Below are 56,298 nucleotides of genomic sequence, written 5' to 3'. Positions count from 1 at the left end.
GACAGGCCGCCGTCACGCTCGGCCTGCTCGATCAGCGCCAGCGCGCCGTCGGTGAAGATGCGGCGGCGGGCCAGGATCTTCGCCGATTCGGCACGCAGCGCTTGGTCTTCGATCAGCTCCAGGCGCAGCAGCGAGGTGAACACGCGGAACGGGTTCTGCGCGAGCGCGGCGCCGGTGAGCGGGCGGAACGCGGTGGAATGCACCGGCACGCCGGCCACCGACAGGTCGTAGTAGCCGACCGGGTACATGCCCATCACCGCGAACAGGCGGCGCAGCGTGGCCAGCTCCTGAACGGTGCCGACGCGGATCGCGCCATGGCGTTCTTCATCCAGCCGCGCGCGCTCGTCGTTGCGCTGCAGCTGCGCGGCCAGCGCCGGGTCCTGCACAAGCACCTGCGCGTTGATCCGCTCGACCAGTTCCACCAGCGTGCCGTACAGCGGCACTTCGGTGCGGTACATGCGGGACATGGCCTGCGCGAACAGGCGGCGGATCACATCGGGCGAAACGAAGGAGGCGCTCATCAGTTACTCGATTACGGGAACGGGGAACGGCGAAGCCGTATTGTCGCCGGAGTGCGCGGTGGCGGCGATACGCAGAGCAACATGAAGCAGATCGGCAGTACCGGCCGCGGGCCGGCAACCTCTGGACGCCTGGAATGGTGCAGTTGCCGGCGAGCGGCCGGCACTACCGGTTGAGCTGTCGCTTCAGGGTGGCATCGAGGGTGATCGGCCGGTCCCAGTGCGCATAGCTGGCCACGATGGCATGGCGCACGGCGCGCACATGCAGGTTCTGCGGTTTCACCGGCATGCGCTTCACCACCGCCTCCCAGCCGCCCTCAGGGTCCTGGCTGAAGGCGCGCACGCTGTCGCGGCAGGTCTGGCCGCTGGCCTTGGCCCAGAAGCAGGCGAAGTAGATATCCCCGGCCTGCCAACCATGGGTGGTGAACAGCGCGCTGATGTAGCCGCGCGGCACGCCGGCATAGCGCGACACCTCATCGAGGAAGGCGTCCGGGTAGCGCTCGGCGTAGTGGTTGATGTCCTGTAGCTGGGCATCGACCCAGCTGTCGCCGGTCTTCACCTCGTACGCGGCCGAACGTTCGGCCGTCTGCTGCGCCAGCACGGTGGCCGGCGCCAGCAGCAGGGACAACAGCAGGGCGTGCAGTCGGTGGTTCATGGCCCGATTCTGCCGCAGCCGCCTTCGCCTGTCAGGCCGCCGCGGCGGCCTTGGCCTCGATCGCGGCCAGCGCCGCCGGCCAATCGTGGGCGGTATCGGCATTGACCCTGCGCGGCTCGTCGTCGGCCACGCCGTGCTGGGTCTCGTGCGCCCAGGTCACCGCGTAAGGGGTGTGGATGCCCCAGCCACCGAGGGTGATCACCGGTTCGATATCCGAACGCAGCGAGTTGCCGACCATTACGAAGCGCTGCATCGGCAGGTCGAACTCGGCCAGCACGCGGGCGTAGGTCTCCGGGTCCTTCTCGGACACGATCTCGATGCGCGGGAACAGGTCGGCCAGGTTGGCGACCTTGATCTTCGCTTCCTGGTGGAACAGATCGCCCTTGGTGATCAGCACCACCGGGTAGTGCTCGGCGATGGCGCCCACTGCTTCGCGCACGCCGTCGATCAGCTCGACCGGGTGGCGCAGGGTGTCGTGGCCGATGTCGAGGATGCGCTGGATGTCCTTGGCTTCGATGCGCTGACCGGTGATGTCGATGGCCGCTTCGATCATCGACAGGGTCATGCTCTTCACGCCGTAGCCGAAGGTGCCCAGATGGCGCTGCTGGACTTCCAGCAGGTGGCGCGCGGTGTGGGTGTCGTGCACGTCGATGTAGCGCGACAGCAGGTCAAGGTAATCCTGCTCGGCCTTGCGGTAGTAGTCCTCGCTCTTCCACAGCGTGTCGTCACCGTCAAAACCGACCAGGCCGATGGCGCGCGACGGCGCAGGCGTGGGGGTGTTCATCGGCCAAGGATACAGGGCCGGCGATGCCCGGAAAAACCCGGGCGGCCGAAGCCGCCCAGGTCCCCATGCACCGGTTGTCCCGAATCAGGCAGCGATCACTTGCCGCTACCGGCACCCGCGCCGGCCTGCTGGGCGGCCACATAGGCCTTGTATTCGTCGGCGCTGAGCTCGCCGTCCTTGTTGGTATCGGCCTGGTCGAACACCTGCGCCAGGCCGGCGTTCACCTGCGCCTCGGACTTGCTGATGGTGCCGTTGCCATCGGTATCGATGCTGGCCCAGGTTTGGCCACCGCCATTGGCCTGCGCCGACGCTGCCGCGGCCGCGTTGGTCGCCTGGTCAGCGGCCTGGCCGGCCTGTGCAGCCGCCTGCTGGGCTTGCGCGGCTTCGTTCTGCGCATGTGCGGCCTGCTGCTTGGCTGACTGCGCCATCGCCGGAATGGCCAGTACGCTGCCGGCGGCGACGATCAGGGCGATCAGGGGCTTGCGGTTGCGAATAGTCATCGGGGGTGTCTCCTACCTGTTGGGTGGTGTTGCGCGGCCTGCTGCTTCCGCACGGCACCTACCCTGCCACCGCCTTTCTGAATCGATTTTGCGTCGCGACCGGCGTCCACACACGCGATTAACCACTGGCCCGCGTGCATGCATTAGCACGCTGGTTAGGGTGAAGTGAGTGGTGCATAAGCTGCGCATTCAGCGCCTGTGGATTTAACCGGCAGGCAACGAAAAACCTGCGTCAGTCGACGGTTTTCTCCGATGACCGCGAACTGAACATCAGCCATGCCAGCGCCACACCGGCCAGGGCGCCGGCGATCTCCAGCACCACGCGGCTGCCGAGTTCGTTCGGATCATGGATGGTGGAGAGGAAGATGCGCGCGTACAGCGGCGATTCCAGCCGCACGATGCCCATGTAGAACAACTTCCATGCATCGATGCCGGCGGAGATCACCACCGAGATGACGCAGGACCAGCCAATCGCATGGCCCATCGACCAGTGCAGCACCCGGCACAGCCGCGACCACAGGAGGTACACCAGCAGGCCGACCAGCAGGGCGATGCCGCCGGCTTCCAGGGTACCGAGCAGACCGAAGTGCAATGGAAGGTTCATCGATTGGGCAGTGGTGGAATGGCGGCCAGTGTAAGGGATCTGCCCCAGACCCCCTCCGGCACCCACAGTCGATCCACGCCATGCGTGGAGCTGACCTCAGGCCATGAAGGGTGCCCGCTACCGCACGGGAACGTCGTAGGCGGTCGCTGGATCCGGTTCCGGCTGGAACGTGTAGTGCCACCATTCCTGCGGATAGTTCACGAAACCACGCCATGCCATCGCCTGCACCAGCTGCCGCCGGTTGGCCTGCTGCGCTTCACTCAGCCCGCTCGTCCGTGTATGCGCACGCGGGCCGAAGAAGTCGAAATCGGTGCCCATATCCAGCGGCGTGCAGGTACCGATGCGGCAATCCAGCAGGCCGAGATCGACCGTGGCACCGCGGCTGTGGCCGGAACGTTCGGCGATATAGCCGTCGGCCAGCAGTTGCGGCTTGTCCAGGTCGGGGTATTGCGCGGCCTTGCGTGACTGCTCGCGCGGATCGTTCACCCAGGCCATGAAGGCCTGCACCGATCGTACCGGCCGATAGCAATCGTAGAGACGCAGGCCAAAGCCCTGCCCACGCAGATCCTGCTCCGCCTGGGCCAGTGCCTTCGCGACCGGCGCCAGCAGGTAGCAGGCCGGCGCCTCGTAACCGGGTACCGGCGCGCCGGTGAAGTTGTTCGCCGTCGCGTAACGGATATCCAGCTCGATGTGCGGCGACAGCGTGCGGATCTCCACCAGTCCGGCCACGGCGGCATCGGTGGCGGGCGAGACGCGGGGCGGCTCAGCGGCGTGGGCGGTCGCGGCCAGCGCAGTCGCCAGTACGAGTGAAATGCAGATCCTGGAAGTCATAGCTGAAGTCGATGTCCGGATCGATGGCGCGCAGGTCCAGCGTCGGCACCTGGCCTTCGCCCGGTTGCAGCCACGCCTGCGCCTCGTCGCCCAGCGTATCCCAGCGCAGCAGCCAGCGCCCTTGCACCTGCAGCACGTCGCCCTGCAGCTTCGGCGACTTCTCCACGCTGAAACGCAGGCCCTCCTTGCCCGGGCACAGCGAGGCCGGCCCCAGCCAGGGGTCGGTGTAACGGCCCTGCCAGCGTGGCAGATCAGTGCGACGTGTCTCGCGTGCCGGAGCCAGGGATGGCCGCTGATGGCCGGTCGCCACTCGCGCGGCCTGGTCAGCCTTCAGTTCAGCCAGGTACTCCGTCGCCGGACGCGCATCATCGGGTGCGGTAAAGCGCTTCAGCATGGCCTGCATCAACGCGGTACGCGCATCCTCGCCTTCGCCGTTGATCAGCATCACCACGCCCACCTTGCGGTCCGGCAGCAGGGCCAGCGACGAATACATGCCCGACAGCGTGCCGGTGTGCGCCACCTTCCACTGCCCGTCCATGTCCGACACCCGCCAGCCGTAGCCATAGCCGTAGAAGTGGGCGTTGTCCCAGCGCTGCTGGCGCTCGCTCAATGGCATCGGCATGTGCAGGGTCCACAACGTACGGCGCTGCCCGGCACTGAGCCAATCAGGGACCAGGGAAGAGTCCAGCAGCACCTGCATCCAACGCGTCATGTCGCGCAGCGAGCAGCGGATGCCGCCGGCCGCCATCGAGGGCAGGTCCGGGCTGATCGCAGCATCGGCGTTCACCACCTCATTGCGACCATCGCGCCAGGCATGGGGCTGCGCCACGTTGCCCACCTGCTTTACCGGCCACGCGCCCACCTGGCAACGGTCCATGTCGAGCGGCTCGAACACCTGCTCGCGCATCAGCTGATCGTAAGGTTTGCCACCGGCCGCTGCGGCCACTTCACCGGCCACCACATACATCAGGTTGTCGTAGGCGTAGCGGCTGCGGAAACTGCTGACCGGCTTCAGGTGCGCCAGGCCCGCGATGATGTCGGCGCGGGTGAATGTGTTCGGCTCCGGCCACAGCATCAGGTCACCCGCACCCAGGCCGAGGCCACTGTTGTGGATCAGCAGATCGCGCACCTGCATCTGCTGGCCGACCCACGCATCATGCATGCGGAAGCTGGGCAGGTAGCGCTGCACCGGGTCATCCCAGCGCAGCCTGCCCTGCTGCACCAGCCGTGCCAGCAGCGCGGCGGTCATCGCCTTGCTGTTGGAGGCGATCTTGAACAGCGTGTCCTGGTCGATGTCGCCGCCATCACCGCGCGCACCCTCCGCATGCTGGTAGACCACCTGCCCATTGTCGACCACCGCCAGCGCGATCCCGGGCAGATGCTCGCGGTGGACGATGGCCGCGACATCGGCATCGATGGAGGCCGTGGGAACAGCCAGCACCGCAATGCACACGTAGCGTCGCGCCTGCTCCACGGATCGGCGCCACCCGAAGCCGTCGAGCGAGCTCGACGCTACGGAGTGCGCGGCAACGCCGGGCACGCCCGGCGCTCCACGCGGCGTTGGCCTCAGAAGTTCCAGGTCACCACCAGCTGGGTATAGCGCGGGGCCTGCCAGCGCGTGCCGGTTGCAAAGGTCGCCTCGCGGTACTGGCCGGGCTGTGCTTCATAGCGCTGGTGCACGTTGATGGTCTTCTGGTTGTTGAACACGTTGTACACCGACAACCGCGCGCTGAGGTCGATGCCCTCCACCGGCAAGCGCCAGGTCACATTGGCGCCCATGTTCCAGGTCCACGGCAGGCGACCGAACGCACCACGCGGGCTGTACTCGAACTGCCGCTGGTTGTACGGGCCCGCGCAGTTGGCCACGCACAGCCAGCCGGTGCCGCCACCGCTGCCTTCACTGGACGTGCTGCCACCGGCAATGGAGTCGTTGGGCCACATCACGCCGTAGGCGGTAATCGGGCCACCGGACTGCACCTGCAGCGTGGTGCCGAACGACCACTGTTTGTTCAGTGCATACGCGGCGCGAAGCTTGAACTGATGGCGGAAGTCGTTGAACAGCACGCCATAGCGTTCGTTGGTAGCCGGATGATCCCAGAACTGCACCATGCCGGTATCACCGTAGTTGGTATCGGAGTTCACCGGGCCCTCGAAGTTGCCCTCGCTCTTGGACCACAGGTAGGACGCATTGAACAGCCACTTCTCGTCCCAGGCACGGTCGATCTGGAACTCCAGCGCCTTGTAGGTGCGCTTGGGCTTGGAGTACCCGATCACCTCGCCGCTGCCGCCCTTGCGGTAGCCGCTGTTGGCGGTATCGATGGTGATCCAGCCTTCGTTGGCGCAGCCGATGCTCTTGTCACCCCAGATCGTCAGGCTCTCGCCCGGGTTGGCGATCGGCCACAGCGTGCTCGGGGTCGGGCCGCACGGGGTGTAGTTGATGCGGATGTCATCCAGCGCGCGGGTCATGCGCCGGTAGGTGGCGTTGACGCCCCACGACCAGGCCTGGTTGATCATGTTCTGGAAGCCCAGGATGTATTCGTCCTGGTAAACCGCCTTCAGGTCACGGTCCACGCTCTGGCGCAGGTCAGCACCACCGGTATTCATGCGGGTGTCGGTCGGCCCGATCTGCTGGCCAACGATCGGGGCCATGTATGGCGATCCGGTCGGCGAGGTTTTCTGTTCCCAGCCGTTGAGCACGTAGTAGCTGTATTCGTCGGTCAAGCCGCCGGCGAAGTTCACGTTGATGTTGTTGGTGACTGGCAGGTAGTAGCGGCCGGCGTTGCCGAACAGCTTGCTGCTGCCATCGCCGCGCATGTCCCAGGAGAAACCGACGCGCGGCGCGATCAGGTCGTCCATCTTGATGAACGCCTCGCCGGCAGCGGTGCGGTTCTCGAAGCGGTCCCAGCGCACGCCGAGGTTCAGCATCAGGTTCGGGGTGATGTTCCAGATGTCTTCCAGGTAGAAGGCATTGGCCTCCGTTTCGAACGTACCACCGGATTTGCGGTTGCGTGCGCGCAGCATTTCGGTGACGCCCGCCGGCACGTAGGCATTGGCACCATCCCACACTTCATCGCCGGGACGCGCCACGTAGGCGGTGTAGCTCAGCTCGCTCGGACCCGGGTAGCGGGTGGACTGCTTGGTGGTCATCAACTCGCGGTCCACACCGAAGCGCAGCAGGTGGTCGCCAAGCTGCCATTCGAAGTCCAGGCGCGCCACATCGCGGGTATCGTCCCGCTCGGCCACGGCCGCACCGGTCGGATGGCAGCCGGCACGCAGGCCCTGCAGCTTGCTCAACCGCGGGCCGTAGGTGCTGTCGGTGAACACCGGGCTGCAGGCCTGGTCCAGCGACGAGTTGGTGAACGCGCGCTGGTTGTTCTGGCCGACCATGGCGCGGGCGGTGAAATTCTGGCCAAAGTGGCCGGTGTAGGTAGCCGACCAGTTGCGGCCGCCGGTCTCGGTAACCGAATCGCCGCCCCAGGCACCAAGCTGGTCAGCATTCCAGTTGTAGCCGTACGAGGCATTGGTGACGTCGCCTTCGTCGGAGAATGCCAGCAGTGCCAGGCTGTGGTTGTCGTTGATGTTCCAGTCCAGCTTGGTGCCCCAGAAGCCGTTGCCGGAATCGTTCTTGAACCAGGTGCTGCCATCGGACGAGGTGTTGTGACCCTTGTCGCTGCGGTCTTCGTACATCGCGAACAGGAACAGCTTGTCCTTGATGATCGGCCCGGAACCCCAGACATTGGTTTTCAGGAACGAGTTGTTGTCACGGCTGCCATAGGAATGCGGCGTGCCATCGCGATGGAAATGATCGCCGCCGCTGGCACGCCATGCACTGGGCTCGGCGGTGACTTCCACGCCGCCTTCGAATTCATTGCTGCCCGAGCGGGTCACGGCATTGATCACGCCACCGGTGGAGCGGCCGAACTCCACCGAGTAGCCGCCGGTCTTGACCTGGAACTCGTTGAAAAAGGCAAACGGCGCCGTGCTGAAGCCACGACGGGTATACATGTCGGTGACGTTCAGGCCGTTGATGAAGACCGCATTCTCGGCCACCGATGAACCGGCAAATGACAGGCCGCCAAAGGACGAGTTGCCCCCCACCACGCCCGGCGCCATCAGCGCCACCGCGGACAGATCCTGGGCCACCGGCAGCCGCGAGATTTCCTGGCGGTTGATGTTGAACGCGGTTTCGGTGGAGTAGACATCCACGCGATTGACCACGCGCGTACCGACCACCTGCAGTGCGTCAAGATTGGTGACGCCACCGCCGCTGGCCAGATTGACCGTCGTGGTACCACCGACGGCAACGCTCACCGATACCTGATCGCCCAGCTTCTGGCCATCGCGACTGAGCTGCAGCTGGTAGTCACCCACCGGCAGCTGGCCGAGACGGTAGCTGCCATCGCTGCCCACGGTGACGGTGCGGGTCAGGCCGGTGCTGCTGCTGACCACGGTGACCTGGTCACCGGCAGTTGCACGGCCGGCGACCGCGCCATTCACGTTCTGCGCCATCGCGATGCCGGGCAGCATTGCGCCCAGACACGCCCCAAGGGCGACGCACAACGCCGCCCGCTTGATGCTGTAAGCCTTCATCCCCTGCTCTCTCCTGCAAGAATTGAATGGTGTGGAATGTGATGTGTCGCGCTAGCGTTGCCTGGCTGGCAGTACCCGCCACTGGAAGTCGTAGCTCCATTGGTCGAAGTACAGGTTGCCGCCTGCCCACTCGGCCTCGCCGCGCTGCGAGTCGACCGTTTCCGAGCGGAAATGCTGTTTGGCCGGCACCAACGGCTGGCCGAAATCATCGTTGAAGGCGATGCGGTAGCCATCGAGGCCACCCAGGTAGAAATCGCGTAGTGCCGGCGTGTCACTGGCCAGTGCGCCGGTGGTCACGTCCATTGGCAGCCACCCATACGGCGCCAGATAGACCTGCCCCCAGTCATGCAGGTTGTTGTAGGCGCTGCCATCGTCGGAGAACACCATGCCCGACTGCCAGCGCGCGGGGATGCCGTTCATGCGCAACAGCGCGATCAACAGCAGGGTCTGCTGGCCGCAGTCGGCATGGCCTGCGCGCAAGGCGTAATCGCTGATGTTGCTGAGCGTGGAATACTCGCGCGCGCCTGCCCAGGGAATGCGATCGACCGCAGCAAACAGCTTGCGCACCACTTCATACGGGCGCTTCTCGCCCTGCAGCACTTGGTCGGAGAAAAGCTTCAGCGCGGGGGTGAAGCGCACGTGCGGCAGCTGCTCGGCCAGGTAGGGCTTCAAGGCCGGATCGGCCGGGGTCGGTTGCACCTTGGCCGGATCGATCGCGGCATGCCGGGCGAAGATCGTCGCTGCGTAGCGGATCTCGAAGCGGGTCGGCTTGCCCGCTACGGCCTTGGCTTCCAGGTAGGCGGTGCGCTGCAAGGTACTGGCCGGAGCCACGCGTGCCTTGCCCGGCGTGCTGCCCAGCCACTGCACCTGCTCCTGCTGGCCCGGAATCTCACGCGGGTACGGAATCCAGACGCGCACGGTTTCACCGGCCGGCACCGCATCGGCCTTCACCGTCAGCGACTGGGTGAATTCAATGCGCTGCGGCAGCACCGAAGCCCGGCCGCTCCGTTCGGCCGCAGCAATCACCCTCGCATGGTGTGCATTGAGCACTTCGTTCGCGCCCGGCGCCGGCATCGGTGCATCCGCGCGGCGGCGTGCACGTGCCTCGTCGCTGAGCAGGAACAGGTTGGATGGTGCACGCTTGAAGTACCAGCGCGTGCCATCGATATCGAGGTGTTCGATCAGGCCGAGCTGCTCCCAGCGCACGAATTCCTCGTCGGTGAGGTCGGGAATCCAGCGGCGCACGGCGGACTTGGCAGCGGTTTCGTCGAGGGGAAAATCCAGGCGGATGCGGCGCATGCGTTCTTCCTGGAACGCGATGTCGTCGAAACTGACGCCAGGCTCCGCTGCGTCGGCGGCCGACCAGGTGTTCAGTTCGCGCTGAGCTTCCAAGAACCGTCCCGCGTCGATCATCTGCACAACACGTGCAAACTGGATGGCCGAAGGCGGCGGCTCCGCTCCCGCCGACCACGCCCACAGCAGCAGCGCGGCGCACAGGCCGGCGGCGGCAGTCAGACGCGGTTTGCGAACGGCAGGATCCACAGCGACACTTCCCCAGCGCGGGTGGTAATGGCTGTGTAACACGGGCCGGGGGACCGGTCAATAATTTATTCTTGCTTTCGCCAGAGAAAGGAATAAATATTCCAGCTGGCATTCGAGGAGGGTATGCAGCGCATGATCCTGGCTTCCCGCGCACCGGACCGGCAATGGCCGCGCCGGTTGACCCTGGCCCTGTGCCTGCTGGCCGCACCGGCCTTCGCACAGGCTGCCCCGCCACCTGACCCGGGCGCGCCGCTGCCCTATGTGATCGGCCTGCACGAGGCCTATCTGACGCCCCAGTACTGGGCGGCGCGGCTGGACGATGCCGATGCGCCGATCCTGGATCGCGCGCAGATCGACGCGCAGAACGCGCGGATGCGGGCGCAGGACAGCCACATCCAGGACATCGCCGCACTGCCCGCACAGCTCGATGCCGCGCAGGTACGCGCCAGCATCAGCGCATTGTCGCGCTGGCCCAAGCGTGTACTGTTCAACGAGAAGGGCCAGGCCATCGCCCCCGCGCTGCGCAGTGGCATCGAAGCCAACCTCGGCCTCGATGCGATTCCTTCCCAGGTGTCACCAGCCTTCGGCCTGGTGGTGAAACGCGCGGCGCTGCGCACCTTCCCCACCCGCGAACGCGTCTTCAGCACGGCCGGCGACACCGACATCGACCGCTTCCAGGAATCGGCACTGTTCCCCGGCGACAAGGTCGCCGTGGTCCACCGCAGTGCCGACGGCCGTTGGCTGTTCGTGCACAGCGAGCGCTACAGCGCGTGGATCGAAGCCGACGCCATCGCCAGCGGCGACAAGGCCACGGTGCTCGGCTACGGCGCGAAGGGACCGTACCGCATCATCACCGGTGCCACGGCGCAGACCGCCTACACCCCGGAGGAACCGCGCGTCTCGCGCCTGCAGCTGGACATGGGCGTGCGCCTGCCGGTGCTGGCCGACTGGCCCGCCGCCGAACCGGTGAACGGCCAGCAGGCGCATGCCTCGTGGGTGGTGCAGCTGCCGGTGCGCGAAACCGATGGCCGCCTGAAACTGGTGCCGGCGCTGCTGCCGCGCTCGCAGGACACCGCCGCCGACTACCTGCCGCTCACCCCGCGCCTGCTGCTGCAGCAGGCCTTCAAGTTCCTGGGCGAACGCTATGGCTGGGGCCACGACTACGACACCCGCGACTGCAGCGGGTTCGTTTCCGAGATCTACCGCAGCTTCGGCGTGCTGCTGCCGCGCAATACCAGCGCACAGGCGATCAGCCCGGCACTGGACCGCCTGCCCTTCACCGGGAAGGTCGGCAAGGCCGCGCGCGACCGTGCGGTCACCGATCTGCAGGTGGGCGACCTGGTCTACATTCCCGGGCACGTGATGATGGCCATCGGCCACGTCGACGGCCGCACCTGGGTCATCCATGATACGGCGGGCGGCAGCTGGTTCGGTGCCGACGGCAAGCGCGTACAGGCCCACCTCAATGGTGTTTCGGTCACCCCGCTGGAGCCGATGATGGCCAGCGATACCGTCCGCTACATCGACCGCATCACAAACATCCAGCGCCTGCGGGCCAAGACTCCTGAATGAAGATCACCGCCATCGAACTGGGCATGCTGCGCGTGCCGCTGAAAACGCCGTTCAAGACCGCCCTGCGCACGGTGGAGACCGTGGAGGACGTGGTGGTGCTGATCCGCACCGACACCGGCCACACCGGCTACGGCGAAGCCCCCGCCACTGCGGTGATCACCGGTGATACGCACGGCTCGATCATCGAAGCGATCCGCCACTTCATCGCGCCGCGCCTGATCGGCCAGGACGTGGCCAACCTCAACCGCCTGTGCGGGCTGGTGCAGACCGCGATGGAGCGCAACACCAGCGCCAAGGCCGCGGTGGAGATCGCGCTGTACGACCTGTGGGCGCAGCTGCACGGCGCGCCGCTGTACCAGATGCTTGGCGGTGGCGACCCGGTGATCACCACCGACATCACCATCAGCGTGGACTACATCGACAAGATGGTGGCCGATTCACTGTCGGCCATCGAACGCGGCTTCGAGTCGCTGAAGATCAAGGTGGGCAAGGACATCGGCCTGGACATCGAACGGGTCAAGGCGATCCATGCCGCCGTCGAAGGCCGCGCCCTGCTGCGCCTGGACGCCAACCAGGGCTGGACCGCCAAGCAGGCGGTGCATGCCATGCGCACGCTGGAAGAGGCCGGTGTGGTGCTGGAACTGCTGGAGCAGCCGGTGAAGGCGGCCGACATCAGCGGCCTGAAGTACGTCACCGATCGCGTCAACACGCCGGTGATGGCCGATGAAAGCGTGTTCAGCCCCAGCCAGGTGATGGACCTGATCCAGCAGCGCGCGGCCGACATCATCAACATCAAGCTGATGAAGACCGGCGGCCTGTCCAACGCAATCCGCATCGCCGACATCGCGGGCATCTACGGCGTGCCGTGCATGATCGGCTGCATGATCGAATCCAGCATCAGCGTCGCCGCCGCCGTGCACCTGGCGGTGGCCAAGAGCGATGTGATCACCAAGGTCGACCTGGACGGCCCGTCGCTCGGCCAGTTCGACCCGGTCAGCGGCGGCGTGCACTTCAACGAATCGGAGATCAGCATCAGTGATGTGCCGGGGCTGGGCATTACTGAAGTGCGTGGGCTGGAGATGCTGGGTTGATCTCTGCCTTGCGGCTGGCCTGGCGTACAACTGACGTTCGGTCGGGCGTTACTTTTCTTTCTGCGGAAAGAAAAGTAGCCAAAAGAAACGCTCCGCCGGCCGCGAGCCGATGCGCTGCGCACGTCGGTGCCCTGTGCTCCTCGGTCGTACGTGCGGCGTCCCCCGCAAACCCGACCCGCCCGACCCATTCCATGACACGCTCTACGCTGCCAGCCGCAACGCGCCTACACATGCCCGGAAACCCCGCATGCCGCCCCTGCTGAAGATCCGTTCCGAGCGCGGGCAGATGTCGGCCATCGAGCGACGCATCGCCGACTTCATCCTCGACAACGCCCACCTGCTGCGCGACTACTCGTCCCAGCAACTGGCCAGTGCGCTCGGCATCAGCCAGTCCAGCGTGGTGAAGTTCAGCCAGAAGCTCGGCTTCAAGGGCTACCCGGACCTGAAGTACTCGATCGGCCAGGATGTGGCTCGCGCCGGTGCCGATCCACAACAGGCCCCCAGCGAACCCGACAGTGGCGATGACTACCTGCGCCTGGGCGACGCCCTGCGCCGCAGCAAGGCGCAGGCCGAGGAGGAAACCCGCCAGGCCAACCCACGCGAGGAAATCGAGCGCATCGTGCAGCTGCTCGACGGCGCGCCCAAGCTGTTCGTGTACGGCCTGGGTGACGACGGCCTGTATGCCCGCGAGTTCGCCATGCGGCTGTCGCTGCTCGGCCTGCTGGTGGTACCGCATACCGACCCGATCCTGATGCTGGCCAACCTGTCGGCCGCACGCCCCGGCGATGCGCTGCTGGTGTTCTCCGAATTCGGCAACCTGCCGCAGCTTTCGCAGCTGTCGCGGCAGTTCCAGGACATGGGTGGCAAGGTGATTTCCATCACCCGCCACACCGCCAACCCGCTGCGCGCGCATGCTGACGCAGCACTGGGGGTGTGCGCGCACGATCGCACGCCGCAGGTCGCGCAGCTGCTGTACCGTAGCGCCATGCATGCCCTGCTCGATTTCCTGTTCGTGCTGCTTTGCCACACCAATCCGGACCGCCAGCAGCAGCTGGCGGTGAACCTGGAGCGGATCGATCACCTGCTGGATTCCTGACCGGAGCACCTGTTGATGAAATCGCTGGTCCGTCGCGCTACCGCTGCGCTGCTGCTTGCTGCAGCGGTGTCCGTCCACGCCGCGCCGCTGGAGGGTGCGCGCCAGCTGATCGTGGTCACCAGCGAAGGCTGGGACAGCACCCAGGGCCAGCTGCAGGCCTATGTGCGCGATGGCAAGGGCTGGCATGCGCATGGAGAGGCGTTCCCGGTGGCACTTGGCCGCACCGGCAGTGCCTGGGGCCTGGGCCTGCACCCGGCGCAGGCCGATGGCCCGCAGAAGCAGGAAGGCGATGGCCGCAGCCCGGCGGGCGTGTTCGCGCTCGGCAGCGCGTTCGGCTATGCCGTCACACGCCCAGGCACGGCCATGGCCTACCAGCCGATGCTTGAAAGCAGCTACTGCATGGACGTACCCGGCTCGCCGTTCTACAACCGCATCGTCGATGAAAGGAAAGTCGGCAGTGCGGCGATCAAGGGCTCCACCGAGCCCATGCGGCTGGACCTGCACAACAAGGGCGACGTGCGCTACCAGGAAGGCTTCGTGATCGCCCACAATCCGGACAACCAGCCGGGCAAGGGCAGCTGCATCTTCGCCCATCTGTGGCGCCAGCCCGGCGAGGCCACGGCCGGCTGCACCGCTATGCCGCAGGCACGCATGCGGGCCCTGCTGGACTGGTTGCGCCCGCAGGAGGCGCCGCGCTTCGTGCTGCTGCCGCGCGCCGAGTACACACGCCTGCAGGCCCAGTGGCAGCTGCCCGCACTCAGCGGAGACGCCCGTTGAGCGCGCAGGACGAACCGCAGCTGCAACGCGCGGTCAGCCGCTGGCAGATCGTCGGCCTGTCAATCAACGATGTGATAGGCAGCGGCATCTACCTGCTGCCGGCCGCCACCGTCGCCCTGCTCGGCCCCTTCAGCCTGTGGGGCGTGGTCGCCGCCGGCATCGTCGTCGCGCTGCTGGTGCTGTGCTACGCCCAGGCCGCCAGCTACTTCGATGAACCCGGCGGCAGCTACCTGTATGCGCGCGAAGCGTTCGGGCGCTTCGCCGGATTCGAGATCGGCTGGATGATCTGGCTGACCCGCATCAGCTCGGCGGCCGCATTGAGCAATGCGCTGGCCGATGCGGTCGCGCGGTTCTGGCCATGGGCCGGTGCCGGCATGGGGCGCATCGCGATCATCGTGGTGTCGCTGGGCTTCCTGACCGGCGTCAACATCATCGGCGTGCGCTCGGCCGCGCGGACCGGCGTGGTGCTGGTGATCGGCAAGATGCTGCCCCTGCTGCTGTTCGTGGCCATCGGTGCGTTCTATATCGACCCACAGCTGGCGTTCTCCGGCCAGCGCCCGGACCCGCATGACCTGCAACGCATGGGCGAGGCCGCGCTCCTGCTGCTGTACGCCTACGCCGGTTTCGAAAACATCCCCGCTGCGGCGGGCGAGTACCGCAATCCGCGCCGCGATATTCCGTTTGCACTGATCACCATGATCATCACCGTCACCGTCATCTACGGCGCGGTACAGGTGGTGGCACAGGGCACGCTGGCCGGGCTGGCCAGCTCGGCCACGCCGCTGGCCGATGCCGCCGCCGGCTTCGGTGGCGAAGCGCTGGCGCTGATCCTGACTGTCGGCGCGACCATCTCCATCCTCGGCACCAACAGCAACACGATGATGATGGGCCCGCGCTTCCTGTTCGCGCTGGCACGCGATGGCTACGGCCCGAAGATCCTGGCCCAGGTGCATCCGCGCTTCCACACGCCGGCCGCGTCGATCCTGTGCCAGGGCCTGATCGCGCTCGGCCTGGCCCTGTCCGGCTCGTTCGTGCAGCTGGCGCTGCTGTCGATGACCACGCGCCTGTTCGCCTACATCGGTACCGCCGCCGCGGTCCTGGTGCTGGCCAAGCGCTTCGCCGACCGCCCCGGCGCACTGAAGCTACCCGGCGGCCCGCTGATTCCGGTACTGGCATTGCTGCTGTGCCTGGCGCTGTTCGCCAGTGCCAGCTGGCAGAACATTGCCGCTGCACTGGTAGCGTTTGCAATCGGCGCGGTGATCTACAAGCTGCCGCGAAAGGATGCCAACGCCGGGTGACCGGTAGTGTCCGGCCATGCCCGGCGGTTTGATCTGGTGATCACGCTGCCGGACCGGGCCGTTAACCGTCACGCAGGCACGATCAGGCTTCGTACACGACGGAGCCTTCCATGACCGAGTACCAGATCCCCGGCCGCGTGCCGGACGACAGCACGCCGCGCGACACCATCTCCAACTACTGGCGCGAGCGCTACAGCGCCGAGCCGTACTACGACGACCAGCTGTTCTTCGAGGACTACGAGCCGGCCTACCGCATCGGCCACACCGCCCGCGCGCAGGACATGATCCGTGCCTACGAACAGGTCGAAGCCGAGCTGGAATCGCGCTGGGCCAACGAGCGTGGTCACAGCCGCCTTGAATGGGCACAGGCACGCAACGCGGTACGCCGTGGCTGGGAAGACGCGCAGTTGGCGGATCCGCAGTTGAAGCGTTAATGCCATGCTTCCCGTAGTGCCGAGCCTATGCTTGGCTGAGAGTCGAGCATGGCTCGACGCTGCAGAAATCCTCCGAGAGCCGAGCGCGGGCCCGGCTCTGCCCACTCACTCCTGTTCCGGCAGCGGCGGCACGCCTGTGCTGTGCTTGCTTTCACCGCCGCCAGTGGCGATCAGGTCGCGGGTGTTCTTCTGTACGGCCACCGCGCCGAACAGCGACAGCGCATACGCCATGCCGTAGAAGCCCTTCTCGCTCGATGCCAGGGTGGCATTCCACAGCCCAACCAGCAGCAGCATCAGCGCCGAGAGCAGCGCGAACCAGCACAGCGCGTAGTACAGCGCACTCACCGGAATACCCTCGACGCGGTCACGCACACTCTTCTGCAGCGACACCGCCGCGAACAAGCCGAACAGCAGCAGGGTCAGGTAGTAGCCTTTTTCATTGAGCGCCATCGTAGCGGCGTTGAACAGGCCGATCAGGTAGGCCGCCGCGCCCAGCAGCAGGGCCACCCACGAGGCGGCGATGAAGGCGGTGGACGGCTTGTGGGGCATGGCAGTGTTCATTGCAGATCCTTGGCAGGCAGGCGGGCATGCTTTGCCCGGGCGTGCCACCCTAGACGATCCCGCCGCCGTCGCACAGGGGGGCGCAGGACCTTCGGGCCACGACGATCACGCCTCCAGTGGTATACAAGGGACAGCCCGGCCATCCGCATCCCCGCCCTGGAGATACCCATGACCCGCACGCCCCTGCTGCTCGCCCTCGGCCTGGTGCCGATCCTCGCCACTTCCGCCTGCAATGCCGCCGACCCTGCCGCCAACGGCGCCCAGACCAGCGCGCCCGCAGCCTCCTCCGCCGCCGACCAGCGTCCGTTCACCGCCACCGAAGTCAGCCGTTTCGACCAGCCGTGGGCGATGACCTTCCTGCCTGACGGTAGCCTGCTGGTCACCGAAAAGCGCGGCAAGCTGCAGCACCTGGATCTGGCCAGCGGCCAGAAGCACGAGATCACCGGCGTTCCGAAGGTCGCCTACGGTGGCCAGGGTGGCTTCGGCGACATCATCCTTCACCCCGACTTTGCCCGGAATCACGTTGTTTACCTCAGCTATGCCGAGGAAGGCACGCTGGATACCCGCGGTGCGGCCGTGGCCCGCGCCACGCTGGCGCTGGACGCGAACGGCGCTGGCCAGCTGAAGGACCTGAAGGTGATCTGGCGGCAGACTCCCAAGGTCAGTGGCCAGGGCCACTACGGCCACCGCCTCGCCTTCGGCCCGGACGGCAAGCTGTGGATCAGCTCCAGCGAGCGGCAGAAGTTCGACCCGGCCCAGGACATGGGCGGCAACCTCGGCAAGATCGTCCGCCTCAACGACGATGGCAGCCTGCCCGCCGACAACCCGTTCGCCTCGCAGGGCGGGGTGGCCGCACAGGTGTGGTCGCTGGGCCACCGCAACATCCTCGGCATGGCGTTCGATGCCAAGGGCAAGTTGTGGGCGCATGAGATGGGCCCGGCCGGCGGCGACGAACTGAACCTGATCGTGCGCGGCGCCAACTACGGATACCCGGTCGTTTCCAATGGCGACCACTACGACGGTCGTCCGATTCCCGACCACAGCACCCGCCCGGAATTTGCTGCGCCGAAGGTGACCTGGACGCCGGTGATCTCGCCGGCCGGCTTCGTGATCTACAGCGGCAACCTGTTCCCGCAGTGGAAGGGCAGCGGCTTCATCGGCGGACTGTCATCGACCTCACTGGTACGCGTGGCCTTTGATGGCGACAGCGCGCGCGAAGCCGAACGCTTCAACATGGGCGAACGCATCCGTGAAGTGGAACAGGGCCCGGACGGCGCACTGTGGCTGCTGGAAGACGGCAGCAAGGCACGCCTGCTGAAGCTGACACCGAAGGCCTGAGCCAGTGCCGGCCGCCGGCCGGCACTTCGTTGATGGAACGGCCCCGCATCACGCGGGGCCGTCTGCGTTTACTGGATGGTGCCGACCTTCACCTCGGTGCGCGCGCAGGCCTTGTCCAGGCACTCGCCGGTCAGCCAGACCTGGCCATCGCCGATCATCACGCCCTGTTGGTTGACGAAGACCTTGCCGAACTCCTGTTCGGACATCGCCTTGACCACCGCCGGGGTGATGATCTTTTCGTAGTTGCGCTGGAACTCACCCGGGCCAGTGATCTTCTTGCCGCCGGCAATGTTCAGCGGGAAGCGCACTTCCTCCACCACGGCAGCGCGATCACCACCAACCACGGCGGTCTTGAACGCGTTGAACACCTTCTCGTACTGCGCGGCGTCGCCCAGCACACTGTCGATGCGCGCGCGCGCATCACCTTCATCGGCGGCAGCGGCGGGCGCGGGAGTTTCGCTCGCGTGCTCGGCCGTGGCCTGCGGCGCAGCGGCCGGGTCAGGCGTGGTGCTGGCGGCTGCTTCAGCCGGCGTGGAACCGGTCATCGGCGGCGGCGCATCGGCAGCAGGCCCGGCCGGCGGTGCCGGCTGCGAACAGGCCGCCAACAGCAGGGCCGGAATCAGGAAAGCAATCTTGCGCATGGCGCGGACTCCATCGGATCAAGGCCCCGATGGTAGCGCCGGGCCATGCCCGGCGTGTTTGCCAGCGGTGATGACGCCGGGCATGCCCGGCGCCTCACTGTCAGTAGATCCACGCCATGCGTGGATGCATGACCGGCGGTTCCAGGCGGCGCGATCAGGCCTTCAGCAGCTCGAACTGCACCGCGTCACCGGCGGCCGACGAGGCGCACACCCACACGTCGAACACGCCCGGCTCGGCGCGCAGCACGCCGTCACGGCCGGTGAAGGCCAGCTGCTCGCGGGTCAGGGTGAACACCACCTCGGTCGACTCGCCCGGCTGCAGTGCCACCTTGCGGAAGTCCTTCAGCTCGCGCACCGGCCGCACGCGGCTGGCCACACGGTCGTGGATGTACAGCTGCACCACTTCCTCACCGGCCACGGCGCTGGTGTTGGTCAGCGTGGTGGTCACGGTCAGGGTGTCGTCCCAGCCGAGCTGGGCCGCGCTCAGCTGCGGCACGCCGTAGGCAAACGTGGCGTAGCCGATGCCATGACCGAACGGGTACAGCGGCTCGTTCGGAATCTCGCGCCAGCGTGCCTTGAACTCCGACATGGTCGGCAGTTCGGGGCGGCCGGTGCGCGGGTGGTTGTAGAAGTACGGCTGCTGGCCGGACACCTGCGGGAAGCTGACCGGCAGGCGGCCGGACGGGCTGTAATCGCCGAACAGCACGTCGGCCACGGCGTGGCCGGTCTGCGTGCCCAGGTACCAGGTGACGGCCACCGCGTGCGCGTTGCGCACCGCGCCCTGCAGCGCCAGCGCGCGACCGTTGCGCAGCAGCACCACCAGCGGCTTGCCGGTCATCGCCACCGCCTCGGCCAGCGCCTGCTGGGCCGGCGGCAGGGTGATTTCCACGCGTGACTGCGCCTCACCGCTGTAGCGCTGCGGCTCGCCCAGCGCCAGCACCACCACGTCGGCGCGCAGCGCGGCGGCCACGGCCGCTTCGGTGCCACCTGCAATGGCGGTTTCCAGATCACAGCCCGGCACGATCTCCAGCAGCGCCTCGTCGCCGATGGCGGCGCGCACGCCGGTTTCCAGGTCTACATAGCGCTGCTTGTCGCCGAACAGCGTCCAGCAGCCTTCAATGTTTTCCCGGTCCTGCACGAAGGGACCGATCAGCGCGATCTTCTGCCCCGTCTTCTGCAGCGGCAGCACGTTGTCGCGGTTGTTCAGCAGCACGATCGAACGGCGTGCAGCATCGCGCGACAGCGCGTCATGCGCGGCGATGTGCGAGGTATCGGCTTCGCGCGCCGGGTCCAGCGAACGGTACGGGTCGTCAAACAGGCCGATGGTTTCCTTCAGCCACAGGATGCGGCGCACGCCTTCATCCAGCACCGCCATCGGCACTTCGCCGCTCTCGACCAGGCCCGGCAGGTGCTCGGCGTAGAAGCCGCTCTGCATGCTCAGGTCCAGGCCGGCGGTGAACGCCTTGGCGGTGGCATCGCGGTCGTCGGCGGCATAGCCGTGCGCGACCAGTTCCATGTCGGCGGTGTAGTCGGAGATCACCACGCCCGGGAACTTCCACTCACCGCGCAGGATGTCGGTCAGCAGCTCGGCATTGGCGCTGGCCGGCACGCCGTTGATGTCGTTGAACGAGGACATCACGGTGATCGCACCGGCATCGAAGGCGGCCTTGAACGGCGGCAGGTGCACGTCGCGCAGGGTCTGCGGCGAGATATCCACCATGTTGTATTCCATGCCGGCCATCACTGCGCCATAGGCGGCGAAATGCTTGGCCGTGGCCAGCAGCGAATCGGCGGCGCGCAGGTCGCTGCCCTGAAAGCCGCGCACGCGGGCGGCGGCGAACGCGCAGCCCAGCACCACGTCCTCACCGGCACCTTCGGCGCCACGACCCCAGCGCTGGTCACGGGCGATATCCACGGCCGGCGCATAGGTCCAGTGCAGGCCGGCAGCGGTGGCTTCGACGGCGGTGGCGCGCGCGGTGCGCTCGGCCAGGTCCGGTTCGAAGCTGGCGGCCTCGCCCAGCGGAATCGGGAACACGGTACGCATGCCGTGGATGACGTCGGCAGCCAGGATCACCGGGATGCCCAGCCGGCTCTCCTCGGTGGCAACCTGCTGGATGCGGCGGCCCAGCTCGGCACCGACACCATTGAACAGCGAGCCGACCTTGCCCTCGCGCACCTGCTGCAGCACCTGGTCGGCATTGCGCACGTTGGCTTCCGGGTTCACGTCCGGGGCGAACGGGCGGACCATGTCCGCGAAGACACCCAGCTGGCCGACCTTTTCCTCGACGGTCATCTGGGCAATGAGGGATTCGATGCGATCGGAGGCCACCAGCAGTCCTTGATGAAAACGTTTACAAGCCCGGCATTCTAGCGTTCCGGAACCATTTGGCGAGAGGTTTCGTCATTCAGTTTCAATCTCCAGCCGGATCCGTATGGTCCGGCCGGAGGCCTCGCAGCTTACTCCGAGCCGGCCAGCTGGCGCTGACCGGCCATCAACATGGCGTCGCTGGAGGCTTGGAACACCCGCAGACCGAAGGCCGGCAGGATCGCCAGCAGGTGGTCGAAGATGTCCGACTGCACCGCCTCGTACTCGCCCCAGGCGGTGCTGCGGGTGAAGCAGTACAGCTCCAGCGGCAGGCCCTCGGTGGTCGGCTGCAGCTGCCGTACCAGCAGGGTCATGTCGGTATGGATGCCCGGATGGCTGCGCAGGTAGCGCTCCACGTAGGCACGGAAGGTGCCCAGGTTGGTCACCCGGCGGCTGTTGACCTCGGCCACGCCCTGCTCGCGCAGGCGACCGTTCCACCGCCCCAGCTCCTGTTCCTTCTCACGCAGGTAGTCGCGCAGCAGCGCGAACTGGCCGAGGAAGGCCAGGTCACCCTCGTCCAGGAAGCCGACGCTGTGCTGGTCCAGGTACAGCGCGCGCTTGATGCGGCGGCCACCGGCCTCCTGCATGCCACGCCAGTTCTTGAACGACTCGGTCACCAGCTTCTTGGTCGGGATGGTGGTAATGGTCTTGTCGAAGTTCTGTACGGTGACGGTGTGCAGGGCGATGTCGATGACATCGCCATCGGCGTTCTGGCTGGGCATCTCGATCCAGTCGCCGATGCGCACACGGCCATCGCCGCTGATCTGCACGCTGGCCACCAGCGACAGGATGGTGTCCTGGAAGATCAGCATCAGCACTGCGGTGGCGGCGCCGAGGCCGGTGACCAGATAGCGCAGGTCGACGCCGGCCAGGGTGGCAACGATCGACAGGCCGGCGATCACGAAGATGACGATCTTGGCGACCTGCAGGTAACCCTTGATCGGCTTGTTGCGTGCCTCTGGGCGGCGTTCGTAGAGATCGTTGGCCGCATCCAGCGCATGCGAGATGGCCAGCACCACGGTCAGGATCGCCCAGGCCTGGCAGGCGCCGATGATGAAGCTGACCAGCCCCGGCGGCAGGTCCGGCACGATGCGGATGCCCGAGGCGATCACCTGGCTGGGCACCACATTGGACAGGCGCGAGATCACCCGCATCAGGTGGCTGCCGCGGCCGGTATCGGCACCCGGCAGGCGGCTGAGCAGGCGCCGCAGCCCGCGCAGCAGGATGCGCTTGGTGACCCAGTTGGCCAGGCCGGCGGCGATCAGCAGCGCCGTAATCATCAACGCCAGGTAGGCGCCGGGATAGGGTTCCAGTGTGTTCTGCAGCTTTTCCAGCCACTGTACCGCCACCACCGCGTCCACCATCCGTTGTCTCCTTGATTATTGTTGATGAGGTTGCCGGCCAGCGGCCGGCACTACCAGGGTTTCCGGCCGGCGGCCGGGTCTGCCGGTTCAGTCTCGCGTGCGTTCGATGATCACGCCCACCGCACGCGCGCCGCGCACCGCACCGGGCTTGCTCAGCTTCAGGCGCAGCCATTTCACCTCGAACTCGTCCAGCACGATCTGCGCGCAACGCTCGGCCAGGGTTTCCACCAGGCCGAACTCCGATTCGCGCACGAACTGCTCCAGGCGCTTGCTCACCGCCTTGTAGTTCAGGGTGTGGGCAATGTCGTCGGTAGCTGCGGGGCGACGGTTGTCGAAGCCCATTTCCAGGTCGAACACCAGGTCCTGGCGGATCCGTCGTTCCCAATCGTAGATGCCGATCAGGGCGTCGATCGTCAGCCCCTCGATGAAAACCTTGTCCATTGCGGTTACCAGCCGGAATACAGCCACCATGGTAACGGCACGGCGGTGAGCCTGCCCGGAACGGGCGGTAGGCGTCCCACTTGGCGCGTGGCCCGGAAAAGACAAAGGGCCCTGCTAGCGGGGCCCTTTGGTACCTCTCAACGTCCCCAGGGGAAGCTGGAATCCAGCCGCGAGTCCCGGAGCACACGCTGCAAGGTTAGAAGTGTCGCCAAGCCCGGTCAATTGGCAAATGCGTCAGGACAGACAGCCGGGTGCAAAACCGAGCCGTTCTACAAAAAACACTGACGATCAGGATGCCGTTTCCTGATGTTCCTGCGTCGTTCCCAGGGTCAAGGTGAAGCCACATTCCCTGGGAGTGAGTTGATGAAGGAAAGCAGGATCCTGCAGGCAGCCCTATCCCGGCAGAGATGGTCGACCTACGAGCGCATCGCTTCCCGCTGCGTAGCCGATCCGGCCACGCTCTATGCCTGGAACATGCAGATGTGTGCAGCTCTCCTGCCACCGTTGCACATCTGCGAGGTCGTGATCCGCAATGCAGCCGCTACCGCGCTGGGGCATCGTTACGGTCGATGCTGGCCTTGGCATCCAGCGCTGCTGCGCAGCCTTCCTGCCGAAGGCCCGCTTGCCTCGCTATGCGACGCCCGAGGCAGCGCTGGAGCCACGACGGACGTGCCGGAGGTCATCGCCAAGCTGCGATTCGGTTTCTGGCAGCAGTTGTTCGCTCGACGGTTCGAGCATTCGATCTGGGCCGGGACCATGGGCCTGGCACTGCCACATGCCCCCTCAGCGCCGCTCTCCGTCCTACGTCGGTCCATCCACGCCGACCTCGACCGCATCCGCCACCTGCGCAACCGCATCGCGCACCACGAACCCATCCTGGAACGAGACATCGGCGCTGACCTCGCCGCCATCGGGCGGCTGATCCACGCCCGCTGCCCGCATACGCTGGGCTGGTTGCAGCGCCATGAGCGGGCGACGACGGTGTTGGCGGCGTCGCCGTTGGCAGGGCGTCGGTGATACGTTCGCCGGGCATGGCCCGGCGCTACCGGATCAGACCGCCGGCAGGGTCGCCATGTCCCAGCGCGGGGTCACGTCCACCTTCGGCGGGCTGTGTTGGCCGGCCTGCAGGCGAAGTGCACCGGCGAAAGCGATCATCGCGCCGTTGTCGGTGCACAGCGCAGGGCGCGGGAAGCAGGCGCGGCCGCCGAGGCGCTCGGCCATCTGTTGCAGGCGCGCGCGCAGGCGCTTGTTGGCGCCGACGCCGCCGGCCACCACGATCACGTTGGTCCCGGCCGCTTCCAGCGCGCGCTCGCACTTGATCGACAGGGTCTCGACCACGGCATCCTCGAAGCCACGGGCGATGTCCGCGCGGGTCTGCTCGCTCTGGTCGCTGTCGCGCCAGGCCATCAGGACCTGGGTCTTCAGGCCGGAGAAGCTGAAATCCAGCCCCGGGCGGTCGGTCATCGGGCGTGCGAAGCGGTACGCGCCCGGCGTCCCCTGCTCGGCGAGCTTGGCCAGCTGCGGGCCACCCGGATAAGGCAGGCCCATCAGCTTGGCGGTCTTGTCGAAGGCCTCGCCGGCCGCATCGTCCAGGGTCTCGCCCAGCAGGCGGTACTGGCCGATGGCATCCACGGCCACCAGCTGGGTATGGCCGCCGGACACCAGCAGCGCCACGAACGGCGCTTCCGGCGGATCGTCTTCCATCAGCGGGGCCAGCAGGTGGCCTTCCATATGGTGTACGCCCACCGCCGGCACCTCCAGCGCCCACGCCAGCGAGCGGGCCACGCCCGCGCCCACCAGCAGGGCGCCGACCAGGCCGGGGCCCGCGGTATAGGCCACGCCGTCGATGTCGCCCACGCCCAGCCCGGCCTCGGCCAGGGTCTGCCGCACCAGCGGCAACAGCTTGCGGACGTGGTCGCGGCTGGCCAGCTCGGGCACCACACCGCCGTACTCGGCGTGCAGGGCGATCTGGCTGTAGACCGCATGGGCGCGCAGGGCCGCGCTGCCGGCCAGGTCGGTGTCATACACCGCCACGCCGGTCTCATCACAGGAAGATTCGATGCCAAGGACTCGCATGCCTGCTATTATGACGCCCCTGCTGCCCCCTCGGGGGATGTGCAGATCTCACTGCTTTCGAACTTCCGGCCCGTATTCAGGGTTGGCCGCTTGCAGTTTGTCTATTCGCCGCTATAATGTGCGGCTCGCCGGGCGTGACCCGGTTCTACTGTGTCCCGGAGATTCCATGCCCAGCGTCAAAGTCCGCGAGAACGAGCCCTTCGAGTTTGCTCTTCGCCGCTTCAAGCGCACTTGCGAAAAGGCCGGTGTGCTGGCCGAAACCCGCAAGCGCGAGTTCTACGAAAAGCCGACCCAGGAGCGCAAGCGCAAGGCTGCCGCTGCTGTGAAGCGTCAGCTGCGCCGCTCGTCGCGCGACGTCACCAAGCGTCAGCGCCTGTACTGATCGGACGCATCTTCATTGCGGCGGGCTCGTCCTTCCGCGGTGAAGCCGAAGCCGGCACGCGCGAGCGTCGCCGGCTTTTTGCGTTTCCGGGTTCGGGCATCCGCCCTGCCCCTCCACCACCACGAGGTTCCTCATGAGCATGAAGCAGCAGCTCACCGAAGACATGAAGGCCGCCATGAAGGCGGGCGAGAAGCACAAGCTGGGCGTGATCCGCCTGATCAATGCCGCCATCAAGCAGCGCGAAGTGGACGAGCGCATCGAGCTGGATGACACCGCCGTGATCGCCGTGCTCGACAAGATGGTCAAGCAGCGAAAGGACTCGGTCAGCCAGTACGAAGCGGCCAAGCGTGAAGACCTGGCCGAGATCGAGCGCGCCGAGATCGTGGTCATCGAAGCTTACCTGCCGGCCAAGATGGGCGAACCCGAGATCATGGCTGCCGTGCAGGCCGCCATCGCCGAGACCGGCGCCACCGGCGCGGCCGACATGGGCAAGCTGATGGGCGCACTGAAGCCGAAGCTGGCCGGCCAGGCCGACATGGGCCTGGTGTCCAAGCTGGTCAAGCAGGCGCTGGCCGGCTGATCACCGCCCCCCCGCTGCACACGACAAGGCCCGCGCCATGCGGGCCTTGTCATTGCTGCAGGCAGGGGCGCTGCCGATTACGCCTGGCGGCAGTTGCGCAGGGTCATCGAGCTGCCTTCGATCGAACTGACCTCACCTTCCAGCTTGGCCCAGTCACGCTCACGCAGCACGCTGAAGTTGGCCGCCTGGTCCGGCGCGAACTCGCAGCGGATGGTGTAGTTGTTGTTGTTGAAGGTGTCGTTCTGGCGGATCCGCAGCAGGCCGCGTTCCGGCGTCACCAGGTAGTTGATCGACCCCACCTCGCCCGGGCGGGTGGAATAGCTGTTCCGGTTGACGGTATAGATCTGCCCGTCGATGCGGTACCGGCGGCCAATGTATTTCGCGTACAGCGGCAGGAAGGTGGCCGAACGATCGCCCAGGTCTTCCTTGTTGGTGGTGGTACCCAGCATCAGGTCCTTGAAGCTGCCGGCGGCGTTGTAGGCCGCCATCGTGGAGCGCACTTCCTTGCCCATCTTCTTGGACAGGTCCGGTGCGGCCACGTCTTCCAGCGCAGGCATCGGCTGCTTCGCGCGCGCCGCGGCGGCAAGCGCTTCACCCTGGCTGCCGCCCTTCAGCTTGTCCAGCATCGCGCACATCGACTGCCGCGCCTCGTCCTGGCCGATCGTCTGGCCACGCGCCAGCTTGGTCGCCAAGGTCACCCGGCCGGTGTGGTCGGCGGTACCGATCAGCACCAGCGGCGTACGTAGCCCCTTGGTCTGGATCAGGTACTGGTTGCCAGTGTTGCCTTCCACCAGCTGGCCACCGATCTCGAACTGGTCCTCCGCTCCGATCTGCCGCAGCTGGTCCAGTGCACTCTGCACCTTCAGCCCCGGCACCGTCACATCGGCCATGTACATCGCGCCGTTGCGCGGATCCCCTACCGTCTTGAATGCCTTCTCGCAGGCCGCTGAGGCGGCGGCCGCCGAACCACTCACCGTCGCCAGCAACACCATCGTGGTGTAGACCATCCCTTTCATAACGCGTCCTTTTGCAGAGAAATTGGAATGTCGCGGCCCTGCGCATCGGCAGCCGGCCGCGGATACCGTGGCGGCAGCCCCCTGCGCGCTCACGGTCGGGCAGAAGGATAGCGCGGACGATGTACGGGGCGCCGTACTGAATAGGCACTTCACCCAACCCACCGCCCTGATTTGCTAGAAAAAGCATCATCCACCCGCCTTCTCCTGCTTCGATGCCGCATCCCCACGCCTTTCTGCCTGCCGTCCGATCACGCCTGGCAAAGCTGCAGGACAGCTTCCCGATGGCGGTGGCCAAGCGCTTCGTCGAGATCGACGTGCTGACCCAGGCCGCCTCGGTTTCCTTCTACGCCCTGCTGTCGATGGCCCCGCTGCTGGTGCTGCTGCTGTGGCTGACCGCCTCGCTGTACCCGCCGGCACAGCAGGCGCTGATCGGCCAGATCGGCTCAGTGGCCGGCAGCAGCGTGGCCAGCGTCGCCGACACCGTGCTGCACAACGCCAACAGCCAGCCCAGCATGGGGTCGCTGGCCGGGCTGTGGAGCACCCTGCTGCTGTTCGTCGGCGCCACCGCGGTGTTCGCCCAGCTGCAGAATGCGTTGAACCGCATCTTCCACACCAGCGGCCAGCGCCTGGACGGCATCAAGGCCTGGCTGCGCAAGCGCGTGTTCTCGTTCGGCGTGGTGCTGGCGCTGGGCTTCCTGCTGATCCTGTCGATGACCGCCACCACCGCGCTGCAGGTGCTGTTCGCGCAGCTGCCGTCGGTGCTGCCGGCGATCGGCTACCTCACCTCGCTGCTGCTGTACACGCTGGCCTTCGCCTTCCTCTACCACTACCTGCCCGACCGCCGCGTGGCCTGGCGCCAAGCCTTCATCGGCGGCGCCATCACCTCGGCACTGTTCGCGCTGGGCCGCTATGGCATCGGCGTCTACATCGCCACCGTGGCGCCGGGCAGCGCCTACGGTTCGATGGGAGCGCTGGTGATCTCGCTGGTCTGGATCTACTACGCCACTGCGGTGTTCTTCGTCGGCGCACTGATGACGGCGGTGATCGACGAACGCCTGTATGCCCGGGCGCAGCTGGCCAAGGGCGGGGACACCACCGGAGAAGCGGGCCCAGCCGCCCCCAGCGAGTAGACTAGGGAACCTGCCTTCCCCTCTGCGCGGCCTGCTGGCTGCGCCCTGCTCTGTTGCCCATGGCCCGTATCCCCGACGCTTTCATCGACGACCTGCTGGCCCGCACCGACATCGTCGAGGTGGTGGGCAGCCGCGTGCCGTTGAAGCGCCAAGGCAAGGAGTACGCCGCGCGCTGCCCGTTCCATGACGAGCGCTCGGCCTCGTTCACGGTCTCGCCCACCAAGCAGTTCTATCACTGCTTCGGTTGCGGCGCGCACGGCACCGCGATCAGCTTCCTGATGAACTACGACCGCCTCGAGTTCCTCGATGCGGTGGATGAGCTGGCCAAGCGCGCCGGCATGGAAGTGCCGCGCAACGAGAACCCGCGCAGCCCGCAGCAGCAGGACGACAGCCGCGAGCTGTTCTCGGCGCTGGATGCCGCCGCCAGGTTCTTCCAGAAGAACCTGGAAAGCAGCGACAAGGCACGCAGCTATCTTGATGGCCGCGGCGTGGACGAGGAGAACCGCGCGCGCTTCCAGATCGGCTATGCGCCCGATGGCTACAGCGGGCTGCGCGATGCGCTGGGCAAGGACGAGCGCAAGATGAAACTGCTCGACCGCGCCGGCCTGTTCTCCAAGAACGATCGTGGCCACGTCTACGACAAGTTCCGCGATAGGGTGATGTTCCCGATCTTCGACCGCCGTGGCCGGGTGATCGCCTTCGGCGGCCGCGTGTTCGAGAAGGACGACGGCCCCAAGTACCTCAACTCGCCCGAGACCGCGCTGTTCCACAAGGGCCGTGAACTGTACGGCCTGTGGCAGGTGCGCCAGGCCAACCAGAAGATCGAGCGCTTGATCGTGGTCGAGGGCTACATGGACGTGGTCTCGCTGTTCCAGTTCGGCGTCACTCAGGCGGTGGCCACGCTGGGCACCGCGACCACGCCGGATCATGCCGAGCTGCTGTTCCGCAATGCACCGGACGTGTTCTTCTGCTTCGACGGCGACGCCGCCGGCCGCCGTGCTGGCTGGAAGGCGCTGGAGTCGGTGCTGCCGCGCATGAAGGATGGCCGCCAGGCGTTCTTCCTGTTCCTCCCCGATGGCGAAGACCCGGACACCATCGTGCGCAAGGAAGGCGCCGAGGCGTTCAACGAGCGCCTGAAGCAGGCCACGCCGCTGTCGCAGTTCTTCTTCGACGAGCTGACCCGCGAAATCAACCTGGGCACGCTGGACGGCAAGGCCCGGCTGGCCGAACGCGCAAAGCCGATGCTGGCGCAGATTCCCGATGGCGCCTTCGGCGATCTGATGAAGCAGCAGCTGGGACAGCTGACCGGCCTCGGCGGCAATGCCCAGGCCGCGCGCGCACCGCAGCCGCAGCGCCAGCCCTCGCGCACGATCCAGCCGGTGGCCAAGCGCAGCCTGGTGCGTGGCGCGATCGCCGTGCTGCTGCAGCAACCGTCGCTGGCGCTGACGCTGGGCGGCAAGCATCACTTCCAGGGCCTGCGCCTGCCGGGCGTGGAGCTGTTGCTGGAGCTGCTGGGGCTGGTCGAGCAGCGCCCGGACATCAGCACCGGCGCCCTGCTGGAGCATTTCGACGGCCGCGAAGAACAGGCCTCGCTGCATACGCTGGCGGCACAGACGCTGCCCGGCACCGAGGCCAGCTGGACCCAGGAACTGCACGACGCGGTGGCCCAGCTGGAGAAACAGCTGCTGGTGCAACGTCTGGAGGAGTTGTTGGCAAAGCAGCGCCAGCAGGGCCTGGACGATACTGACAAATACGAACTGCGCGAGCTGCTGAAGGCCCGCGCCGGGCTGCGCCTGTAGAGGGCAGAACGCTTTCACGGAGAGGACCATGCTGCTGCGCCTGACCTGCCTGCTGTTGTTGTCGCTCTGCCTGCCGCCGGCGGTCCTGGCCGCCGATGCCCCGCTCAATGAAGTCCGCCCCGGCCTGTATGCCGGCGGCCAACCCTCGGCCGCGCAGCTGCGCGAACTGGCCTCGCAGGGGGTGCGCACGGTGATCGACCTGCGCCAGCCCGGCGAGGACCGGGGTTTCGATGAAACCCACGTAGCCGAATCGCTGGGCCTGCGCTATGTGCGCATTCCGGTAGCCGGTGCCGAGGGGCTCGATGCCGCCAACGTGCGCGCTGTGCACCAGGCCCTGCGGCAGAGCCAGGGGCCGGTGCTGCTGCACTGTGCGTCCGGCAACCGCGCCGGCGCCGTGCTCGGCCTGGTCAACGCACGCTACGAACATGCCAGCCCGGAACAGGCCCTTCAGCTGGGCCAGCGTGCTGGCCTGACCTCGCTGGAAGCCGCCACCCGCCAACGCCTGGCCACGCCGGTCACCTCGCCCTGAACCCTCCGCACCAAGGACCCTGCACACCATGACCCGCTGGTGGTCGCGCCTGCGACCGGACAACTTCACCCTCGCCCTGCTGTGCACCGTGGCCCTGGCCTCGCTGCTGCCGATGCAGGGCGCCGCCGCCATCGTCCTCGACGATGTCACCACCGTCGCCATCGCTGCACTGTTCTTCCTGCATGGCGCGCGCCTGCCACGCGAGTCGATCATCGGCGGCATGCTGCACTGGCGCCTGCACCTGACCATCCTCGCCTGCACCTTCCTCCTGTTCCCGCTGCTGGGCCTGCTGTTCAAGCCGCTGTCGGGCTGGCTGCTGACCCCGGAGCTGTACCTGGGCGTGCTGTTCCTGTGCACCCTGCCGTCCACCGTGCAGTCGTCCATCGCGTTCACCTCGATGGCCCGCGGCAATGTGCCCGCAGCGGTGTGCAGTGCCTCGTTGTCGAGCATCCTCGGTGTGTTCCTCACCCCGCTGCTGCTGACTGCGCTGGCCGGCACCTCCGGCGGCGTGCACGACCCGCTGCATGCGATCGGCGGCATCATGCTGCAGCTGCTGGTGCCGTTCGTGGCCGGCCACCTGCTGCGGCCGTGGATTGCCGGTTGGGTGGAAAAGCAGCGCGCGCTGCTGCGTTACACCGACCAGGGCACGATCCTGCTGGTGGTGTATTCGGCGTTCGGCGAAGCCGTCACCGAGGGCCTGTGGAGCAAGACGCCGCTGCTCTCGCTGCTGGCCGTGGCGGTCGTGGCCGCCGTGCTGCTGGGCATCGCCATGCCGCTGATCACCTTCATCGCCCGCCGCCTTCGCTTCAACCGTGAGGATGAGATCGCCATCGTCTTCTGCGGCTCGAAGAAGAGCTTGGCCACCGGCGTGCCGATCGCCAAGGTGCTGTTCGCCGGTGGCAGTCTCGGTGCGATCGTGCTGCCGGTGATGATCTACCACCAGATCCAGCTGATCGTCTGCGGTGTAATCGCGCAGCGGTATGCGAAGCGCGCGCCCTGATTGGGCGCGCGGGTTTTTGTAGAGAGCCCATCCACGCGCGGCGTGGATCTACCAAACCGCGGATGGCGTGAACCCGCAGTAGATCCACGCCATGCGTGGATGACGCATACGCCGCCGCTAATCCACGATGGCCGCGGCGATGTCGTGCAGCACTCGGGCGTTGCGCTCCACGTCGCTGCCCGGCTCGCCCGTGACGGTCAGACTGTAGGTCTTGCTGTCTCCCGTCCAGGCAAGCTCAACCCGAGTACGGCCGACACTATCCACAACCTTCCCGAGGTTAGCGGGCTTGCCGTCCACCACGGTGTTCTGCGCCTCCGCGATGACCTCGATCTACATGCCCGCAGCGAGGAAGTTGTTCTCGCTGAACTCCACGATGCCGACACCCTCCAGCCGGTAGAAACGGCTCAAGCCCGAGGACTTTCCACCCTCCAACGCACCACTGGGCTCCATGCCAATCATCTCGGCTGCGCCCAGCAGGCTGCTTTCCAGCCTGCTGGGTGGCTGCGGCAGGCGCTGGCGTAGTTCTGGAGTTGAGCGGTGAGTCCGCGGCACGGCAGCCAGCATTTCGGCCTGCGTTGGGATGCTCCCTGCTGCAACCCGCACCACACCGTTGGATCGTTCGATGTCATCGCGAAGCTGCCGCTTGACTTCTCGGGGGGCATCAAGGTCTGCCAGTTTCACCATCTGGTAGCTGCCCACGCTGGCGGACGATCTTCCCATTGCCGAGGCCTCCTGCATTGCAGCCCGCATGGCGCGTTGGTGTAGCCAGCTCCCTACCGCATCGGGAGCAGGTTCATTCTGGGATGCTTGAGCTGACATCGACATGGCCAGCGAGAATGCGATAAAGCAAAGACTCTTCATGATGCTCACCACTCCGAAAGTTGGCAATCGACCGCACTCGTGGATTGCGTAAATACGCGTCCGCCCAGCACCCATGTGTGATATCCGTGAACAACCATTCGTTCTGGATCACTGCCATCGCCTGCGTAAAATCGCCAGGAGTACAGTCCATTGTTAGGCGCACCGAAAGCATGCTTCGGCTCAATGTTCCCAAGGGGAACGTGCCTGGTTACGGCCGACCCCTGAAAATTGCGAAACTGGGGCCGTTCATAGGTCACGGATTCGTTGATGAATCCAATGCAGTTGGCCCGACTCAGTGCTTTTACTTCTGCTGCCGCATTGCCAGCCAGGCAGGTAAGCGCGGCACACAGAACGATGGGCAGAGAAACATGACATCTCGTTGATTGCTCCACAGAATTGCGAGTCATCCCGCAATACCTGTGTATCTACTGTTGATGATCCGGTCTGGTGGAACAGTCGGTATCTGTGACGCCTTGCGTGCAGGAAGCTGACAGCGCGGCAAAACCCTACAGCGCGACGGCTTGGTCGATGCGCGCAGTTGCAGCCATCCCGGGCGAAACCCGACACTGGCTGCGCCGGGTTCCGTGAGAGCCCATCCACGCATGGCGTGGCTCTACTCCCACCGATGGCGTGAACCACCAGTAGATCCACGCCATGCGTGGATGGGTTGCCTGCCGTTACGGGCCCACCAGCGTGCCGACGCTCAACTCCGGCATCCACACCCACAGGTCGTACGGCCGTTTCGCATCGGCATCGACCCGCGGCGCCGTGGCCACCTGCTCTGGAAGTGACCGCGCCACGCAGCGGCCCGCGCATCCCCACGCCTGACCACGCTGCGCGCCCAACCGCACGCTGTAGATCTCCAGATCCCGCAGCTGGGAGGCCATCGGGTGCAGCTGCATTTCCGGCGGCATGCCCTGCGGCCGCTGCAGCATGGCGTGCACGTTACCGGTCAGCACCAGCATGCGTGCGTCAGCCGGCAGACGCCGGTACAGGCGCCGCAACTCGGTAGCCATGCGGTCATCGCGTGCCTGGTTGCCGCCCTTGCTGGCATTGACGTCATAGCCAACGACTTCGATCACACGCCCCTGCGACTTCAGCACGCGCAGGCTTTCGATCATCGCCAGCATGTCGCGGCTGCGACGGCCATCGTGCTGGTCGTCGCGCACGCTCCAGAAGGCACGCCCGCGCAGCAGCTGGCGTGCCTGTTCGCCGCCGTCGGAAGCCAGGTAATCGCGTAGCGTGGGGGTTTCGCCGCGTGTCAGTTCCAGCGCCAGCACGACCGGGCCGGTGCGGCTGTAGTCGTCCACCAGCTGGCGTACCAGCAACGGGGTCTCGCGGGTGCCGTGGAATTCGCCCAGTACCAGCAGGCGGTGCTCACCGGCATGCTGGCGGATCTGCGCGGCGGTGTCGTCGGCATGCGCGGTCACGGCCATGCCCAGCGCCAGAATCAGCGCGGTGGTCCAACGGAAGATCGTATGCATCCCTGCTCGCTCCTTTCCTTGGGGTCAGGAACAGCAATGGCGACGCCGCTGGAAGAGATCAAGTGTAGAGCCGAGCCCACGCTCGGCTGCTCTTCCAACCACCCCTCAGCCGAGCATGGGCTCGGCTCTACAGGTAGCGCTTTACAACCAGGGCAGGATCCAGTGGTCCACCAGCAGGAAGGCGAACAGCGCCATCAGGTAGACGATGGAGTAGTAGAACATCTTCATCGAGAACAGCTCGTCCGGCGGGTCCAGCATGCGCCAGGCGTACCAGAGGAACACGGCGTTGAGCACGATCGCGCCGCCCAGGTAGAACGCCCCACTCATGCCCACCAGGTACGGCAGCAGGCAGACCAGTGCCAGCACCACCGAATACACCATGATCTGCTTGCGGGTGTGCACCACGCCGTGGGTCACCGGCAGCATCGGGATCTTCGCCTTGGCGTAGTCCTCGCGGCGGAAGATTGCCAGCGCCCAGAAGTGCGGCGGGGTCCAGATGAAGATGATCAGCACCAGCAGCGATGAGTACGCCCAGTCCGACGAGCCCTGCATGCCGGTCACCGCGGCCCAGCCCAGCATCGGCGGCATCGCGCCGGCCAGGCCACCGATGACGATGTTCTGCGAGGTCGCACGCTTGAGGTACACGGTGTAGATCACCGCATAGCCGATCAACGAGGCGAAGGTCAGCACCGCAGTGATCAGGTTCACCCACAGCACCAGGATGACCATCGACAGCACGATCAGCACGCCGGCGAACACCAGCACCTGCCACGGCTTCACCTTGCCTACCACCAGCGGACGCCACGAGGTGCGCGCCATCTGCGCATCGATGTGCGCATCCAGCAGCTGGTTGATGGCGGCGGCGGCCGAAGCGGCCAGCCAGATGCCGAGGAAGCCGAGCAGGCCGGCGCGTATCTGTTCCCAGCTGGGCACGCCCGGAATGGCCAGGACCATGCCGACCAGGGCGGTGAACACGATCAGGGCGACGACCTTGGGCTTGGTCAGATCCCAGTACTGGCGGTAATTGGCAAACATGGAATCAGTCCGGGGCACGCAGGCGGGCCAGCAGGCTGACCAGCACGAACAACAGGGCAACGGCCACGCCGTTGTGGGCGACAGCCACTTCCAGCGGCAGCGCCAGCTTTACATTGAGGATGCCGAGGGTGACCTGCAGCAACAGCAGTGCAATCAACGCGCTGGCCCAGCCACGCATGCTCGGCAGGCGGAACAGGCGTACGCCCAGCCACAGCAGGTAGGCCGCCACCACCACCGCGAACAGGCGGTGCGCCATCTGGATGGCGATACGCGAAGCGCCGTCCAGAACGCCCCCTTCGTAATCGACGCCGATGCCACGCCACAGGGTGAAGCCTTCGGCGAAGTTGTGCTGCGGCCACCATTGGTTGGCGCAGCGCGGGAAGTTGTCCATCGACAGGCTGCCGCCACCACAAGCAAGCGCGGCGTAGTTGGCGCTGACCCAACCGCCCAGCGCGATCTGGGTGACCAGCACCGCCACGCCGATGCGCAGCAGCCAAGTCAGCTTCGGCGCCTCGGCCAGGGTGATGGGCCGATGCGTGGCCCGCCATGCCATCCACACCAGCAACGCGAACATCAGCATGCCGCCGAGCAGGTGCCCCATTACCACGATGGGTTTGAGCAGCAGGGTCACCGTCCACATGCCCAGCAGGGCCTGGAAGATCACTACTGCCAGAGTCAGCAGCGCAGCGCGTGCAAGATCGATGTTGCTCCAGCGCAACGCGGCGATCAGCAGGATCGCCTCACCGGTCAGCGCCAGTGCACTGGCCGTGCCATGCCACCCCATCATGTACAGCGGTATGCCAGCAGCCACCAGCACGCAGGCGGTCACCACCGCCGTGCTTCCAAAGCGGCGCTTGCGCGTGGCCAACAGGGCCAGGGTCAAGATCTCGATGCCCAGCGCGCCGGCCAGGAAGCGGTGCACCTGCTCGCGCCAGGCCTTGTGCGTTTCCAGCGGACGGATCTCGGCGGCCGGATGGCCGATGGTCTCTTCCACATGCTGCGGCCAGGTGGCCTGCCCATAGCAGGTCGGCCAATCCGGGCAGCTCAGGCCGGCATCGGACAGGCGGACGAAGGCGCCGAACATGATCGTGCTCGCGGTCATGATCATGGCGAACCACGCCAGGCGGTGGAAATTGCGGTGCAGCGCCGGACGCGCGGAAAGGCTCATCAAACGGGACTCACTTCAGTTTCAGCAACGTGGCCATGTCCTTGCGCAGGCCACCCAGGTCACTACCGGGGGCATGGCGCATGATCACGAAGCCGTTCGGATCGATCACGTAGACCGGCAGTCCCGCCGGATCATCGACGCCCGGCAACGCCGCGCGCAGGGCTGGCGACGGAGCCAGCGGCCGCAGCGCAGGCAGCGAGGCGATCGACGCCGGGGGCGTACCCAGCCAAAGAATCTCGACATTATCGGCGTTATGGCCGAACAGCTGCCACACCTTGCCCAGTCCCTGCGACAAAGTGACGCACTGTGCGTCGCAGGCGGCGGCCGGGGCCACCAGCAGGCGCCAGGTGCGCGCCTCGGGGTTCCACGGATAGGGCTGGCCGTTGGCAAGGGTCGGGGCCTGCTGGCGCAGATCCACCGGCGGCTCCAGCAGCTGGCCGGCATTGCGGTGCCCGGTCGGCTGCCAGCCAGAGAAGCGCAGCACGGCGGCCAGCGCCATCGCCCCGAAGAACACGGCAAACAGCAGCAGCAGGGTCCGGCGACCGGAGCCGCGCGCCTGTGGGGACGTAGCAGTGTTCATGCGGGGCATTTTCTCATGGTTGGGTAAGGGATGCCGGTAGTGCCGGCCGCTGGCCGGCACTACCGGGCAACGGAGCGCCTCTGGCGCCATTCCAGCACCAGCGCCACCACCAGCACGGTCAGGGCCAGCCCGAACCACTGCACCGCGTAACCCAGATGGCGCGCTGGCGGCAGCGTGTTCGGCAGCAGGTCCAGGTCGCGTTCATCGCCGAACGGCAGCGCCGGGTCCAGGCGCAGGACCCGTTCCGGCAACGCCGGCAGACCCAACGATGCGGCCAGGCCCTCCGCCGGCAAGCGGCTGGCCAGCCAGCGCCCGGCCTCGCCGGTGGCAGCAAATGCCGGGCCCAAGGCCAGCCCCGTCGGCGGCGGTGGCGCCAGCAGCCCGCGCACCGCCACCGGTGAGGGCGGTGCCGGTACGTCCGGCAAGGTGCGATCCGGCGGCAGCGCGCGCCATCCCAGATCGACCAGCAATACGCTGCCGTCGTCACTGCGGAACGGGCGATAGATCTTCACGCCGGCCCGGCTGTGCCGGGTCTGGTTGTCCAGCAGCACCACGCCGGGCAGGAAGCGGCCATGGTCGGCCACGCCGTGCAATGCGCCTGGCGCTGCGAGCGCCTGCGCCAGCGGCAGCGCCTGTGCGACGGCTGGACCCTGTGCATCCAACATTGCCTGTTTGGCATGCATGCGCTGCAGCTGCCACAGCCCCAATGCGGTGAAACCGGCCATCGCCAGCACGGCCGCCAGCCATCCGAGCACGCGCGTGTGCTTCCGCATCATGACAAGTCCGCGCAAACGCGGTCAGATAGGCGCATCCACCCTGCCCTCGAGCCGCGCATGAGTGATTCGCTGAAGACCCTGCTGGTTATCGCGTTTCTGATCGTCATCGTCTGGAACCTTGGCGCCGGCCTGTATTACCTGCTGGTCGACCGCGGCCAGACCAAGCGCACGGTCAACGCACTGACGCGCCGCATCGCGGTGTCGGTGGCGTTGATCGTACTGGTGATCGTGAGCATCTACATGGGCTGGATCAAACCGCACGGCATCGGCGGCTGAGGCCACCGATGCGCGCGTGATCAAAGCACGTAGACGAACAGGAACAGCATCAGCCACACCACGTCGACGAAGTGCCAGTACCACGCGGCGGCTTCGAAACCGAAATGGTTGTCGCGGGTGAAGTGTCCCTTGGCCGAACGCAGCCACATCACGATCAGCATGATCGTGCCCAGCAGCACGTGCGCGCCGTGGAAGCCGGTCAGCATGAAGAACGTCGAACCGTAGATGCCAGAGCCGAGCGTCAGGTTCAGTTCCCTGTAGGCGTGGATGTACTCCTCCGCCTGCAGGGTCAGGAAGCCCAGTCCCAGCACCACGGTCAGGCCAAGCCAGATCAGCAGCTGGCGACGGTTGCCGGCCTTCAGCGCGTGATGGGCGATGGTCAGGGTCACACCGGAGGTCAGCAGGATCAGCGTGTTGATCAGCGGCAGGCCCCAGGCCGGAATGGTCTGGAACGCACCACCGATCGCGGCCGGGCCATTGGTTGGCCATCCGGCCGAATAGCCCTGCCAGAGCAGCTCGTTGGTCATCACCCCGCGGCCTTCGCCGCTGAGCCACGACAGGCCCAGGTTGCGGGTGTAGAACAGCGCGCCGAAGAAGGCGCCGAAGAACATCACCTCGGAGAAGATGAACCAGATCATCCCCATCCGGAACGAGCCATCGACCTGGTGGTTGTAGCTGCCGGCCTGCGATTCGCGCACCACGTCGCTGAACCACCAGAACAGGGTCAGCACCAGCATCGCGATGCCGATGTAGAACGTCCAGCGGCCCCAGCTGGCGTCGTTGAGCCAGCTGGCCACGCCCACCATGGTCACCATCATCGCGATGGAACCCACGAACGGCCATTTGCTCTGGGCCGGGACGAAGTACACGTTGGCGTCGGTCGGTGTCTGGGCCATGTCGGTATCCGGGTCAGGGGGCGGCGTGCGCGCCTTCCGAGGTGGCGGCCGGGGCCAGCCGATCGGACAGCGCGTCGTTGCGGTAGAAGGTGTAGGACAAGGTGATCGTCTTGATCTCCGGCGGCAGGTCCGGATCGACGATGAAGCGCACCGGCATGTCGCGCTTCTCGCCGGCCTGCAGCGTCTGCGCGGTGAAGCAGAAGCACTCGGTCTTGCTGAAGAAACCCGACGCACGCGCCGGTGCCACCGAAGGCACCGCACTGCCGACCACCGCCTGCGGGCTGTCGTTGCGGGCGAAGTACAACGCTTCGTTGAGTTCGCCTGGCACCACGTCCATGGTCAGCTGTTCGGGATGGAACGACCACGGCAGGCGCGAATTGACGCCGCCATCGAATTCCACCCGCACAGTGCGCTTGCCGGCCACCGCACCGGCACTGGCTTCGCCGCCCGGGCCACGTTCCAGGCGCACGCCGAACACCTTCTCGCAGGCGATGCGGTACAGCGGCACCAGCGAGAACGTCAGCAGGAACACCGCCACTGCCACGCCGATCAGGCGCGGCAGCCCGGCGCTGGGTGACGGCGTACTGGCCGGCGCCTCGCTCATCGGCCGATCACCCCACTGAGGATGAAGCCGAGGTAGACCAGTACCGCGATGGCACCGACCCACATCGCCGTGCGCTTGGCTCGCTGGCGTTGCTGCTCGATGCCGCTTTCCGGAGCGGCGCCCGGGCTGTTGTAGGGCCGAGCCATGCTCGGCTGCTCCACGTCAGCCGAGCATGGCTCGGCTCTACACGGGGCAAGCGGGCTCTCGTTATGCATGCCCCACCTCAATGCGTGATGTCGTCGTGGGCCAGATCACCCGGGCGGATGGTCGGCGGCGTGGTGAAGGTGTGCGCCGGTGCCGGCGACGGCAGCGTCCACTCCAGGCCACGCGCGCCTTCCCAGCTTCGGGCTTCGGCCTTCTCCCCGTTGCGCAGCGAGGACAGCAGGATCGCCGCCATCATGAACGGCGTGACGAACATGCCGAACGCACCGATCGAGCTGATCAGGTTCCAGTCGGCAAACGCCACGCTGTAATCGGGAATGCGGCGCGGCATGCCGGCCAGGCCGAGGAAGTGCTGCGGGAAGAACAGCAGGTTGACGAACACGATCGACCACCAGAAGTGCACCTTGGCCCACTTCTCGCTGTACATGCGCCCGGTCCACTTCGGCCACCAGTAGTACACCGCGGCAATCAGCGCGAACACCGCGCCGGTCACCAGCACGTAGTGGAAGTGGGCGACAACGAAGTAAGTGTCGTGATACTGGAAGTCCGCGGCCACGATCGCCAGCATCAGACCGGAGAAGCCGCCGATGGTGAACAGGATGACGAAGGCCACAGACCACAGCATCGGCGCTTCGAAGGTCAGCGACCCTCGCCACATCGTGCTGACCCAGTTGAACACCTTCACCCCGGTCGGGATCGAGATCAGCATGGTGGCGAACATGAAGTAGATCTCGCCACCCAGCGGCATGCCCACGGTGAACATGTGGTGGGCCCAGACGATGAACGACAGGAACGCGATCGCGGCGGTGGCGTACACCATCGCCTGGTAGCCGAACAGCGGCTTGCGGCTGAAAGTCGGGATGATCTCGCTGACCACGCCGAAGGCGGGCAGGATCATGATGTAGACCTCGGGATGCCCGAAGAACCAGAAGATGTGCTGGTACATCACCGGGTCACCGCCACCGGCGGCGTTGAAGAAGCTGGTGCCGAAGAACTTGTCGGTCAGCAGCATGGTCACCGCACCGGCCAGCACCGGCATTACCGCGATGAGCAGGAACGCGGTGATCAGCCAGGCCCAGCAGAAAATCGGCATCTTCAGCAGGTCGATGCCCGGCGCGCGCATGTTGAGCACGGTGGCGATGATGTTGATCGCGCCCATGATCGAGCTGATGCCGGCCACATGGATGGCGAACACGCTGAAGGCGACGTTGTAGCCCCCCTGCAGGGACAGCGGCGGGTACAGGGTCCAACCACCGGCCGGTGCACCACCGGGCAGGAACAGCGTCAGCAGCAACAGGCTGAAGGCCACCGGCAGCAGCCAGAACGACCAGTTGTTCATGCGCGGCAGCGCCATGTCCGGCGCGCCGATCTGCAGCGGGATCATCCAGTTGGCAAGGCCAACGAAGGCCGGCATCACGCCGCCGAAGATCATCACCAGCGCGTGCACGGTGGTCATCTGGTTGAAGAACTCGGGCTTGACGAACTGCAGGCCCGGCTGCGCCAGCTCGGCGCGGATCACCACGCTCATCGCCGCGCCGATGATGAACATGATGAAGCTGAAACCCAGGTATAGCGTGCCGATGTCCTTGTGGTTGGTCGAGAAGAACCAACGCTCGAAGAAGCTCTGGTGATGATGGTGATCGTCGTGCCCAACTGCCGAGTGCGCCATTGCAAAACACCTCTCAGAATCGGTTGTCACCGCGGCCGCAGCAGGCGGCCACGGGCGTTACATCACGCGCCGCTGGCTGCGGTGGCAGGTGCGTTGCCGGCTTCAGCCGCCGCCGGGGCCGCGGGCGCCTCGGCGGCCGGTGCCGCAGGTTCTGCCGGTGCCGCAGGCGCGGCCGGCGGTGCCGGCTTGCGCTGCGCCAGCCACTGCTTGAACTGTTCCTTGGACACCGCCTCGACCACGATCGGCATGAAACCGTGGTCCTTGCCGCACAGCTCGGCGCACTGGCCGCGGTACACACCGGGCTGCTCGATGCTGGTCCAAGCCTCGTTGATGAAGCCCGGGATCGCGTCCTGCTTCCAGCCCAGCGCCGGCACCCACCAGGCGTGGATCACGTCGTCGGAGGTGATGACGAAGCGCACCTTGGTGTCGACCGGCAGCACCAGCCGGTTGTCGACGTCCAGCAGGTAGTGCGGATGGCTCTCGCGCGTGGGCACGATGCCGCTCTGCCGCACCCGGTCCGACTCACGGTCCAGGCGGCTGGTGAAGGTGACGTTCTCGCCGAGGTATTCGTACTTCCACATCCACTGGTAGCCGGTCACCTTGACGGTCATCTCGGCATCACGGGTGTCGTACATCTTGATCAGGTTGGCGGTGGCCGGCCATGCCATCACGATCAGGATGATCACCGGGATCACCGTCCAGATGATCTCGGCCTTGGTGTTGTGGCTGAAGGTGGCGGCGACCGCGCCCTTGGATTTGCGGAACTTGAAGATGGCGTAGGCCATCGCCCCGAACACGATGACGCCGATCACCGTGCAGATGATCAACGAGAGATTGTTCGATTCCCAGGCCAGGCGCGAAGTCTGGGTCACCCCCTTGCCCATGTTCAACTGCCACGGCTTCGGATCGGCCGCCTGGGCCCAGGCCAACGCCGGCATCAGTCCCCCGGTCGCCAGCGCTGCAGCGACCGCGTTCACGCACTTCGTGCCCCACCTGCTGCTTTGCTTCATTGCCTAGACCCTTAGCGTCGTCGGTTGCCGCCATCGCTGGCGGCGAGCAAGCTTTCAAGTGTCTCTGCGAGCGTCTGACGTTCGGCCGGCGCGAGGAAACTCCCCACCTCCACCTGCCGGCCGCTGGATGCCAGCCGGACCCTCTCGTCGTCGGTGAGCAGGCGCACCCAGTGGGGGTGGGCCCGGAACACCGGCGATCCACCGGGTACGGGGATGACCTCCACGTACGCCGGCACTACCCGGATCTCCTCCTGCCGTTCGCCGCTGCGCCACAAGGCACGCAGCGCCGCCGCCAGCACCAGGCTGTACAGCAGCGCGAACAGGGGGGCGAATGCATTGCCGGCCAACCACCCGAGGGCGGACACCAGCCACATCGCACCCGACAACGCGGTGAACAACAGGACGAACTGCCGGGCATCGAGCGCCCGTGGGGGACGCAGCCGCAGCTGCGTACCTGACCCATCCGGAGCTGGAAGCACCTCGATCATGTCGCAACCGCGTTCCTGCCGCGGGAAACGTCTCGATGGTAGCCCCGCCCTCTCGCCAGTAGCAAGGGTGCATTCACACTTTTTCCGATGCTGCAACACAGCATGAGGTCGGCGGCATGAATGACGAATTCGGCACAAACAATGATCGGCTTCATGAACACGCCGAATCCGCCGCCGTTCGGGGCTATCAGCCCTTCATGAAGGTGTCTGAGGGACACTTCCGAAGGCCGCAAAAATGTTTAAAATCGCCAAGTTTTCCACTGGCCGGACCGGCATGAACGCACCTTCCTCCTCCCTTGCCGCCAGCGACGCCCCGCGTCCTGGCGCGCTGCTGTCGCCGGAACTGCCGGCGCCCCCCAACCCGTTCCGCCAGGCCATCACCGATGCCTGGTTGAAGGACGAGGCCAGCCACGTCCGCGAGCTGCTGGCGCAGGCCCGCCTGCCCGCCGACGAGCAGGCCAGGGTGCAGGCCCTGGCGGCCGACCTGGTCGGCCGGGTGCGCGTGCGTGCCAAGGACCAGGGCGCAATCGAGGCCTTCATGCGCCAGTACGACCTGGGAAGCGAGGAAGGCGTGCTGCTGATGTGCGTGGCCGAGGCGCTGCTGCGCATTCCGGACCAGGACACCGCCGACAAGCTGATCCGCGACAAGCTGGCTGATGCCGACTGGGAAAAGCACTTGGGCGGCAGTGACTCGGTGCTGGTCAACGCCTCCACCTGGGGCCTGATGCTGACCGGCAAGCTGGTGCAGATGAACGACGCCACCCGCGCCGATGCGCCGAGCGCCTTCAAGCGCCTGGTCGGCCGGGTCGGTGAGCCGGTAGTGCGCCTGGCCGTGCGCCAGGCCATGAAGATCATGGGTCACCAGTTCGTCATGGGCCGTACCATCAGCGAAGCGCTGTCGCGTTCGCACAAGGGCGACAACGCCAGCTACCGCTATTCGTTCGACATGCTGGGCGAAGGCGCGCTGACCATGAAGGACGCGCTGCGCTACCTCGAGGACTACCGCCGTGCGATCCACGCCATCGGCGGTGACCACAAGGCGCGCGGCGGCCGTCCGGACGGCGACGTCAACAACGCGCCAGGCATTTCGATCAAGCTTTCGGCGCTGTACCCGCGCTACGAGCACGCCAAGCGCGAGCGCGTGCTGACCGACCTGGTGCCGGGCGTGCTGGAACTGGCGCAGCTGGCCAAGAGCTACGGCATCGGCTGCACCGTCGACGCCGAAGAGTCCGACCGCCTGGAACTGTCGCTGGACATCATCGAGCAGGTGTTTGGCGATGCCTCGCTGGCTGGCTGGGATGGCTTCGGCGTGGTCGTGCAGGCCTACCAGAAGCGCACCCCGTACACGATCGACCACCTGGCCGACATGGCGCGCCGCGCCGGTCGCCGCCTGCAGGTGCGCCTGGTCAAGGGTGCCTACTGGGATGCCGAGATCAAGCGCGCGCAGATCGAAGGCTACCCGGGCTACCCGGTGTTCACCCGCAAGCAGAACACCGACGTGTCCTACCTGGCCTGCGCCAAGCGCTTGTTCACGCATGCCGATGCGATCTACCCGATGTTCGCCACGCACAATGCGCACACCATTGCCGCAGTGCGCAGCATCGCCAATGGTGGCGTGTACGAGCACCAGAAGCTGCACGGCATGGGTGACGACCTGTACGCCGAAGTGGTGCCGGCCGACCGTCTGGGCCTGCCCTGCCGCGTATACGCACCGGTCGGTTCGCATGAAGACCTGCTGCCGTACCTGGTGCGCCGCCTGCTGGAAAACGGCGCCAATTCCAGCTTCGTCAACCGTATCACCGACGAGCGCGTGCCGATCGCCGACCTGATCCGCGATCCGGTCGAGATGGTGTCCTCATTCGCTTCGATTCCGCATCCCAAGATCCCGCTGCCGGTTGACCTGCTGCGCAGCCAGAACCACGACAGGAAGAACTCCATGGGCGCCAACCTCGCCAACGACAACGAACTGCGCGCCTTGGCCGAGCAGATCAACGCGGCAGTGAAGCCTTGGCAGGCCGCCCCGCTGGTGCCGGGTGCCAACCCGGCCGGTGCCGCGCTGCCGGTCACCAACCCGGCCGACACCCGTGACGTGGTCGGCCAGTGGCTGGCCGCTGATGCCGCCACCGTGCAGAAGGCGCTGGCCAATGCCGTAGCCGCGCAGCCGGCCTGGAACCGCACCCCGGCCGCCAGCCGCGCCGCGATCCTCGAGCACGCTGCCGACCAGCTGGAAGCGCGCATGCCCGAATTCATGGCGCTGTGCGTGAAGGAAGCCGGCAAGAGCCTGCCCGACAGCATCGCCGAAGTGCGCGAAGCGGTGGACTTCCTGCGCTACTACGCCAAGCAGGCGCGCGAGCAGTTCAGCCACGCCGAGAAGCTGCCGAGCCCGACCGGTGAATCCAACGAGCTGCAGCTGCACGGCCGCGGCGTGTTCGTCTGCATCAGCCCGTGGAACTTCCCGCTCGCGATCTTCCTGGGCCAGGTGGCCGCTGCACTCGCCGCCGGCAACAGTGTCATCGCCAAGCCGGCCGAGCAGACCAACCTGATCGGCTACTACGCCGTGAAGCTGCTGCACGACGCCGGCGTGCCGGCCGAGGTGGTGCAGTTCCTGCCGGGCGACGGTGCCACCGTCGGTGCCGCACTGACCGCCGACCCGCGCGTGGCCGGCGTGGCCTTCACCGGCTCCACCGACACCGCCCGTGCGATCAACCGCGCGATGGCCGCACGTGACGCCGCCATCGGCGTGCTGATCGCCGAGACCGGCGGCCAGAATGCCTTCATCGCCGACTCCTCGGCGCTGCCGGAACAGCTGGTCAAGGACGCCATCGGTTCGGCCTTTACCTCCGCCGGCCAGCGTTGCTCGGCCGCGCGCGTGCTGTTCGTGCAGGACGACATCGCCGACAAGGTGATGACCATGCTGGCCGGCGCGATGAAGGAACTGAAGGTCGGCAACCCCGGCCTGCTGTCCACCGACGTCGGTCCGGTCATCGACGCCGACGCACTGAAGATCCTGCAGGACCACGCCGCGCGCATGGACCGCGAAGCGCGCCTGATTGCCGCCGCCGAGCTGTCCGCCGACGCCGCCAACGGCACTTTCTTCGCACCGCGTGCGTATGAACTGAAGGATCTGGGCCAGCTGCACAAGGAAATCTTCGGGCCGGTCCTGCACGTGATCCGCTGGAAGGGCGACCAGCTCGACGCGGTGATCGATCAGATCAACGCCACCGGCTACGGCCTGACCCTGGGCGTGCATTCGCGCATCGACGAGACCGTCGATCGCATCAGCAACGGCGTCCACGTCGGCAACGTCTACGTCAACCGCAACCAGATCGGTGCGGTGGTCGGCGTGCAGCCGTTCGGTGGCCAGGGCCTGTCCGGTACCGGCCCCAAGGCTGGCGGCCCGCACTACCTGCTGCGTTTCGCCACCGAGAAAACGGTGACGGTGAACACCACCGCCGCCGGCGGCAACGCCTCGCTGCTGACCCTGGGCGACTGATCGCCCGGTTGATGCGAGAAACGAAAAACCCCGCGAACGCGGGGTTTTTTGTGCCCTGTTTCCGGTGGAGCCGAGCCCATGCTCGGCTTCAACGGTGCGGCCGAGCACAGGCTCGGCTCTACGCGCTCATCAGCTTGCGCCAATGGCGCAAGGCCACCAGCGCGTTGATCCAGAAGCCCACGTACAGGATCGAGGTCAGGTGCAGGCCTCGGCTGTAGTACAACGGCACGGCCACGGTATTCACCAGCAGCCACACCCACCACGAATCCAGCTTGCGCCGCATCATCAGGATCTGCGCGATCACGCTCAGCACCAGCACTGCCGAATCGATGTAGGGCGCGTAGGCGTTGGTCAGGCGGGTCAGCATCCACCCGTAACCGAACGTGGCCACCACCGCCAGCGGCGCCAGCCAGGCCCATGCACGTGACCGCAACCCGGTGATCGGCAGCGGCGCACCATGGTCGCCACGCAGCCACTGCCACCAGCCCAGCACGCTGATGGCGATGAAGAAGAACTGCAGCACCATGTCCGCGTACAGGTGCGAGCGTTCGAACACCGCAGCGAACAGCGCACAACCGACGATGCCCAACCACCACGTGTGGACGTTGTTGCGGCCGGCCAACAGGATCGAGCCGGCCACGGCGATGTTGGCAGCCAGCTCCAGCTGGAAGTTGGGGTCGTGCAGGTTCATCGCCCTATTGTCGTGCATCCCCGGCCGGGGTGCCTGCACCGAAACATCCACGCCACGCGTGGATGCGCCGAGAGCCACGAAAAAAGGCCCCGCTCGCGCGGGGCCTTTCATCTACTGCATCAGGCAGACGCCTGGATCAGAACTTGTACTGGAACGAAGCAGCCAGCACGTCGCCACGGACCTTGTACTTGCCCGTCAGCGAGTTGCCCTGGTTGTTGGTGCCCGCCGGCACGTACACGTTGGGGTCGCTGGTGAACAGGTGGGTGTAGCCCACGTTGTACTCGGTGTTCGCCGACGGGGTCCAGCCCACGCCCAGCGACAGCCACTTGCGGCTGGTATCCGGCACGCGGACGTCACGATGGGCGTCGGTGGTCGGGGTCTGGTCCAGCGCCACACCACCGCGCAGGGTGACGGTATCGCTCAGCTTGTAGTCGGTACCCAGCGACACGAAGGTGGTGTCGCGGTAGCCGAACTTCAGCACCGAATCCGGCTGCGGCGAGGCGTAGTCGACGGTGACGCTGTCGAACGCGGTCTTCCACGCGGTACGGGTCACGTCGCCCATCACGGTCCAGCGGTCATTGACCTTGTGGGTCACGCTCAGGGTCGCCGAGGCCGGCATGGTCACCGTGGCACGGCCGCTGGTGTCCATGAACCAGCCACGCGTACCCGGCGAGTTGGTCAGCAGCGCACGGGCGCGATCGGCGCCGTCGAAGGTGGCATCACCACCGGTGATCTTGTGGCGGACCTTGGAACGGTAGCTCAGGCCGATGTGGGTGTTCTCGTCGATCGAGAACAGGCCACCGACGGTCCAGCCCACGGCGTTGTTGTCACCTTCGATCTTCAGGGTGCCATCCGAGTTGCCCGGGGCGAAGCCCGGAACGCGCGCACCGGCCAGGATGCTGCCGTAGTCGATGGCGTTGGTCAGCTCGATGGTCAGGTGTTCGACGAACACCGATGCACCGAAGGACACGTACGGGTTGACGTCATACGACGCGGCGAAGCCCAGGTCGATGGCCTTCAGGTCGGTCTTCAGGCCGCTGTACCGACCCACCCAACCGTTGTCGTATTCGGTCTTGAAACCGAACGGAGCGGTCAGCGACACGCCGAAGTGGGCCTGTTCGCCGATCGGCATGTGGAAGTAGGCCGCCGGAACCGGGGCGATCATGCCGGCGTCACCGCCGTTGCCGCCGGAGGCCGGGAAGCCGTTCGGGTTGGCGGCGCTCACGCCGGTACGGCCGGTGCCCCTGTACTTGGCACCGAAGCTGATGGCGCTGATGTCGCCCTGGATCACGGTGCCTTCCAGCTGGCGCATGCCGGCCGGGTTGACGGCGATGATGGAGGCGTCGCCCTCGGCGCTGCCGGAACCGGCGAACGCGCGGCCCAGGCCCTTGGCACTGTTTTCCTTCAGCTGGAAGGCAGCGGCATTGGCATCGGCGGCAGCCAGCGCACCGGCAACGCCGACGGCCAGCAGGGTCAGTCGGGCAATGGTGGAAGCGGTTTGCATCGTAGTTCTCTCTCTCCGGTAAGCGGTGATGTTGCTCTGAGTGCGCCTGCGCCCGGCCGGCCCTTGGGCCCTTCGAAGCGCGCCGGATTCCCCTCCCGACATACGACGCCGTATGCGAGTATTACCCAGAGCTGTTAATGAAACAATAACAGCAGGGGCGGTTTTTTCGCCTCAAAAGCTGAACAGGACTATCCCCGCCGAAACCGCTCGCACGCTAGGCTATTGGCATGTTCGTCTCCCTCCCGTCGCGCAAGAAGGCGGCCCTGCGCTGGGCCACGCCCGTGCTGTTTGCGGCACTGTGGCTGGCATTCCTGTGGTCGATCTCGCGTCCGGACGATGCCCGCGGCAGCCTCTGGCTGGACTGGGGCGCCCTGTCCACCGGCCTGACCCATCCGCTGGACTGGTGGGCGACCCTGCAGGACGGCAGCGTGCTGCGCCTGTTCACTGCCCTGTTCCTGCACGCGGACTGGTCGCACCTGCTGGGCAACCTGGTGTTCCTGCTGATCTTCGGCCTGCCCGCCGAGCGCGTGCTGGGGCCGTGGCGGTTGCTGCTGTTGTTCCTGGTGGGCGGCGCGGTGTCCAACCTGGTGGCCATCTACACCATGGGCAGCCCGGACCAGATCATCATCGGTGCCAGTGGCGCGGTGTCGGCGCTGATCGGCGCCTACCTGGCGCTGTTCCCCGGCGCACGGCTGGGGGTGGTCATTCCACTGGGCCTGTTCCTGGAGTTCGTGCGCGCCCCGGCGTATCTGCTGATCGGCGTGTGGGCCGCGCTGCAGGTGGTGTTCGCCTACATCGGCCCGACCTTCGGCATGGTGGCCTGGTGGGCACACATCGGCGGCTTCCTGTTCGGCCTGCTGTACGGCGTATACGTACGCGCCGCGATCGCCCGCAGGCTGCGCAAGCGCCACGGCTTCTGACCACCCCGGCACCGGCAATTGATAGGGATCTGCTCCGTCCGCGATGACACTGAAAGCGTCACTCGCGACTGATAACCAGAGTGTTGTGGTGGGTATCGAACAACAGCGCAGCGCCGCCATCCAGGACCACGAAATACTCGAAGAACGGCAAGTCACCCAGCAAAGGGATCAGTTCACTTGCCTGCAGAGTCCAGATCGGCCACGGCAGTGCGCGCTCATCTGACGCTACCAGGCACATTTCACCATTCACTTCCGCCAGCAGTTCAGCAAGGCAGGAAAGGCCTTCATCGCTGCTGTCGTACTGGATCGTGTGATCAGCCGACGCTTTGCCTGCCCACCAAAAGACATGGCGCGGATCGATTCCATGGCGAGCCGCCAAGGATTTCAGCAGGGCATCGGCCCGATCAACCGGCAGCGGATCAGAGCCAAGCAATTGGCTGATCGCGGTCGCGAGAGTCGAATCGTCCATATGCCGATTCTATCGGGCGGCAAATGTGAAAACGCCGCCTTCCGGGTGGGCTGAGGGTTCGCCGGGCATGGCCCGGCGCTACCGTCAGGGCTTGGCCGGCGCCGGTGTGGGCTTGGCTTCCGGCGTGCCATCTGCCTTCGGCTCCGGCTTCGCCACAGCGGTCTTTGCGGCCTTGGCCGCATCCGCCCTGGCGGCCTCGGCCTTCAAACGCGCAGCCACCGAGCCCGGATGCTTCAGCTCGGCCAGTGCGTCGTTGATCGGGCCGTCGCCGGGCAGCACCGCACCGGCGCGGTAGCCCTCGGTACCCTCATCGTCGCCACGCAGGTGGCCCGGCAGGGTCGCTTCGCTGTAGTCGCTCAGGCTGGCCGGCAGCGCATCATCGGCCGGCGTCGGCGCCGGCTTCAACTCAACATCCGGCACGATGCCGGTAGCCTGGATCGACTTGCCACTGGGCGTGTAATAGCGCGCCGTGGTCAGCTTCACCGAATCGCCGTTGTCCAGCGGCAACACGGTCTGCACCGAGCCCTTGCCAAAGGTCCGGCTGCCGACCACGCGCGCGCGCTTGTTGTCGCGCAGCGCGCCGGCCAGCACTTCCGAAGCACTGGCCGAACCTGCATCGGCCAGCACCACCACCGGTGCGCCCTTCAGCAGGTCACCCGGGGTCGCATCGAAGCGTGCATCGCTGATGCTGATACGTCCACGGGTGCTGACGATGTTGCCCTTGTCGAGCAGATCGTCGGCCACCTGCACGGCGGCGGTCAGCAGGCCACCGGGGTTGCTGCGCAGATCCAGCACTAGGCCCTTGAGCTGGCCACCGGACTGTTTCTGCAGCTGCTGCACATGCTTCTGGAAGTCCGAACCGGTGTCGGCCTGGAAGGTGCTCAGGCGGATGTAGCCATAGCCTGGCTCGAGCAGGCGACTGCGCACGCTGGTCACGCGGATCGTCTGGCGGGTGAGGCTGACGTCGAACGGCTTGGGCTTGCCTGCACGCACGATGGTCAGCACCACCTTGCTGCCGGCCGGGCCGCGCAGCGGCTCGCTGGCATCGATTGCACTGATCGGCTTGCCGTCGATGGCGATGATCAGGTCACCGGCGAGGATGCCTGCCCTGGCCGCCGGCGTATCGTCAATCGGCGAAATCACCTTCATGCTGGCGTTGTCCGGCTGCTGCTGCAGCTCCACGCCAATGCCCTCGTAGGCACCATTGGCCTGTTCGTCGAAGGCCTGCGCGTCTTCCTTGTTGAAGTAGGTGCTGTGCGGATCGAGGTCGAGCAGCAGGCCACGCACCGCCGACTGCATCAGCTTCTTGTCATCGACCGGGTCGACGTAGGCCGCACGCACCGCGTTGTACACGGCCACGAAGCGGCGGATGTCCTCCAGCGGCACCTTCGAGGTCACCGCCTCCTCGCTGCTTGCCGCCTGCCCGCCGGTATCCGGGCTCGCGGCGGGCGCGGTCTGCTGCGCCCAGGACAGCGCTGGCAGCAGGGCCAGCAAGAGGGTGGCGGTACGGGCTGCGCGCATGGATCACTCCTGTCGACATTGGCATCGTGCCCAAGGCACATGCGCCGATTATGCGCGAAGCACGGCTAAATTCCCGTTGAATCCACCCTGCACGTGGTGACGCCGGATTCAGCGCCGCTGCAGCCAGCTGTCCGGATTGACCGGCTGCCCGCCACGGCGCAGCTCGAAGTACAGCGCGGTGACGCCCTGGCCACCGGAATTGCCGACCTTGGCCACGGCATCACCACGACTGACGCGGGCACCGGCATCCTTCAGCAGCGTGTCGTTGTGCGCGTAGAGGCTCATGTAGCCATTGCCGTGGTCGACGATCAGGATCATGCCGTAACCGGTCATCCAGTCGGAGAACACCACGGTGCCGTCAGCCACGGCGGTGACCGTGCTGCCGGCGGGCGCGCCGATCAGCACGCCACTGCTGGTACGTCCATCGGGCAGCTTGCCACCGTAGCGCGCCAGCAGGTTGCCCGACAGCGGCCAACCCAGGCCCCCCACCTTGGGGGCCGGCGCCGAGGCGACGGCGGGCGGCACCTTGGTCGGCGGCGGTGGCGGCCGGCCCTGTGCAGCAGCCTGGCGTGCGGCACGTTCGGCGGCGGCCTTTTCCGCCGCTGCCCGACGCGCTGCCGCGCGCCGCTCGGCCTCGGCACGGGCCGCAGCAGCACGCAGGTTGGCCAGCAGCGTTTCAAGCGCCTTGGCATCCTGGCCCAGCGCCTGTTCTTTTTCTCGTCGGTCCTTGAAGCGTTCGTCCAGCGAGGCCACCGTCTTCGCGCGATCGCGGCGGTCGGCTTCCAGGGCGGCTGCCTGCTGCTTCTGGTCCTGCTGCGCCATCTGCAGCTTCTGCTTGCGCTCGGCAATCTGCGCCTGCACGGCTTCCAGTTCCTTCAGGTCGGCGGTCAGCGCGGTGATGCGCTGTGCGCGCTCGCGCTGGAGGTAGCGGTGGTAGGCCAGGGCGCGATTGGCATCGGCCACCGTGTCCTGCGACAGCAGCAGCTTCAGCGGCGCGTGGTTGCCCAGCTGGTAGGCCGCTCGCAGCAGCCCGGCCAGCTCGCGGTGCTGCTGGGCCAGATTGGCCTGCAGCGTGTTGCGGCGCTGCTCGGCCTCGGCCAGTGCCCGACCCTGTTCGCGCAGCGCGCTTTCCGTCTGCGCAAGCGCCTTGCCACTGCGCGCCACCTTCTCGTCGGCCTCGCGCAACTGCTGCGAGGCCTGGCCGCGCTGGCCCTCGATCTGCCGCCGCTCCTGCGCCACGCCCTTCAGTTCGGTGCGCAGCTTCTGCAGCTTCCGCTCGGTCTCGCGCGTGTTCTGCGCAGCACCCGGCATCGGCAGCGCCAAGGCGATGAGCAGCCCCAACAGCAGGCAGCGCCCGCCGCGTGAGGCGGCGATGTGATGTCGGCGTGATGGGAAGGCGTTGTCGCGCAAGGGCTTTCCAGTGACTTCAGGCAGTTGCAGGGGGTACCGGGGAATGGTGACATCTCCGCACGCGGCCTGCCAGCCGCACATCCATCGAGGTCCCATGAAAACTGTTTCCATTCCGCTGTTGTTGGGCGTCCTGTTCGCCGCCGGCCCGGTGGGCGCGCAGGACAACATCAGCAAGGTCAACGGCAGCATCAGCGCCGACCCCGGCCAGCGCTACGGCAAGCTGGATACCGTCAATGGCGGCATCCGCGTCGGCGAAGGCGTCGAGACCGGCAGCATCGACACCGTCAACGGCGGGGTCAAGGTGGCCGACCGTGCACGTACCGGCAAGATCGAAACGGTCAACGGCGGCGTTCGCTTGGGCCGCGAAGTGATCGCCCGCGGCGGCGTCAGCACCGTCAACGGCAGCATCTTCACCAACCGCGGCAGCCAGATCGAAGGCGGCGTCGAAACCGTGAACGGTGGCATCGGCCTGGTCGAAAGCCGCGTCGGCAAGGACGTGGAGACCGTCAACGGTGACATCACCGTCGGCATCGGCTCCCAGGTCAACGGCGGCGTGCACGTGCGCAAGCCGAACTTCAGCGTCTCGCTGACTGCCAGCCGCAAGCCGCGCGTGATCATCGGCCCCAACGCCGTGGTCAACGGCCCGCTGCAGTTCGAACGCGAAGTGGTGCTGTACGTGCACCGCAGCGCCCGCATCGGCCCGGTCACCGGCGCCGAGCCGATCCCGTTCGACACCGAAACCGCTCCGGCGGACTGAGTGCATCGGGCCCTGTGGCCCAGTGATACTCGCTACACCGGCCGCGCGCTGGCGCGTGGCCGCCCCTTGTTTCCCAGGAATCGACCATGCCCCGCAAACTCCTCCTGTGCCTGGCCGCCGCGGCCGCGCTCAGTGCCTGCAAAGGCCAAGATACGCCGGCTGCCGCGCCGGCCACCGACACCGCTGCCGCTGTGAAGCCGGCCACCCATCAGTTCTCGCCGGAGATCAACGCCGGCGACTTCGCCGAGATGGTCAAGACCCTGGCTTCGGACGAGTTCGAAGGCCGCGCCCCGGGCAGCAAGGGCGAAGAATTGACGGTCAACTACATCCGCGACCAGATGCAGCGCATTGGCCTGCAGCCCGGCAACGGCGACAGCTGGTTCCAGGACGTGCCGATGACCGAGACCACGGCCGACGCCTCTACCGTGTTGAGGATCACCCAGGGCGGCAAGACCACCGAGTTGAAGTTCGGGACCGACATGGTGGTCGGCACCCGTACCGGCCAGGCCGAGGTGAAGGTGGACGCCAGCGATCTGGTGTTCGTCGGCTACGGCGTCGATGCGCCCGAACAGAAGTGGAACGACTACGCCGGCCAGGACTGGAAGGGCAAGACGGTCGTGATGTTCGTCAACGACCCGGGCTTCCATGTCGATGACGCAAAGCTGTTCGACGGCAAGCGCATGACCTACTACGGCCGCTGGACCTACAAGTTCGAAGAAGCCGCTCGCAAGGGCGCCGCGGCCGCGCTGATCGTGCACGACACTGCCGGCGCGTCCTATGGCTGGGACGTGGTGAAGAACTCTTGGGCCGGCCCGCAGTACGACCTGCCGGCCAAGGATGATCCGGAAGCGCGCATCCCGGTGCAGGGCTGGCTGAGCGCCGACGCCGCCAAGGTCCTGTTCGCCGGTGCCGGCCTGGACCTGGCGCAGGCCTACAAGGACGCGAGCAAGCGCGGCTTCAAGCCGGTGCCGCTGAAGGCCACCGCCGCGGTCGACCTGAAGAGCCAGATCGCGCAGAAGCAGTCGCGCAATGTGGTCGGCGTGCTGCCGGGCAGCAAGCGCGCCGACGAGGCCGTGCTGTACATGGCGCACTGGGACCACCTGGGCAAGCACGAAGGCGAAACCGGCGACAACATCTACAACGGTGCCGTCGACAACGCGACCGGCGTGGCCGGCATCCTTGAAGTGGCCGAAGCCATGGCCCACCAAGATCCGAAGCCGGAGCGCTCGGTGGTGTTCCTGGCCGTGACCCTGGAAGAATCGGGCCTGCTGGGTTCGAAGTACTACGTCTCTCACCCGACTTTCCCGCTGAACAAGATTGCCGGTGTGATCAACATCGATGCGATGTCGGTGGCCGGTCGTGCCAAAGACGTGACGGTGACCGGCTTCGGCAGCTCGGAGCTGGAAGACATCCTGAAGCCACTGGCCGCCGCACAGGACCGCACCCTGCATGGCGAGACCTCGGTGCAGAGCGGCTTCTACTTCCGGTCGGACCACTTCAACTTCGCCAAGGCGGGCGTGCCGGCCCTGTACGCCGATGGCGGCGAGGACCTGCGCGACGGTGGCGTGGAAGCGGGCCGCAAGGCTGCCGCCGACTACGGCGCCAACCGCTACCACGGACCGAAGGACGAGTTCGATGCTTCCACCTGGAAGCTGGACGGCACTGTCGAAGACCTGCAGCTGATGTACGGCGTCGGCAAGGAACTGGCTGGCGGCGATCGCTGGCCGAACTGGTACGAAGGCAACCCGTTCAAGGCCGCCCGCGACGCGATGATGAAGGACAAGGCCGCAACCAAGTAGGGTCGAGCTTGCTAGACCAAGTATCGTTGAGATCAACGCGGCGCCCCACAGGGCGCCGTTTTTTTTCTGCGCTGCAGGCCCCCCATCCACGCATGGCGCGGATCTACCGACAACCACCGCCGGATGCATTGCTGGTAGTGCCGGCCGCTGGCCGGCAACCACGATCCTTCCTGCGCTCAAAGAAAAACCCCGCTGCATGAGCAGCGGGGTTTTGGGTGTAAACCCTGGCGATGACCTACTCTCGCATGGCTTGAGCCACACTACCATCGGCGCAGCTGCGTTTCACTTCCGAGTTCGGGATGGGATCGGGTGGTTCCACAGCGCTAATTTCACCAGGGAGACGGTTGCAGCGGCGCTTGCAGCGCCAGCTTCGCGATCTTGCCCTTGGGGCGGAAGTTATCCAGAAAAGCGATGCCTTCACTTAATAAGAAAAAACCCCGCTGCGCAAGCAGCGGGGTTTTGGGTATAAACCCTGGCGATGACCTACTCTCGCATGGCTTGAGCCACACTACCATCGGCGCAGCTGCGTTTCACTTCCGAGTTCGAGATGGGATCGGGTGGTTCCACAGCGCTAATTTCACCAGGGAGGCTTTTGGAGAGTCGCACTCGTCCCTGTGGGACAAGGCGCCAGCCTCGCATAGTTCTTGTGACGTAGCGTGCACTTGGATGCTCTTACGACGTTGTCGTAAAGCCAAGGCAACTTGAGGTTATATGGTCAAGCCGCACGGATCATTAGTATCAGTTAGCTCAATGCATTGCTGCACTTACACACCTGACCTATCAACCACGTAGTCTACATGGTTCCTTCAGGGGGCTTGTGCCCCGGGAGATCTCATCTTGAGGCGCGCTTCCCGCTTAGATGCTTTCAGCGGTTATCGCTTCCGAACATAGCTACCCGGCAATGCCACTGGCGTGACAACCGGAACACCAGAGGTTCGTCCACTCCGGTCCTCTCGTACTAGGAGCAGCCCCTCTCAAATCTCCAACGCCCATGGCAGATAGGGACCGAACTGTCTCACGACGTTCTGAACCCAGCTCGCGTACCACTTTAAATGGCGAACAGCCATACCCTTGGGACCGACTACAGCCCCAGGATGTGATGAGCCGACATCGAGGTGCCAAACACCGCCGTCGATATGAACTCTTGGGCGGTATCAGCCTGTTATCCCCGGAGTACCTTTTATCCGTTGAGCGATGGCCCTTCCATACAG

The 56,298-nt window shown here is 66.3% G+C and carries 53 protein-coding genes and 3 rRNA genes (1 of these 56 only partly in view); 19 read left to right on the top strand and 37 right to left on the bottom strand.

Annotation, left to right across the window (positions count from 1 at the left end; genetic code table 11):
* From QZ853_RS17920 to QZ853_RS17880, 9 genes are all read right to left on the bottom strand, one after another.
* A protein-coding gene (locus QZ853_RS17920; RefSeq protein ID WP_295576571.1) for a VOC family protein crosses the window boundary here: on the bottom strand, window positions 1-521 show its 5' portion. It extends 844 nt beyond the left edge of the window; only the first 521 of its 1,365 coding nucleotides appear in the window; it begins with the start codon at window positions 519-521; its stop codon lies beyond the left edge, outside the window.
* 163 nt (window positions 522-684) lie between these two features.
* Window positions 685-1,173 (bottom strand): hypothetical protein, encoded by a 489-nt coding sequence (locus QZ853_RS17915; RefSeq protein ID WP_295576565.1) that lies wholly within the window; start codon window positions 1,171-1,173, stop codon window positions 685-687.
* 31 nt (window positions 1,174-1,204) lie between these two features.
* Window positions 1,205-1,957, bottom strand: a complete 753-nt coding sequence (locus QZ853_RS17910) for an HAD family hydrolase (RefSeq protein ID WP_295576559.1) — start codon at window positions 1,955-1,957, stop codon at window positions 1,205-1,207.
* A 95-nt stretch (window positions 1,958-2,052) separates the two neighbouring features.
* Window positions 2,053-2,457 carry an EF-hand domain-containing protein gene (locus tag QZ853_RS17905; RefSeq protein WP_295576552.1) on the bottom strand — a complete coding sequence of 135 codons (405 nt, stop codon included), beginning with the start codon at window positions 2,455-2,457 and terminating at the stop codon, window positions 2,053-2,055.
* 232 nt (window positions 2,458-2,689) lie between these two features.
* Window positions 2,690-3,061, bottom strand: a complete 372-nt coding sequence (locus QZ853_RS17900) for a hypothetical protein (RefSeq protein WP_295576545.1) — start codon at window positions 3,059-3,061, stop codon at window positions 2,690-2,692.
* A gap of 117 nt (window positions 3,062-3,178) precedes the next feature.
* Window positions 3,179-3,892 (bottom strand): M15 family metallopeptidase, encoded by a 714-nt coding sequence (locus QZ853_RS17895; protein ID WP_295576538.1) that lies wholly within the window; start codon window positions 3,890-3,892, stop codon window positions 3,179-3,181.
* Window positions 3,825-5,366, bottom strand: a complete 1,542-nt coding sequence (locus QZ853_RS17890) for a serine hydrolase domain-containing protein (protein WP_295578953.1) — start codon at window positions 5,364-5,366, stop codon at window positions 3,825-3,827. The genes QZ853_RS17895 and QZ853_RS17890 overlap by 68 nt, the downstream gene beginning before the upstream one ends.
* Window positions 5,367-5,458: 92 nt before the next feature.
* On the bottom strand, window positions 5,459-8,482 hold the full coding sequence (locus tag QZ853_RS17885) for a TonB-dependent receptor (protein WP_295576531.1): 3,024 nt from the start codon (window positions 8,480-8,482) through the stop codon (window positions 5,459-5,461).
* Window positions 8,483-8,533: 51 nt separating this feature from the next.
* Window positions 8,534-10,024 carry a transglutaminase-like domain-containing protein gene (locus QZ853_RS17880; protein WP_295576524.1) on the bottom strand — a complete coding sequence of 497 codons (1,491 nt, stop codon included), beginning with the start codon at window positions 10,022-10,024 and terminating at the stop codon, window positions 8,534-8,536.
* 132 nt (window positions 10,025-10,156) lie between these two features.
* On the opposite strand from QZ853_RS17880, the gene QZ853_RS17875 reads away from it, so the two are divergent.
* From QZ853_RS17875 to QZ853_RS17850, 6 genes are all read left to right on the top strand, one after another.
* The gene (locus QZ853_RS17875) at window positions 10,157-11,596 is read left to right on the top strand and encodes an SH3 domain-containing protein (protein ID WP_295576522.1); all 1,440 of its coding nucleotides are present in this window, start codon (window positions 10,157-10,159) and stop codon (window positions 11,594-11,596) included.
* Entirely contained in the window at window positions 11,593-12,687 is a 1,095-nt protein-coding gene (locus QZ853_RS17870) for a dipeptide epimerase (RefSeq protein WP_032130035.1), read from the top strand. Before QZ853_RS17875 ends, QZ853_RS17870 begins: the two co-directional genes overlap by 4 nt.
* Before the next feature lie 247 nt (window positions 12,688-12,934).
* A complete protein-coding gene (locus QZ853_RS17865; protein WP_286070733.1) occupies window positions 12,935-13,783 on the top strand; it encodes a MurR/RpiR family transcriptional regulator in 849 nt (282 codons plus the stop codon).
* 15 nt (window positions 13,784-13,798) lie between these two features.
* Window positions 13,799-14,560 (top strand): L,D-transpeptidase family protein, encoded by a 762-nt coding sequence (locus QZ853_RS17860; RefSeq protein WP_286070732.1) that lies wholly within the window; start codon window positions 13,799-13,801, stop codon window positions 14,558-14,560.
* Complete coding sequence (locus QZ853_RS17855) at window positions 14,557-15,858, top strand: amino acid permease (protein ID WP_295576519.1); 1,302 nt, start codon at window positions 14,557-14,559, stop codon at window positions 15,856-15,858. Before QZ853_RS17860 ends, QZ853_RS17855 begins: the two co-directional genes overlap by 4 nt.
* Window positions 15,859-15,968: 110 nt before the next feature.
* The gene (locus QZ853_RS17850; protein ID WP_295576517.1) at window positions 15,969-16,292 is read left to right on the top strand and encodes a hypothetical protein; all 324 of its coding nucleotides are present in this window, start codon (window positions 15,969-15,971) and stop codon (window positions 16,290-16,292) included.
* Window positions 16,293-16,397: 105 nt separating this feature from the next.
* Here the strand turns inward: QZ853_RS17850 and yiaA are convergent, their stop codons facing one another.
* Window positions 16,398-16,853, bottom strand: coding sequence for an inner membrane protein YiaA (gene yiaA, locus QZ853_RS17845; RefSeq protein ID WP_295576515.1), 456 nt, complete (start codon window positions 16,851-16,853; stop codon window positions 16,398-16,400).
* Window positions 16,854-17,021: 168 nt separating this feature from the next.
* Here yiaA and QZ853_RS17840 point away from each other — a divergent pair, with 168 nt between their 5' ends.
* The gene (locus QZ853_RS17840; RefSeq protein WP_295576513.1) at window positions 17,022-18,191 is read left to right on the top strand and encodes a PQQ-dependent sugar dehydrogenase; all 1,170 of its coding nucleotides are present in this window, start codon (window positions 17,022-17,024) and stop codon (window positions 18,189-18,191) included.
* Between the two features lie 68 nt (window positions 18,192-18,259).
* On the opposite strand, the gene QZ853_RS17835 is transcribed toward QZ853_RS17840, so the two are convergent.
* From QZ853_RS17835 to folB, 4 genes are all read right to left on the bottom strand, one after another.
* Window positions 18,260-18,832 (bottom strand): hypothetical protein, encoded by a 573-nt coding sequence (locus tag QZ853_RS17835; RefSeq protein WP_295568491.1) that lies wholly within the window; start codon window positions 18,830-18,832, stop codon window positions 18,260-18,262.
* A gap of 154 nt (window positions 18,833-18,986) precedes the next feature.
* The gene (locus QZ853_RS17830) at window positions 18,987-21,161 is read right to left on the bottom strand and encodes a glycoside hydrolase family 3 N-terminal domain-containing protein (RefSeq protein ID WP_295576511.1); all 2,175 of its coding nucleotides are present in this window, start codon (window positions 21,159-21,161) and stop codon (window positions 18,987-18,989) included.
* Window positions 21,162-21,289: 128 nt separating this feature from the next.
* Entirely contained in the window at window positions 21,290-22,561 is a 1,272-nt protein-coding gene (locus tag QZ853_RS17825; RefSeq protein ID WP_295576509.1) for a mechanosensitive ion channel domain-containing protein, read from the bottom strand.
* An 87-nt stretch (window positions 22,562-22,648) separates the two neighbouring features.
* Window positions 22,649-23,002 (bottom strand): dihydroneopterin aldolase, encoded by a 354-nt coding sequence (folB, locus tag QZ853_RS17820; RefSeq protein WP_049465349.1) that lies wholly within the window; start codon window positions 23,000-23,002, stop codon window positions 22,649-22,651.
* 306 nt (window positions 23,003-23,308) lie between these two features.
* Between folB and QZ853_RS17815 the strand changes: the two genes are divergently transcribed.
* Window positions 23,309-24,019, top strand: a complete 711-nt coding sequence (locus tag QZ853_RS17815) for a hypothetical protein (protein WP_345777921.1) — start codon at window positions 23,309-23,311, stop codon at window positions 24,017-24,019.
* Window positions 24,020-24,052: 33 nt separating this feature from the next.
* Here QZ853_RS17815 and tsaD read toward each other — a convergent pair whose 3' ends face one another.
* Window positions 24,053-25,078 carry a tRNA (adenosine(37)-N6)-threonylcarbamoyltransferase complex transferase subunit TsaD gene (tsaD, locus tag QZ853_RS17810; RefSeq protein WP_106549719.1) on the bottom strand — a complete coding sequence of 342 codons (1,026 nt, stop codon included), beginning with the start codon at window positions 25,076-25,078 and terminating at the stop codon, window positions 24,053-24,055.
* A gap of 166 nt (window positions 25,079-25,244) precedes the next feature.
* On the opposite strand from tsaD, the gene rpsU reads away from it, so the two are divergent.
* Both rpsU and QZ853_RS17800 read left to right on the top strand, forming a co-directional pair.
* A complete protein-coding gene (gene rpsU / locus QZ853_RS17805) occupies window positions 25,245-25,460 on the top strand; it encodes a 30S ribosomal protein S21 (RefSeq protein ID WP_002808376.1) in 216 nt (71 codons plus the stop codon).
* Window positions 25,461-25,593: 133 nt separating this feature from the next.
* Complete coding sequence (locus QZ853_RS17800; protein WP_295576492.1) at window positions 25,594-26,040, top strand: GatB/YqeY domain-containing protein; 447 nt, start codon at window positions 25,594-25,596, stop codon at window positions 26,038-26,040.
* Between the two features lie 77 nt (window positions 26,041-26,117).
* Here QZ853_RS17800 and QZ853_RS17795 read toward each other — a convergent pair whose 3' ends face one another.
* Complete coding sequence (locus QZ853_RS17795) at window positions 26,118-27,056, bottom strand: hypothetical protein (RefSeq protein WP_295576486.1); 939 nt, start codon at window positions 27,054-27,056, stop codon at window positions 26,118-26,120.
* Between the two features lie 212 nt (window positions 27,057-27,268).
* Here QZ853_RS17795 and QZ853_RS17790 point away from each other — a divergent pair, with 212 nt between their 5' ends.
* From QZ853_RS17790 to QZ853_RS17775, 4 genes are read left to right on the top strand one after another with little or no spacing between them, the layout of a single operon-like run.
* Entirely contained in the window at window positions 27,269-28,186 is a 918-nt protein-coding gene (locus tag QZ853_RS17790) for a YihY/virulence factor BrkB family protein (RefSeq protein WP_295576484.1), read from the top strand.
* A 59-nt stretch (window positions 28,187-28,245) separates the two neighbouring features.
* Window positions 28,246-29,985 (top strand): DNA primase, encoded by a 1,740-nt coding sequence (dnaG, locus tag QZ853_RS17785; RefSeq protein WP_295576482.1) that lies wholly within the window; start codon window positions 28,246-28,248, stop codon window positions 29,983-29,985.
* A gap of 28 nt (window positions 29,986-30,013) precedes the next feature.
* On the top strand, window positions 30,014-30,514 hold the full coding sequence (locus QZ853_RS17780) for a protein tyrosine phosphatase family protein (RefSeq protein ID WP_295576480.1): 501 nt from the start codon (window positions 30,014-30,016) through the stop codon (window positions 30,512-30,514).
* Window positions 30,515-30,542: 28 nt separating this feature from the next.
* Window positions 30,543-31,514 carry a bile acid:sodium symporter family protein gene (locus tag QZ853_RS17775; protein WP_295576478.1) on the top strand — a complete coding sequence of 324 codons (972 nt, stop codon included), beginning with the start codon at window positions 30,543-30,545 and terminating at the stop codon, window positions 31,512-31,514.
* 117 nt (window positions 31,515-31,631) lie between these two features.
* Here QZ853_RS17775 and QZ853_RS17770 read toward each other — a convergent pair whose 3' ends face one another.
* The 7 genes from QZ853_RS17770 to QZ853_RS17740 all read right to left on the bottom strand — a co-directional run bounded on the left by QZ853_RS17770 (window position 31,632) and on the right by QZ853_RS17740 (window position 37,418).
* A complete protein-coding gene (locus QZ853_RS17770; protein ID WP_295576476.1) occupies window positions 31,632-31,811 on the bottom strand; it encodes a hypothetical protein in 180 nt (59 codons plus the stop codon).
* Between the two features lie 33 nt (window positions 31,812-31,844).
* Entirely contained in the window at window positions 31,845-32,384 is a 540-nt protein-coding gene (locus QZ853_RS17765) for a hypothetical protein (RefSeq protein WP_295576474.1), read from the bottom strand.
* A 668-nt stretch (window positions 32,385-33,052) separates the two neighbouring features.
* On the bottom strand, window positions 33,053-33,859 hold the full coding sequence (locus QZ853_RS17760; RefSeq protein WP_295576472.1) for a calcium-binding protein: 807 nt from the start codon (window positions 33,857-33,859) through the stop codon (window positions 33,053-33,055).
* Window positions 33,860-34,000: 141 nt separating this feature from the next.
* Window positions 34,001-34,894 (bottom strand): heme o synthase, encoded by an 894-nt coding sequence (gene cyoE, locus QZ853_RS17755; RefSeq protein ID WP_295576469.1) that lies wholly within the window; start codon window positions 34,892-34,894, stop codon window positions 34,001-34,003.
* 4 nt (window positions 34,895-34,898) lie between these two features.
* On the bottom strand, window positions 34,899-36,062 hold the full coding sequence (locus QZ853_RS17750; RefSeq protein ID WP_295576467.1) for a COX15/CtaA family protein: 1,164 nt from the start codon (window positions 36,060-36,062) through the stop codon (window positions 34,899-34,901).
* Between the two features lie 10 nt (window positions 36,063-36,072).
* Complete coding sequence (locus tag QZ853_RS17745) at window positions 36,073-36,642, bottom strand: hypothetical protein (protein ID WP_295576462.1); 570 nt, start codon at window positions 36,640-36,642, stop codon at window positions 36,073-36,075.
* A gap of 59 nt (window positions 36,643-36,701) precedes the next feature.
* Complete coding sequence (locus tag QZ853_RS17740) at window positions 36,702-37,418, bottom strand: SURF1 family protein (protein ID WP_295576454.1); 717 nt, start codon at window positions 37,416-37,418, stop codon at window positions 36,702-36,704.
* 57 nt (window positions 37,419-37,475) lie between these two features.
* Between QZ853_RS17740 and QZ853_RS17735 the strand changes: the two genes are divergently transcribed.
* Window positions 37,476-37,694 carry a twin transmembrane helix small protein gene (locus tag QZ853_RS17735; protein WP_008264755.1) on the top strand — a complete coding sequence of 73 codons (219 nt, stop codon included), beginning with the start codon at window positions 37,476-37,478 and terminating at the stop codon, window positions 37,692-37,694.
* A 20-nt stretch (window positions 37,695-37,714) separates the two neighbouring features.
* Here the strand turns inward: QZ853_RS17735 and QZ853_RS17730 are convergent, their stop codons facing one another.
* The 6 genes from QZ853_RS17730 to QZ853_RS17705 form a co-directional block, all read right to left on the bottom strand.
* Window positions 37,715-38,590, bottom strand: a complete 876-nt coding sequence (locus QZ853_RS17730; RefSeq protein ID WP_295576448.1) for a cytochrome c oxidase subunit 3 — start codon at window positions 38,588-38,590, stop codon at window positions 37,715-37,717.
* Window positions 38,591-38,603: 13 nt separating this feature from the next.
* Window positions 38,604-39,194: a cytochrome c oxidase assembly protein gene (locus tag QZ853_RS17725; RefSeq protein ID WP_295576441.1), complete on the bottom strand. Its 591-nt coding sequence runs from the start codon at window positions 39,192-39,194 to the stop codon at window positions 38,604-38,606.
* Window positions 39,191-39,409 (bottom strand): hypothetical protein, encoded by a 219-nt coding sequence (locus QZ853_RS17720; protein ID WP_295576434.1) that lies wholly within the window; start codon window positions 39,407-39,409, stop codon window positions 39,191-39,193. Before QZ853_RS17720 ends, QZ853_RS17725 begins: the two co-directional genes overlap by 4 nt.
* A gap of 8 nt (window positions 39,410-39,417) precedes the next feature.
* On the bottom strand, window positions 39,418-41,025 hold the full coding sequence (ctaD, locus tag QZ853_RS17715) for a cytochrome c oxidase subunit I (protein WP_005407790.1): 1,608 nt from the start codon (window positions 41,023-41,025) through the stop codon (window positions 39,418-39,420).
* A 62-nt stretch (window positions 41,026-41,087) separates the two neighbouring features.
* Window positions 41,088-42,035 carry a cytochrome c oxidase subunit II gene (gene coxB / locus QZ853_RS17710; protein WP_295576431.1) on the bottom strand — a complete coding sequence of 316 codons (948 nt, stop codon included), beginning with the start codon at window positions 42,033-42,035 and terminating at the stop codon, window positions 41,088-41,090.
* A gap of 11 nt (window positions 42,036-42,046) precedes the next feature.
* Window positions 42,047-42,523, bottom strand: a complete 477-nt coding sequence (locus QZ853_RS17705) for a DUF2244 domain-containing protein (protein WP_197583612.1) — start codon at window positions 42,521-42,523, stop codon at window positions 42,047-42,049.
* A 274-nt stretch (window positions 42,524-42,797) separates the two neighbouring features.
* On the opposite strand from QZ853_RS17705, the gene putA reads away from it, so the two are divergent.
* Window positions 42,798-46,016, top strand: a complete 3,219-nt coding sequence (gene putA / locus QZ853_RS17700) for a bifunctional proline dehydrogenase/L-glutamate gamma-semialdehyde dehydrogenase PutA (RefSeq protein WP_295576428.1) — start codon at window positions 42,798-42,800, stop codon at window positions 46,014-46,016.
* Window positions 46,017-46,134: 118 nt separating this feature from the next.
* Here putA and pnuC read toward each other — a convergent pair whose 3' ends face one another.
* Window positions 46,135-46,707, bottom strand: coding sequence for a nicotinamide riboside transporter PnuC (gene pnuC / locus QZ853_RS17695; protein WP_295576426.1), 573 nt, complete (start codon window positions 46,705-46,707; stop codon window positions 46,135-46,137).
* Between the two features lie 136 nt (window positions 46,708-46,843).
* Window positions 46,844-48,211 carry an outer membrane protein transport protein gene (locus QZ853_RS17690; protein ID WP_295576424.1) on the bottom strand — a complete coding sequence of 456 codons (1,368 nt, stop codon included), beginning with the start codon at window positions 48,209-48,211 and terminating at the stop codon, window positions 46,844-46,846.
* Window positions 48,212-48,438: 227 nt separating this feature from the next.
* On the opposite strand from QZ853_RS17690, the gene QZ853_RS17685 reads away from it, so the two are divergent.
* Window positions 48,439-49,131, top strand: coding sequence for a rhomboid family intramembrane serine protease (locus tag QZ853_RS17685; RefSeq protein ID WP_295576409.1), 693 nt, complete (start codon window positions 48,439-48,441; stop codon window positions 49,129-49,131).
* Between the two features lie 58 nt (window positions 49,132-49,189).
* Here QZ853_RS17685 and QZ853_RS17680 read toward each other — a convergent pair whose 3' ends face one another.
* The 3 genes from QZ853_RS17680 to QZ853_RS17670 form a co-directional block, all read right to left on the bottom strand.
* Window positions 49,190-49,600 (bottom strand): hypothetical protein, encoded by a 411-nt coding sequence (locus QZ853_RS17680; RefSeq protein WP_295576391.1) that lies wholly within the window; start codon window positions 49,598-49,600, stop codon window positions 49,190-49,192.
* A gap of 84 nt (window positions 49,601-49,684) precedes the next feature.
* Complete coding sequence (locus tag QZ853_RS17675; protein WP_295576385.1) at window positions 49,685-51,121, bottom strand: S41 family peptidase; 1,437 nt, start codon at window positions 51,119-51,121, stop codon at window positions 49,685-49,687.
* A gap of 108 nt (window positions 51,122-51,229) precedes the next feature.
* Window positions 51,230-52,432, bottom strand: coding sequence for a peptidoglycan DD-metalloendopeptidase family protein (locus tag QZ853_RS17670; RefSeq protein ID WP_295578935.1), 1,203 nt, complete (start codon window positions 52,430-52,432; stop codon window positions 51,230-51,232).
* A gap of 193 nt (window positions 52,433-52,625) precedes the next feature.
* Between QZ853_RS17670 and QZ853_RS17665 the strand changes: the two genes are divergently transcribed.
* Both QZ853_RS17665 and QZ853_RS17660 read left to right on the top strand, forming a co-directional pair.
* Window positions 52,626-53,288, top strand: a complete 663-nt coding sequence (locus tag QZ853_RS17665; protein ID WP_295576377.1) for a hypothetical protein — start codon at window positions 52,626-52,628, stop codon at window positions 53,286-53,288.
* An 86-nt stretch (window positions 53,289-53,374) separates the two neighbouring features.
* Window positions 53,375-55,087 carry a M28 family metallopeptidase gene (locus tag QZ853_RS17660; RefSeq protein ID WP_295576374.1) on the top strand — a complete coding sequence of 571 codons (1,713 nt, stop codon included), beginning with the start codon at window positions 53,375-53,377 and terminating at the stop codon, window positions 55,085-55,087.
* A 222-nt stretch (window positions 55,088-55,309) separates the two neighbouring features.
* Here QZ853_RS17660 and rrf (QZ853_RS17655) read toward each other — a convergent pair.
* The 3 genes from rrf (QZ853_RS17655) to QZ853_RS17645 all read right to left on the bottom strand — a co-directional run.
* A 5S ribosomal RNA gene (gene rrf, locus QZ853_RS17655) occupies window positions 55,310-55,424 on the bottom strand.
* A gap of 133 nt (window positions 55,425-55,557) precedes the next feature.
* A 5S ribosomal RNA gene (gene rrf / locus QZ853_RS17650) occupies window positions 55,558-55,672 on the bottom strand.
* Window positions 55,673-55,798: 126 nt separating this feature from the next.
* Window positions 55,799-56,298: ribosomal RNA gene (locus QZ853_RS17645) — 23S ribosomal RNA — on the bottom strand; the annotation flags it as partial.

It is taken from the genome of uncultured Stenotrophomonas sp. (assembly GCF_913778665.1).
In the GTDB taxonomy this organism is placed as follows: domain Bacteria; phylum Pseudomonadota; class Gammaproteobacteria; order Xanthomonadales; family Xanthomonadaceae; genus Stenotrophomonas.
The sequence above is the reverse complement of the archived record's forward strand: the minus strand, read 5'-3'. Positions and strand labels throughout refer to the sequence as shown.

Coding starts and splice junctions, on each gene's coding strand:
- QZ853_RS17915 (WP_295576565.1), bottom strand. CDS start 1,173: ATGAACCACCGACTGCACGCCCTGCTGTTGTCCCTGCTGCTGGCGCCG.
- QZ853_RS17910 (WP_295576559.1), bottom strand. CDS start 1,957: ATGAACACCCCCACGCCTGCGCCGTCGCGCGCCATCGGCCTGGTCGGT.
- QZ853_RS17905 (WP_295576552.1), bottom strand. CDS start 2,457: ATGACTATTCGCAACCGCAAGCCCCTGATCGCCCTGATCGTCGCCGCC.
- QZ853_RS17900 (WP_295576545.1), bottom strand. CDS start 3,061: ATGAACCTTCCATTGCACTTCGGTCTGCTCGGTACCCTGGAAGCCGGC.
- QZ853_RS17895 (WP_295576538.1), bottom strand. CDS start 3,892: ATGACTTCCAGGATCTGCATTTCACTCGTACTGGCGACTGCGCTGGCC.
- QZ853_RS17885 (WP_295576531.1), bottom strand. CDS start 8,482: ATGAAGGCTTACAGCATCAAGCGGGCGGCGTTGTGCGTCGCCCTTGGG.
- QZ853_RS17875 (WP_295576522.1), top strand. CDS start 10,157: ATGATCCTGGCTTCCCGCGCACCGGACCGGCAATGGCCGCGCCGGTTG.
- QZ853_RS17870 (WP_032130035.1), top strand. CDS start 11,593: ATGAAGATCACCGCCATCGAACTGGGCATGCTGCGCGTGCCGCTGAAA.
- QZ853_RS17865 (WP_286070733.1), top strand. CDS start 12,935: ATGCCGCCCCTGCTGAAGATCCGTTCCGAGCGCGGGCAGATGTCGGCC.
- QZ853_RS17860 (WP_286070732.1), top strand. CDS start 13,799: ATGAAATCGCTGGTCCGTCGCGCTACCGCTGCGCTGCTGCTTGCTGCA.
- QZ853_RS17850 (WP_295576517.1), top strand. CDS start 15,969: ATGACCGAGTACCAGATCCCCGGCCGCGTGCCGGACGACAGCACGCCG.
- yiaA (WP_295576515.1), bottom strand. CDS start 16,853: ATGAACACTGCCATGCCCCACAAGCCGTCCACCGCCTTCATCGCCGCC.
- QZ853_RS17840 (WP_295576513.1), top strand. CDS start 17,022: ATGACCCGCACGCCCCTGCTGCTCGCCCTCGGCCTGGTGCCGATCCTC.
- QZ853_RS17835 (WP_295568491.1), bottom strand. CDS start 18,832: ATGCGCAAGATTGCTTTCCTGATTCCGGCCCTGCTGTTGGCGGCCTGT.
- QZ853_RS17825 (WP_295576509.1), bottom strand. CDS start 22,561: ATGGTGGACGCGGTGGTGGCGGTACAGTGGCTGGAAAAGCTGCAGAAC.
- folB (WP_049465349.1), bottom strand. CDS start 23,002: ATGGACAAGGTTTTCATCGAGGGGCTGACGATCGACGCCCTGATCGGC.
- QZ853_RS17815 (WP_345777921.1), top strand. CDS start 23,309: ATGTTCCTGCGTCGTTCCCAGGGTCAAGGTGAAGCCACATTCCCTGGG.
- tsaD (WP_106549719.1), bottom strand. CDS start 25,078: ATGCGAGTCCTTGGCATCGAATCTTCCTGTGATGAGACCGGCGTGGCG.
- rpsU (WP_002808376.1), top strand. CDS start 25,245: ATGCCCAGCGTCAAAGTCCGCGAGAACGAGCCCTTCGAGTTTGCTCTT.
- QZ853_RS17800 (WP_295576492.1), top strand. CDS start 25,594: ATGAGCATGAAGCAGCAGCTCACCGAAGACATGAAGGCCGCCATGAAG.
- QZ853_RS17795 (WP_295576486.1), bottom strand. CDS start 27,056: ATGAAAGGGATGGTCTACACCACGATGGTGTTGCTGGCGACGGTGAGT.
- QZ853_RS17790 (WP_295576484.1), top strand. CDS start 27,269: ATGCCGCATCCCCACGCCTTTCTGCCTGCCGTCCGATCACGCCTGGCA.
- dnaG (WP_295576482.1), top strand. CDS start 28,246: ATGGCCCGTATCCCCGACGCTTTCATCGACGACCTGCTGGCCCGCACC.
- QZ853_RS17780 (WP_295576480.1), top strand. CDS start 30,014: ATGCTGCTGCGCCTGACCTGCCTGCTGTTGTTGTCGCTCTGCCTGCCG.
- QZ853_RS17775 (WP_295576478.1), top strand. CDS start 30,543: ATGACCCGCTGGTGGTCGCGCCTGCGACCGGACAACTTCACCCTCGCC.
- QZ853_RS17760 (WP_295576472.1), bottom strand. CDS start 33,859: ATGCATACGATCTTCCGTTGGACCACCGCGCTGATTCTGGCGCTGGGC.
- cyoE (WP_295576469.1), bottom strand. CDS start 34,894: ATGTTTGCCAATTACCGCCAGTACTGGGATCTGACCAAGCCCAAGGTC.
- QZ853_RS17750 (WP_295576467.1), bottom strand. CDS start 36,062: ATGAGCCTTTCCGCGCGTCCGGCGCTGCACCGCAATTTCCACCGCCTG.
- QZ853_RS17745 (WP_295576462.1), bottom strand. CDS start 36,642: ATGAACACTGCTACGTCCCCACAGGCGCGCGGCTCCGGTCGCCGGACC.
- QZ853_RS17740 (WP_295576454.1), bottom strand. CDS start 37,418: ATGATGCGGAAGCACACGCGCGTGCTCGGATGGCTGGCGGCCGTGCTG.
- QZ853_RS17735 (WP_008264755.1), top strand. CDS start 37,476: ATGAGTGATTCGCTGAAGACCCTGCTGGTTATCGCGTTTCTGATCGTC.
- QZ853_RS17730 (WP_295576448.1), bottom strand. CDS start 38,590: ATGGCCCAGACACCGACCGACGCCAACGTGTACTTCGTCCCGGCCCAG.
- QZ853_RS17725 (WP_295576441.1), bottom strand. CDS start 39,194: ATGAGCGAGGCGCCGGCCAGTACGCCGTCACCCAGCGCCGGGCTGCCG.
- QZ853_RS17720 (WP_295576434.1), bottom strand. CDS start 39,409: ATGCATAACGAGAGCCCGCTTGCCCCGTGTAGAGCCGAGCCATGCTCG.
- ctaD (WP_005407790.1), bottom strand. CDS start 41,025: ATGGCGCACTCGGCAGTTGGGCACGACGATCACCATCATCACCAGAGC.
- coxB (WP_295576431.1), bottom strand. CDS start 42,035: ATGAAGCAAAGCAGCAGGTGGGGCACGAAGTGCGTGAACGCGGTCGCT.
- QZ853_RS17705 (WP_197583612.1), bottom strand. CDS start 42,523: ATGATCGAGGTGCTTCCAGCTCCGGATGGGTCAGGTACGCAGCTGCGG.
- putA (WP_295576428.1), top strand. CDS start 42,798: ATGAACGCACCTTCCTCCTCCCTTGCCGCCAGCGACGCCCCGCGTCCT.
- pnuC (WP_295576426.1), bottom strand. CDS start 46,707: ATGAACCTGCACGACCCCAACTTCCAGCTGGAGCTGGCTGCCAACATC.
- QZ853_RS17690 (WP_295576424.1), bottom strand. CDS start 48,211: ATGCAAACCGCTTCCACCATTGCCCGACTGACCCTGCTGGCCGTCGGC.
- QZ853_RS17685 (WP_295576409.1), top strand. CDS start 48,439: ATGTTCGTCTCCCTCCCGTCGCGCAAGAAGGCGGCCCTGCGCTGGGCC.
- QZ853_RS17680 (WP_295576391.1), bottom strand. CDS start 49,600: ATGGACGATTCGACTCTCGCGACCGCGATCAGCCAATTGCTTGGCTCT.
- QZ853_RS17675 (WP_295576385.1), bottom strand. CDS start 51,121: ATGCGCGCAGCCCGTACCGCCACCCTCTTGCTGGCCCTGCTGCCAGCG.
- QZ853_RS17670 (WP_295578935.1), bottom strand. CDS start 52,432: ATGCCGGGTGCTGCGCAGAACACGCGCGAGACCGAGCGGAAGCTGCAG.
- QZ853_RS17665 (WP_295576377.1), top strand. CDS start 52,626: ATGAAAACTGTTTCCATTCCGCTGTTGTTGGGCGTCCTGTTCGCCGCC.
- QZ853_RS17660 (WP_295576374.1), top strand. CDS start 53,375: ATGCCCCGCAAACTCCTCCTGTGCCTGGCCGCCGCGGCCGCGCTCAGT.